The following is a 57,256-nucleotide window of genomic DNA, read 5'->3' as shown; positions in this document are numbered from 1 at the left end:
CGTACGTTCCGGGAGGCCCGCGCGGTCTGTCAGTTGCGGCACCCGCACATCATCGTGGTGCACGACGTGGTGGAGCAGGACGAACGGCCGTACCTGGTCATGGAGTTGATCGACGGCGGTTCGCTCGCCGACCGGATCGCCCGGCACGGCCCGGTCGACGCCGCCGAGGCCGCGCGGATCGGCATCGCCCTGCTCAGCGCGGTGCGTACGGCGCACGAGGCGGGGGTGCTGCACCGGGACATCAAGCCCGCGAACGTCCTGCTCGAGTCCGGCACCGACCGGGTCGTCCTCACCGACTTCGGTATCGCCCAGGTCGAGGGCGCCACGACGCTCACCGAGAGCGGCTCCTTCGTCGGCTCGCCCGAGTACACCGCCCCGGAACGGATGTCCGGGCTGCGCACCGGCCCGGAGTCCGACCTGTGGTCGCTGGGCGCGCTGCTGTGCACGGTGCTCAGCGGCGAGTCGCCGTTCCGGCGCGACTCGCTCGGCGGCATCCTGCACGCCGTCGTCGCCGACGAGATCCGGCCGCCGGCCCAGGCGGGACCGCTGCTGCCCGTCGTGCTGGGCCTGCTGGAGCGGGACCCCGACCGGCGGCTGGGCGCGGCGGACGCCGAGCAGATGCTGGCCGCGTACCTGGAGACGGGCCGCACGCCGGCCGCGCCGGGCGGCCACGGGGCGGCGGGGAGCACGCACGGCAGCGGGCGCCTGCACCGGCTCGGCGGCGGCCGGACGCCGAAGCCCTCCGCGCACCACCCGCCGCCCCACTGGGACCTCCCGCACGGCGGGTCGCCGCCGTACGCCTCGCCCCGGCCGCCGGGGGAGGCGCTCCCGGCCCGGTCGTCGCCGCGCGGTGTGCTGGTCGCGGCGCTGCTCGTCGCCGCACTGGCCGGCGCCGGCGTGTCGGCCGCGGCGCTGCTGCTGCACCGGGACGGGGGCGGGGGCGGCGGCACCCCGGGCGGTACGGCGACGAGCCCGGCCACCCGGACCGGTACGGCAGGCACGGCGCTGTCCCCGTCCCCGCCCGCCACCCGGCCGACACCGTCGCCCACCCCCTCACCCACTCCGTCGCACACCCCGACGACCGCCTCCACCCCGCCCCGCCCGACCGCCGCCGGCTCGCGTACCGCGCCCTCCGGTTACCGCGCGGCCCGGGACCCGGCCGGCTTCTCCCTCGCCGTACCGGAGGGCTTCACCCGCAGCCCCCGGGGCGAGCGGGTCTTCTACCTCTCACCGGGAGGCACCTTCCGCCTGGGTGTCAAGGTCGGCGCACCCCAGCCGGGTGGTCCCGCCGGGGTGATGAACCGGTCGGCCGCCGAGGGCGCCTCCAGCAACCCCGGTTACCGCGACGGCCGCGTCACGCGCACCCGGCACGCCGGACACCCGGCCGCGCTCTGGGAGTTCACCTGGGACGGCTTCAGCGCGGCGGAGGGCCCGCGCCACACCTACGACGTGTGCTGGGAGGAGGACGGGCGGCTGTACGACGTGTGGGTGTCGGCGCCGGTCGGCAAGGTGCGGGAGGCGCGGGAGTACTTCGACGTGGCCGTCGGCACGTTCTCGGTCACGGGTGCGTGACCGCTCCGCGTCCGGGCTGCCGGCAGGGAACCCGGTTGCGCGGTTCCGGCCGCCCGCTTCGACAAGGGCCTGGTGCGCACGGTACTCATGTGCCATGACCGAAGACGGCGAACTCCCGCTCGACGCACGCCTGATCGGCGGTCGCTACCGGCTGGCCGGACGTCTCGGCTCCGGACCGGCCGGCACCGTCTGGCGTGCCCGGGACGAACAGGACGAGCGCCTGGTGGCCGTCAAGGAACCGCTGCTGCCCGGTGATCCGGCCACCGACGAGGAGAGCCGGCGTGTCGCGCACCGGCTCCACCACGAGGCCCGGGCCGCCACCCGGGTGCGGCACCCCTCCGCCGTGACGGTGCACGACGTCGTCACCGAGGACGGCATCCCCTGGATCGTGATGGAGCTGGTGGCGGGCGAGTCCCTGCGCGAGGTGCTGCGCCGTGGCCCCGTGCCGCCGCCCGAGGCCGCCCGCATCGGACTCGCCGTGCTCGGCGCGCTGCGCGCCGCCCACGCCGTCGGCATCGTGCACCGGGACATCAAACCGGCCAACGTGCTGCTGGAGTCCGGTACCGGGCGGGTCGTCCTCACCGACTTCGGCATCGGGGACGGGCACGCGGACGAGTCGCCCGCCGGGTTCGTCGCCCCCGAGCGGGCGGCGGGCCCCGGCGCCGGGCCGGCCTCCGACCTGTGGTCCCTGGGCGCGCTGCTGCGCGCCGCCGTCGGGGACACCGGCCCCGGACCGCTGGGCCCGCTGCTGGACCGCCTGCACGCCGGTGAGCCGGCGTCGCGGCCGGACGCCGGGGAGGTCGCCGCCGTACTCCACGAGTATCTCGGCCTGCCCCCCGTACCGGATCCCGCCCCCGCGCCCCGTGCCCCGGACCCGGCCTCCGCCCCCGAACCGGCCCCAAGGCCGGCCCCGGCCCCCGGTCCGGCCCCCGGTCCCGCCCCGGCCCCCGGTCCCGCCCCTGACCCGGCCCCCGCGCCCGCTCCGTGGCGCGCGCCCCTGTCCGCGCTGGGGCTCCTCCTCGCGAAGAAGACCGGGACCGACTGAGGAGCGCCCCCTCGACGCCCTGATCAGCGCATTCGCTGCCATCGATCACTGGCAGGATGTGCGTACCGCGTGAATCCCCGTTACCGACGGGTACACAAAGCCTTCGCCGCGGCATACCCTGCGCGTCATGACGGACACGCAGGCCCCGGACATCGCCGGTACCAACCCGCTCGCGCCCGCTCCCGAAGGCGCCCGCACGGCCGCCGACGTGGTCACCCCTGAGCTGGTCGCCCAGCTCGTCAAGGGAGTCGCCGGCAGCGGCCGTACCGCCAACCACAGCCCCCTCACCGGCGAGAAACTGGCCGACCTGCCCGAATCCACCCCGGACGACGTGCGCGGGGCCTTCGAGGCGGCCCGTGCCGCGCAGCGTGTGTGGGCCGAGGTCCCGGTACGGCAGCGGGCCGCCGTCCTGCTCCGCTTCCACGACCTGGTGCTGGAGCGGCAGGCCGAGGTCCTCGACCTGATCCAGCTGGAGACCGGCAAGGCCCGCCTGCACGCACACGAGGAGGTGCAGGCCGTCGCCGTCGCCGCCCGCCACTACGGCCGCCGGGCCGCCGCCTATCTGCGCCCCAAACGGCACGCGGGTGCCGTGCCGGCCCTGACGCAGGTCACCGAACTCAGGCACCCCCGCGGGGTGGTGGGCCAGATCGCCCCCTGGAACTACCCGCTGGAGCTGTCCGTCGGCGACGCCCTGCCCGCCTTCGCCGCCGGCAACGCCGTCGTGATGAAGCCGGACACGGAGACCTGCCTCACCGCCCTGTGGGCGCGTGACCTGCTCGTCGAGGCCGGGCTGCCCGACGGCGTCTTCCAGGTCGTCCTCGGCGAGGGCCCGGTCGTCGGACCGGAACTGGTCAGACACGCCGACTACGTCTCCTTCACCGGCTCCACCCGCACCGGCCGCGAGGTCGCCGTCGGCGCCGCCGCCCGCCTGGTCGGCGTCTCCCTCGAACTGGGCGGCAAGAACGCCATGCTGGTGCTGGACGACGCCGACGTCGAGAAGGCCGCCGCCGGAGCCGTCCGCGCCTGCTTCTCCTCCGCGGGCCAGCTGTGCATCTCCATCGAGCGGCTGTACGTCCACGACTCCGTCGCCGACGCCTTCCTGGAGCGCTTCGCCGCCCGCACCCGGGCCATGCGGCTGGGTAGCTCCCTCGCCTACGGCGCCGACATGGGCTCGCTGGTCGGCGAGCGGCAGCTGAAGACCGTCGAACGGCATGTCGAGGAGGCCGTGGCCAAGGGTGCCAAGGTACTCGCGGGCGGAGTGGCCCGCCCCGACATCGGCCCCTACTTCTTCGAACCCACCATCCTCGACGGCGTCGAGGACTCCATGGCCGTCTGCGAGGAGGAGACCTTCGGCCCCGTCGTCTCCGTCTACCGCTTCACGACCGACGACGAGGCCGTGGAACGCGCCAACGCCACCCCGTACGGCCTCAACGCATCCGTCTGGACGAAGAACGCCCGCCGCGGCCAGGACATCGCCTCCCGTCTGCGCACCGGCACGGTGAACGTCAACGAGGGCTACGCCCCCGCCTACGGCAGCGTCCAGTCCCCGATGGGCGGCATGAAGGACTCCGGCCTCGGCCGCCGCCACGGCTCCGAGGGCATCCTCAAGTACACCGAGGCCCAGACGGTGGCCCGGCAGCGGCTGCTGCCGATGGCTCCCTCGCTGGGCATGACGGACGAGCAGTACGCCGCCTTCATGAGCACGAGCCTGCGGCTCATGAAGGCATTCCGGTTCCGGTGAGTCCGGCGCGGGGGCGCGGGACCGCATCCGGCAGGCGCCCCCGTTCCCCCGCCACGCGACGGCCCGCACGCACACTCGACGAGGAGACATCCGTGCCCCAGGACGCTTACGACTATGACGTCCTCATCGTCGGCTCCGGCTTCGGCGGCTCGGTGTCCGCCCTGCGCCTCACCGAGAAGGGATACCGGGTGGGCGTCCTGGAGGCCGGCCGCCGCTTCACCCGCGAGGACCTCCCGCGCAACTCCTGGGACCTGAAGAACTACCTGTGGGCCCCCCGGCTCGGCTGCTACGGCATCCAGCGCATCCACCTGCTGGGCAACGTGATGGTGCTGGCCGGCGCGGGCGTCGGCGGCGGCTCGCTCAACTACGCCAACACGCTCTACGTACCGCCGGCGGCCTTCTTCGACGACCCCCAGTGGCGGGACATCACCGACTGGCAGGAAGAGCTGAAGCCGTACTACGACCAGGCCCAGCGCATGCTCGGCGTACGGATCAACCCCACCATGACCCCCTCCGACGTGCACCTGAAGGCGGCGGCGGGGCGGATGGGCGTCGCCGACACCTTCCACCTCGCCCCGGTCGGCGTGTTCTTCGGTGACGGCAAGGACGCCGACGGCAAGGCGAAGGCCCGGCCCGGCGGGACGGTGAACGACCCGTACTTCGGCGGCGCCGGCCCCGACCGGAAGGCCTGCACCGAGTGCGGCGAGTGCATGACCGGCTGCCGGCACGGCGCGAAGAACACCCTCAACGAGAACTATCTGTACCTCGCCGAGAAGGCGGGCGCGGTCGTCCACCCCATGACGACCGTCATGTCCGTCACGGACGACTCCCGTGGCGGCTACGCGGTGACGACCCTGCCGACGGACCGGAAGAAGGGCCCGGCGCGGACCTTCACCGCCCGCAGAGTCGTCCTCGCGGCCGGCACCTACGGCACCCAGACCCTGCTGCACCGCATGAAGGCCGGCCGCCAGCTGCCGTACCTGTCCCCCCGGCTCGGTGACCTCACCCGCACCAACTCCGAGGCGCTGGTCGGCGCGCAGACCGACAACCGCCGCTACCACCGGGCCACCGGCGCGCCGCGGGCCGATTTCACCCGGGGCGTCGCCATCACCTCCTCGATCCACCCGGACGCCAGCACCCACATCGAGCCGGTCCGCTACGGCAGGGGCTCCAACTCCATGGGCAGCCTGTCGATCCTCCAGGTGCCGTACGCGGAGGGCTCCTCGCGCGTGCTGGCCTGGCTGGCGAACGCGGCCCGGCACCCGATGCTGGTCGCCCGCTCCCTGTCCAACCGGCGCTGGTCGGAGCGGACCATCATCGGCCTCGTCATGCAGTCGCTGGACAACTCGCTGACCACGTTCCTGAAGCCCGGCGGTGTCGGCAAGGGCCTCCTCACCGCCCGGCAGGGGCACGGCTCGCCCAACCCCAAGCAGATCAGGGCCGCGACCGAGGCCGCCTCCGCGCTCGCCGCCGAGATCAACGGCTTCGCCGGCAGCAACGTCGGCGAGCTGATGGGCACCCCGCTCACCGCGCACTTCCTGGGCGGCTGCCCCATCGGTGACTCCGCGGAGACGGGCGTGATCGACCCCTACCACCGCCTCTACGGCCACCCCGGCATCTCGGTGGTGGACGGCGCCGCGGTCTCGGCGAACCTGGGCGTGAACCCCTCGCTGACGATCACCGCGCAGGCCGAACGGGCCATGTCGTTCTGGCCGAACAACGGCGAGGAGGATCCGCGTCCGGCGCAGGGAGCGGCGTACGAGCGGCTGAGCCCGGTGGAGCCGCGGACCCCGGCCGTCCCCGCCGACGCGTTCGGCGCGCTGCGGCTGCCGTTCCTGGGGATACCGGCGGTGCCGCCGAAGAAGTGACCGCAATCGGCGCGAAGGAACCCGGCGGTCCGATCGTAAGGAACCCGGCGGTCCGATCGCGCGTACGAACGCGCGGCAGGACCTGCCTCCCCCTCCGAAGGCAGGTCCCGCCGCGCCGTTCGTCGATCCCGCAGGTTTGATCAGCGAAGAGTCTCAAGGGTTGCTCACGAACCGCGATGTTCCCCTGTGACCTGAGTCACGTGCGCGCCGCGCTCCGGGTCCGGGCATGAGGAAAGGCCCCGCGGGACGGAGAGGCCGCGGGGCCCAGTGCCGGGGAGCGATGCCGGGCAGCGGCGCCGGGGGAGCGCGCCGACTGCCTCCGGCGACCCGAGGCCCGTGCGAGCGGTGTCCGCCTGCGGCCCCGGCCGGTGTGCCGTTTTCGTCGGCCGGTCCCGGGCGTCCCCGGGACCGGCCGTTCTCCTGGATGACCGGGCCGCTGTCCCCTGCCGTCCGGTCACCTTCCTGGAGCCCTCAACGACGCGGTGCGCGGCCCGGTCACGCGCCGTACGGGTGAGAACGGGGACGGACTCAGACGCGACCCCGGCACAGCTCCAGCAGGGTCATGGCGAGGGAGGTGCCCGGCTTGCCGAGCGCGTCGCGGTAGCGGCCGAGGATCTCCATCTCGCGGGACAGGTTCACCCGCCGGCCGCCGGAGGCGATCCGGGTCTGCTGGACGACGGCGGAGACGGCCATCCGCTCCTGGACGAGGCCGATGATCCGGTCGTCGAGCACGTCGATACGCTCCCGGGCGTCGGCGATGGCCGTTTCCGGGCTGGCGGCGGTCAGGTGCGGGCTGGTGGTGGTCACGTGCGGGCTGGCGGCGGTCATGTCGGGCTCCTCGGTCGGGAAGACGGATGCCCTGGAACGGCAGAACCCGGAAAACGACAGGCGCCCCGGGCCTTGTCGGCCCGGGGCGCCTGGGAAGTCGCTTGGCGTCAGCTCAAGCAGCACGACCATGGCAGCCGGCGGGCCGGGTGCCATAGGTAAAGACGCAGATCGCGTGCTGGAGCATGGCGCCAGTATGCCATGGCCCCGTACAGAGGAAGCCTCCCCGCCCACCCCGTTAGACTCGGTAGCACAGACCCCCGCCCGACCACCAGAAGGCACCCCGTGTCATCAGCGACTCACACTGCCGCCAACCCCGACACCGTTCTGGTCGTGGACTTCGGCGCGCAGTACGCCCAGCTCATCGCCCGTCGCGTCCGCGAGGCGCGGGTCTACAGCGAGATCGTGCCGAGCACCATGCCGGTCCGGGAGATGCTCGCCAAGAAGCCCGCGGCCATCATCCTCTCCGGTGGCCCCTCGTCGGTGTACGAGGAGGGTGCCCCCACCCTCGACCGCGAGATCTTCGAGTCCGGCGTCCCCGTCTTCGGCATGTGCTACGGCTTCCAGCTGATGGCGCAGAGCCTCGGCGGCACCGTCGACAACACCGGAGCCCGCGAGTACGGCCGCACCGACCTCCAGGTCTCCCGGGCGTCCTCCACCCTCTTCGAGGGCACCCCGGCCGAGCAGCACGTGTGGATGTCGCACGGTGACGCCTGCTCCGCCGCGCCCGACGGTTTCACGGTGACCGCGTCCACGGACGTCGTCCCGGTCGCCGCCTTCGAGAACGACGACAAGCGGCTCTACGGCGTCCAGTACCACCCCGAGGTCATGCACTCCACGCACGGCCAGCAGGTGCTGGAGCACTTCCTGTACCGCGGTGCGGGCCTGAAGCCGGACTGGACCACCGGCAACGTGATCGAGGAGCAGGTCGCCGCGATCCGCGAGCTGGTCGGCGACAAGCGCGTGATCTGCGGTCTGTCCGGCGGGGTCGACTCGGCCGTCGCCGCCGCCCTCGTCCAGAAGGCCATCGGCCACCAGCTGACCTGCGTCTACGTCGACCACGGCCTGATGCGCAAGGGTGAGACCGAGCAGGTCGAGAAGGACTTCGTCGCGGCCACCGGCGTCCAGCTGAAGGTCGTCGACGCCGAGGAGCGCTTCCTCACCGCCCTCAAGGGGGTCACCGACCCCGAGGAGAAGCGGAAGATCATCGGTCGGGAGTTCATCCGCGTCTTCGAGCAGGCCCAGGCCGAGATCATCGCCGACGAGGGCCCGGCCGTGGAGTTCCTCGTCCAGGGCACCCTGTACCCGGACGTCGTGGAGTCCGGCGGCGGCACCGGCGCCGCGAACATCAAGTCCCACCACAACGTCGGCGGCCTGCCCGAGGACCTCGAGTTCCAGCTGATCGAGCCGCTGCGCATGCTGTTCAAGGACGAGGTCCGCATGGTCGGCCAGGAGCTTGGCCTGCCCGAGGAGATCGTCCAGCGCCAGCCGTTCCCCGGCCCCGGCCTGGGCATCCGCATCGTCGGCGAGGTGACCAAGGAACGCCTCGACCTGCTGCGTGAGGCCGACGCCATCGCCCGCGAGGAGCTGACCGCGGCCGGCCTCGACCGCGACATCTGGCAGTGCCCGGTGGTGCTGCTCGCCGACGTCCGCAGTGTGGGCGTCCAGGGTGACGGCCGCACCTACGGCCACCCGGTCGTGCTGCGCCCCGTCTCCTCCGAGGACGCCATGACCGCCGACTGGTCCCGGCTGCCCTACGACGTCCTCGCCCGCATCTCCACCCGCATCACCAACGAGGTCCGGGACGTCAACCGGGTCGTGCTCGACGTGACGTCCAAGCCGCCGGGCACCATCGAGTGGGAGTAGTCCTCCCCAGGTTCCAGGCCGTGTCGTAGAACTCCCGCCGTTCGCCCGAGCAGGCGGGAGTCCGACGGCATGGCCTAGCGGCGCCGGAGAGTGCGCACCGGCTCTCCGGGCTTCCATACCCGGGTGACCAGGTACATGTCGTCCTCGACGGAGGTCCGTACGACCTCCGTCAGCTCGGTGCGGAAGAGGTGGAACGGCTCCGGCGGTTCCACCTCTTTCACGTAGGCGGCCTTCGCCGCGCCGTCCTCGACCTCGTACGCCCGCCCGCTGACCCGCACATCCCCGCCGCCCATGCCCGTCCCCTCGCCGGGGTTGGCCTGAAGGGCGAAGCGGGGGTCGCGGCGCAGGTCGAGGGACTTGAGGGAGCCCGGCATCATGCCGAGCCAGAGTTCCCCGCCCAGGAAACGGACCTCGAGGCCGGACGTGCGGGGCGAGCCGTCCTTGCGGAGGGTCACCAGGACGTGGTGCCGGTACGCGCCGAAGCGCTGCTCGGTGGTCGCCGCCAGTTCGGGCGCGGCGTTGCTGAAGGCTGCCCAGTTCATACGGACGAGTCTCGCCGAGAATGCCGACATCTTCTGTCGGGTATTCGCGGCACACGGCATCTTCACACAACGGCTCTGCTGTTCTGCGCCGGCCGGAGGTAATTTCCGCCCGTACCGCAATCCCAGTGCTGGAGGACCTATGCACGGGCCCGAACCGCCCCTGCCGCTGCCCACCGACCAGCTTCGGTTCGCCATGCCGCCCATGCACGAGACGGCCGAGGACGAACGCCGGCACCGCAAGGAGCGGCTCGCGGGTGCCCTGCGGATCTTCGGACGGGCCGGCCTGGAGGAGGGGGTGTCCGGGCACGTCACGGCCCGGGACCCCGAGTTCACCGACTGCTTCTGGGTCAACCCCTTCGGAATGCCGTTCCGGCACGTCACCGTCGGCGACCTCGTCCTCGCCAACCAGGACGGGCAGGTCGTCGAGGGCCGCTACCACGTCAACCAGGCCGCCTTCACCGTCCACGCCCAGGTCCACGCCGCCCGCCCCGACGTCGTCGCCGTCGCCCACTGCTACTCCGTGCACGGCCGAGCCCTCGCCGCCCTCGGCGACCTCATCGACCCCATCACCCAGGAGAGCTGCGCCTTCTACGAGGACATCGCCCTGTACGACGCCTACACCGGCGTCACCGTCGACGCCGGGGAGGGCCGCCGGATCGCCGCCGCGCTCGGCTCCCGCAAGGCGCTCGTACTGCGCAACCACGGGCTGCTCACCGTCGGCGACTCGGTGGACGCGGCGGCCTGGTGGTTCCTTTCCCTGGAGCGCTCCTGCCAGGTGCAGCTGATGGCCCAGGCGGCGGGCCGGCCGGTGCTCATCGACCACAGACTGGCGGTCGCCACCCGGGAACAGCTCGGCGGCGACCTGGTCGCCTGGATCAACTACCAGCCGCTGTGGCAGGACATCAGCCGCAGCGAACCGGACCTGCTCGGCTGAAGCCCCGGCACGGCCGCCTCCGTCACCACGAACTCCCCCCGCTGGATGATCCCGGCCGTACGGCAATGTGCGCAGCCAAGTCAACATGGCGGTCCGCGCTTCACCCGCGGCACCCCCGAGTCGCGGCCCCCAAGGCCCTGATGTAGGGCACAATTCGCTGTCAACACTGGGCAGTTGCCGGGCGGTCGCGCGCACTGCGCCGGCCGGCGGCCATGACGGCAGGTCATGGGGAAGGCGGGCGTCGGGCATGGCGGTGCAGGAGGCCAGGGGGGACACGGGTGCTGAGGGCGGCGACAGCGGCTGCACCTGCGGGGACTGCCCGCACGGTGCGGGAGAGGGACACCGGCGGGCCGTCGCCGCGTTCTTGCGCCGGCGCGACGAGTTCGCCGCCGGCCGGGGACTGCCGGCGGCCGTCGCGCACTCCGTCCCGGCGTCCCGCCAGTGGGTCTCCGAGGAACTGACCCAGCGGGCCGAGGCCGTCGCCGCACGCGGCCGGGCCGAGGGTGCCACCTGGCTGGCCCGGCTGTGGCTGCGGACCGTGTACACGGTGTGGGGCGCGGTCACCGCGCTGCTGCTCACGGAGGCGCTCACCGCGATCGGCGCGGGCTGGACCGGCGCCCGCACCGCCGCTCTGCTGGCCGCACTCGCCGTCGCCGTCGCGCTGACCGCCGCCTGCTTCTTCCACCGGGCGCGCGGCGGAGCGCTCGCACCGGTGATCGGCGAGGACAACCGCATGTCCACCTCCCGTACCGTGGCCGTCTGCTGGGTGCTGTTCATCGGATACGCCGTCCTGCTGCTGGCCGCCCGCTTGGCCGCGGCCTCCGATCCGGCCGAGCGCGACACCCTGGTCTCGGGCCTCGGCCTGGCGCGCGGCGCGGGTCTGCTGACCGTCCTCGCCGTGGTGTGCGGCATCGCCGTCCTGGTCCGCCGGGTGGTGGGCCTGCGCATCCTCGCCCAGCGCCTCCAGAAGGTGCCGGCCCACCGGCCGCGCGCCGCCGACCTGCTCACCGACGACTCCGGCCGGGGTGCCTTCGCCGACATCCAGTACGTCGCCGTCAGCGCCGTCGCCCTGCTGTTCGCCGCCGTACGGCTGGCCCGCCGCCCCGACCGGCTGCCCGACCTGCCCTGGGGCCTGGCCGTGGTCGTGCTCATCTCGGCCGCGACCTACCTGGCTGGCAAGTACGCCGAGGGCGGCCGGCCCGTGATCCTCTCGGTGGTCCGCGCCCGCGAACCCGGCGACCTCGACGGACCCGTCCGTACCGGCGACGACATCGAGATCCGTGGCGCCGGTTTCGTCCCGCCCGGTGCCCAGACCGCCGACCACCTCTCCCGCATGGTGGTCCGCATCGGAGCGGTCGACGTCCACGTCCCCCTGGTCCCCGTCACCGGCGGCTTCCGCAACCCCACGGACACCGCCCTGACCGTGCCCGTGCCCGCCGACGTCGAGCCCGGCCCGGTGGACATCCAGGTGGTGACCGCAGCCGGCACGGCGACCAACCGGTACCCGGTCCACGTGACGGAGTGAGCCGGCCCCACCCACCCCGCCGTCCGCACGAACGCCGGAAATCCGGAGAATCGTCCGGGACAGGATTGAACGGGCCCCCCTCGTCGTACGTATCGTCGGACGAGGGGTGGCACGGTGGGCGAGAGGCGGCTGGCAGCGATGACTCACGGCATGCGGACGGACACGTACACCAACCGCCTGAACGGTTCCCGCCCCTGGCGGGACACCGCCACCCACTACGCGCTCCTGCCGCTCCGCGTCTTCCTCGGGGTCACCTTCGTCTACGCCGGCCTCAACAAGCTCACCGACAGCGCGTTCTTCCACGCCAGCGGCACCGGCTCGATCGGCGAGACCCTGAGCGGGGCCCGTGGATCCGCCGCCCTCCCGGCCCTGATCGACCTGGCCCTGAAGAGCCCGGTGGGCTTCGGCTACGCCATCGCCCTCGGCGAGCTGGCCGTCGGCATCGGCACCCTGCTCGGCCTGTTCGGGCGGCTGGCCGCGCTCGGCGGTGCGCTGATCTCGCTCAGCCTCTGGCTGACGGTGAGCTGGGCGACCACCCCCTACTACTACGGCAACGACCTCGTCTACCTGATGGCCTGGCTCCCCCTGGTCCTCGCCGGCGCCCCGTACCTCTCCCTGGACGCGGCCTGGCGGGCCCGGCGGGAGCGGGCCGGCGGTTACCGCTAGCCGCCCTCCGCACCTCCGCGTCTGCGTATCCCCCGGGTCAGGACGGCCGTGATCCCGGCCAGGCAGAGGCCGCCCACCACGAGCGGCACGACCGCGAACCACGGCGTGTCCCACAGGCCGCCCGCGTCCCCCGCGTACACGGCACCGGTGGCGGTGAGGAAGAGTCCGGCGACCAGCTTCCCGGGCTGGAACTCATGACGCAGCACGGCTGACCTCCACCTGTCCCACACCGACGCCGAGCGTCAGCTCCAGCGTGCCCGCCTTCCCGGCACCGTCGGCCGGCGCCAGCGTCATGTCCTTGTGCCTGCCGGGCTTCACGTCCACGTCCTTTCCGCTGTCCCCGGGCAACCGGATGTCGCCCACGCCCACATCGATGCTCATCCGCACGGTCGCGTCCGCCGGCACGATCACCTTCAGCTGTCCCGCGCCCACCCGGGCGTCCGTCGTGACCGTCTGCCCCTCGGCCGGACGCACCCGGCTCAGATCCAGGGTGCCCCGGCCGGTGCCGAGGTCGTACGCGGACCGCAGCTGGGCCGTGGCGGCCGGCTTCCAGGACGTCTCCCGCCAGTGGCCGGTGATGTCCCGGGGCAGGGCCGCCGCCCCGGCCAGCAGGGCCACCGTGACGATCGCCAGGAACACCGTGCCCGCCCCGGTCCGGCCCAGGAACGCGCTGAACGCGATGCCCAGGCCGAACACCGCCAGCGCGCACGCCAGGCCGGTCTGGAGGCTGGTGCCCAGCGGATGGCTGCCCCAGCCGATCCCGGCGCCCAGGCCGCCCGCCAGCATGGCCAGCAGGAACAGCCGGCCACCGATCCAGCGGGGACCGCGCTGGGGCGGTATCGGGGGCTCGGTGCGGGGCGGCCGTACGGTCCCCTGATGCGTCCAGGGGGTGGCGACGCCGATGTCGAGGTCCGAGGTGAGGTCCCGGTCCCGGGCGTCGCCGGGCCCCCACAGATAACCGGTGCCACCGACATGGGTGCCGTCCTTGACGATCGGGTCCCGCCACCAGGACGGGTAGGTGATGACCGGCGGCGCCTGGGCCTCCGGCGGGGCGACGGCGGCGACCTGCGCGGCCAGCGGGTCGGGGTCGGGGGCGTCCCGGCGCCGTGACCAGTACCCGGCGCCCGTGAGCAGCAGCGAGAGCACCGCGGCGAAGGCCAGCACCCCGCCGTTTCTCAGCATCGTCAGGAAGATCCCGCAGCCGACCAGCGCGAACAGCACGGCGGCCAGCGCCTGGCCGTCGACGCGGCCCGTGAACAGCTTGCGGAGTTCGTTCTCCTCCTCGTCCGCGTACGGCACCAGAAGCCAGGCGAAGCCGTAGAAGATGAGGCCGAGGCCGCCGGTCGCAGACAGCACGGCCAGGGTGATCCGGAAGATCACCGGATCCATGTCGGTCTGCCGTCCCAGCCCCGCGCACACGCCCGCGATCATTTTGTGTCCGCGGTCGCGCCGGAACCGCTCGGGAACCGCGGTGGTGTCCTGACGCGCTTCCCGCTCGTCGGTCGCGCTGCCGCTGCCGCTGCCGCTGCCGCTGCCGCTGCCGTCAGCGGTATCGGTGGAGACGCGAGCGCTGGTGTGAGTACGGGTGCGGGTGCCGGGGCCGGCCGCTCCTGTCTTTCCCGTCGCGGCGGGCGCGGCATCCGTCGGCCCGGTGCCCGGGGCCGGGCGCGGGCCGGAGCCGGGTCCCGGACCCGTCGCGGCGTGCTCGTGATCCGTCATGCGTCCATGGTGACGGCCCGTCCGCCCCGGCGGCAGTCGGGACAACCCTGGGCCGACCCTGAAATCGGCCCCGAGACGGGCCGGGGAGGCGTTCGACCCGCACCGACCGCCGGACGGTCCGCCACCCCGGCCGGCTCCGGCGGAAGATCAGGGGCGTCTCGGGGACCGACCCTGATGCCCCGCCCCACCGGCCGTGTGACCATCGATGCCATGCCGGAAGCCGCAAGCCCGCCCCTCGACGACCCGCGGCCACCGCGCAAGCTCTACCGCAGCAGCGACGGACGCTGGCTCGGCGGAGTGGCGCGGGGCCTCGCCGGGCATCTCGGGCTGCCCGTCGTCTGGGTGCGGCTCGTCTTCGTCGGCCTGTTCATGGCCGACGGACTCGGCGCCCTGCTGTACGCGGCGTTCTGGTTCTTCGTCCCGCTCGGCATCGGCGGCGTCGGCGGCCAGAAGCCGTCGCTGGTGGGGACGGAGACCTCGGCGGACGGCCGGCGCAAGCTGGTGGCCCGCAAGCCGGACCGGGGGCAGATCGCCGCACTGCTCCTCATGGTCATCGTGTCCATGGTCTTCGTCGGCAGCGTCAACCTGGGCGGCCCGGCCAAGGCGTATCTGGTGCCCGCCGTGCTCGTCGCGGCCGGTGTCGCCCTTGTCTGGCGCCAGGCCGACAACGCCCGCCGGGCCCGCTGGGTCGAGGTCGGCCGCCGGCGCCGCACGCTGACGCTGCTGCGTGCGGCCGCCGGTGTCCTGCTGGTCACGGCCGGTGTCTCGGCCGTCTTCGTCCTCCAGGGCTCGGCCGCCCACCTCGGCGCGGTCCTCCAGGCCGCGCTCGCCGTCCTGGTGGGCATCACCCTGCTCGCCGGCCCGTATCTGGTCCGCATGACCCAGGACCTGTCCGAGGAACGCCTGATGCGCATCCGCGCCCAGGAGCGTGCGGAGGTCGCCGCCCACGTGCACGACTCCGTGCTGCACACCCTCACCCTGATCCAGCGCAACGCCGACAACGCGAGCGAGGTGCGCCGACTCGCGCGCGCCCAGGAACGCGACCTGCGCACCTGGTTGTACAAGCCGGAGGGCACCGGCAAGGAGGAGACGGACGAACCGGACACGATCGCCGAGGCGGTGCGGCGCAACGCCGCCGAGGTGGAGGACAAGCACGGCGTGCCCATCGAGGTCGTCGTCGTCGGCGACTGCCCGCTGGACGAGAGGACCGGCGCGCAGATGCAGGCCGCGCGCGAGGCGATGGTGAACGCCGCCAAGTACGGTGGCGACGGCGGTGCCGTACAGGTGTATGCCGAAGTCGAGGGAAAGGCGGTCTTCGTGTCCGTGCGCGACCGGGGCCCCGGCTTCGACCTGGACTCGATACCCGCCGACCGCATGGGCGTCAGAGAATCGATCATCGGCCGCATGGAGCGCAACGGCGGTACGGCCCGGCTGCGGGCGGTGCCGGGGGGCGGGACCGAGGTCGAGCTGGAGATGGAGAGGGCGGAGAGGACGTCATGAGCGACGCGACCGAGGCGAACGGCACGGCGGGGGCGGCACAGGCGGCAGGGACCGAGCGGTCCGATGACGGCGGTGCGCGTGGGCGGCAGGTGCGGGTGGTGCTCGTGGACGACCACCGGATGTTCCGCACCGGTGTGCGGGCCGAGATCGGCCGGACCGCCGAGACGGGGGTCGAGGTGGTCGGCGAGGCCGCGGACGTCGACCAGGCGGTCTCGGTCATCATCGCGACCCGGCCCGAGGTGGTCCTCCTCGACGTCCACCTGCCGGGCGGCGGCGGGGTCGAGGTGCTGCGCCGGTGTGCGGCCCTGATGGCGGACCCCGAACGGCCCGTCCGCTTCCTGGCGCTGTCCGTGTCGGACGCGGCGGAGGACGTGATCGGTGTGATCCGCGGTGGCGCCCGCGGCTATGTCACCAAGACGATCACCGGCACCGACCTGGTCGACTCGGTCTTCCGCGTACAGGAGGGCGACGCCGTCTTCTCCCCGCGGCTGGCCGGGTTCGTCCTGGACGCCTTCGCCTCCACCGACGCCCCGCCGCTGGACGAGGACCTGGACCGCCTCACCCAGCGCGAGCGCGAGGTGTTGCGCCTGATCGCCCGTGGTTACGCGTACAAGGAGATCGCCAAGCAGCTGTTCATCTCAGTGAAGACGGTCGAGTCCCATGTCTCGGCGGTCCTGCGCAAGCTCCAGCTGTCCAACCGTCATGAGCTGACCCGCTGGGCGACCGCCCGCCGGCTGGTCTGACCCCCGCGGCACCGCCCGCCTCACCCCGGAGCCTGCCCGTACCGCGACCTTGTTCCACCCCCCACGAAAGCCCGGGTCACGACCCTCACGCCACGCGGGTCGCCCCCGCGAACGGCATCTGGTCGACCGGCGCCAGGCGGACCGGGGCCGACGGGTTCGGGGCGTGGATCATCTGGCCGTCGCCCACGTAGATGCCGACGTGACTGATCCCGGAGTAGAAGAACACCAGGTCGCCCGGCTGGAGTTCGGAGCGGGACACCCGTCGGCCCGCATCGATCTGGGCGTAGGTGGTGCGGGGCAGGGAGACGCCGGCCGAGCGGTAGGCGGCCTGCACCAGTCCCGAGCAGTCGAAGGCGTTCGGACCGGTCGCCCCCCACACGTAGGGGCTGCCGAGCTTGCCGTAGGCGTAGGCGACGGCCGCCGCCGCACGTGCGGTGGTGGCCGGTGAGGGCCCGGCCCGCATCGGCTCCCGCGGGCCCGCGGCCGACCGGGAGACGCGTCGGCCCGTGCCGCCGGTGACCTCGGCCCGCTGGCGGGGCGTCAGTCGGGCGAGCAGCCGCCGGGCCTCGTCCAGTTTGCCGGTGACGGTCCTCTTCTGCCGGTCCAGCTCCGCCTGCCGTGCGCGCAGCGACGACAGCTCGATACGCGCGGCACCGCGCAGCCGCTCGATCTCCCGCAGTTGGTCGCGGACCCGGGACACCACGGCGGCCTGCCGGTGACCGGCCCGTTCCGCGAACGCGGCGCCGTCCAGATATCGGTCGGGGGCGCTGGAGAGGGCCAGCTGCCAGGCCGGGTCGACGCCGCCGTCCCGGTACTGCGCCGCCGCGATCGAGCCCAGTGCGTCGCGGGCCGAGCTGAGTCTCTGCTGTCTGCGGGCGGCCTGGTCCTGGAATCCGGCGATCCGTTTTTGGGCCGCCTCCGCCTTCTCCTTCGCCCCGTCGTACTTCTCAGTGGCGGTCTCGGCCTCCCGGTACAGGCGGTCCACCTCGGCCTTCACCTGCCCGGGCGTCGGCTGGGGCTCGGCGTGGCCCGTCCCGTCGAAGCCCGTCGCGGTGGCCACGCCCGCCAGGGCGAGTGTGGCGGCTGTGCGGGCCGTACCACTGAGCGAGCGTTGCCGGGGCTTGCGGTGCGCTGCCACCTGGACCGTCACGTCCTTCCGTACGGCTCGTATGTCGAGCGGTCAGTGCGCCCGGCGGCGGTCCGCACAGGGGGAACGGGCCGCCGCCGGGTCCTTCTCGGCGCGGGTGACCGACTGCCGCCCCTGGTCCGGGCGGCGTGGGGAGCCGGTCACCTGGAGGAGGACGCTAGGCCGAACGGTGACGAGTTGGTAACGCACTGTGCGGAACTGTCCGCGACGGGCTGGGATTTGACCGCATGTGATCCCGCTGCCCAGCCGGAGTCGTTCCGTTCACGCTGCGTGATGATCGAAGTGCAGGAAGTGGGACGGGCGGGACGGGTGGGGTGCTATGGCTCGCATATACGCCCGCCGGTGTCCGCGACCCCCGTCACGAGCGCTCGGTGGGGCCGGTGAAGGGGGGCCGGGGCACGCCTGGTTAGGCTCCGGCCCCATGGACGTACTCATCCATCTCTTCGTCGGCCTGCACATCGTCGGTATCGCCGCGCTGCTCGGCGGTTTCCTCACCCAGATGAAGGCGATGGGCCGGGGCACGGCCCGGTTCGTGCCCGGAATGCTGCACGGCGCGCTGACCATGCTGGTCACCGGGGTGGCGCTGGTCGGCCTCAACCAGGCCGACGACCACCACATCAACACCGTGAAGATCGGCGTGAAGCTGGCCCTGCTGATCGTGATCCTCGGGCTGGTCTACGTCAAACGCGACGAGGAGCGGATCGACAAGGGCCAGTTCGCGCTCGTCGGCCTGCTGACCACGGCGAACATCTTCATCGCCGTGCTCTGGACCTGATCGCCGGCCGGTGGGCCGTCCGCATTGGCCGCGCCGTCCGCATTGGCCGCGCCGGCCGGTGGGCCGGCCAGGGCCGGCCCGGGACGTCAGCCCGGTCGCACCACGCTGTGGACGGCCGACCCGCCGACGGAGGAGATCGGTTCCTCACGGACGTACGCGCCCGGTCTGGGCGCGTGGATCATCATGCCGTCGCCCGTGCAGAGCCCGACGTGGCGGCGGTCGTCGTGGAAGAAGACGAGGTCGCCGGGGCGGGCGTCGGCCGGCGGCACCGTGGTGCCGGCGGCGGCCTGGTCACGGGCGGTACGCGGCAGGGTGACGCCGGCGGACTTCCAGGCGGCCTGGGTCAGGCCCGAGCAGTCGTAGGAGCCGGGGCCGGCGGCACCCCACACGCAGGGCTTGCCGAGCTGGGCCCGGGCGAAGGCGACGGCCTTCCCGGCCTTGGCCGCGTCCGTGCCGGACGGCGCGGACCCCTGGGCGGTCCGCTGTGCGAGCAGCACGCGCGCATGGGCGAGCTTTCGCTGAACGGCGGTCTTCACCGCCTTCGGGTCCCGCACGGCTCGAGCGGCGATCTCCGGCCGGCTGTTCCCGGGCGGTACGACGGAGTCCGCGGGCGGCACGACGGCCACCTCCCGGCCCGGTAGGACCGCGTCCCTGACCGGTGGTGCCGGTGCCACCGGTGCGAGTGTGGTGACGTCGCCTCCGGGGACCGGCGCTACGACGCCCCCGCTCCACCGGGGTGCTGCGACATCGCGGCCCGCTGCCGCGGCGCCGATTCTCCCCCTGGCCCCCGCGGCACTGTCCCCGCCCCGCGTGGGCGGCAGGACGGCCGTGTCCAGGGCGGAGGCGGTGCCGCGGGGGGCCGGGACGGCACGGGCCCGGGCCGCGCGCCGGGCGACCTCGTCACGGAGCCGCTGGAGGCTGTCGGCCTGCCGCCGTGGGACGCCAGCCGGTTCCTGGGCCGCTGCGGCCGTCCCGGTCGCGGAGTCCGCCCGGCGGTAGAGGTCGTCGATCTTCCGCTCGACCTCCTCCGGGCTCGGCCTGCCGTGACCGGCCTCGGGAGCGGCCTCCGCGGTCTGGGAGAACACGGCGAGGGAGGTGAGGGCGGCGGTGGCGAGAGCGGGGGTGCGGATGCCCGCTCCGGGCGTTCCGCCGGGGCGCGGCTTGCGGTGCGACGCCAAGGGAGGCGACTCCTTCCTAGCTGCCGCCTACCGGGTTAGCTGTCGGGTTCGGGCGGACGGAAGGGTTGCCCTACGGCGTCGTCCCGGGCGGGAGTCGGCCGATTCACCCCGGGATTCGGTGGGTCCCCGGCTCCGGGTGCCGCGCAGGGGGCACGCCGGACTCGGCGGAGGCCGCGCGGCCCGGCGACGTTCGCCGGAGGGGGGTCGTGCGGCCTGACGGCAACCTAGCCAACTCGTGTGGCTTCTGTGAAGGTTGGTGCGCAGTATGTCCGATACATTTCCGTGACCTCGGGGCGGGTTCACGCGGACGTGACCAGGTGCTTCCGGTGCGTGAGGGGTCGCGGGGCACCCGCGTGGCGAAGATCGGCTTGCGGGACGGTGACCGGTTGTCGGTGGGGCGCCCTAGACTCGGAGAGCGATGAGCAGCCTCTTTGACGACAGCTTCCTGGCGGACCTCCAGCCCCCGCGTGGGCACGACGAGGAGCTCCCGCCGCCGCCCGAGCACGACCACGCTCCGGAGCCCCTTCCGGACGATCTGTTCGGCGGGAAGTTCGACGTGCCGCCGGACCGGGACTCCCACTACCGCGACGGCGCCCCGCGCCCCGTGATCGACGCGGCGGCGCTCCTGGAGGGGCTGAACGAGAACCAGCGCGCCGCGGTCGTGCACGCCGGCTCCCCGCTGCTCATCGTCGCCGGCGCCGGTTCCGGCAAGACCCGTGTGCTCACCCACCGCATCGCCCACCTGCTCGCCGAGCGGAGCGTCCACCCGGGTCAGATCCTCGCGATCACCTTCACCAACAAGGCCGCCGGCGAGATGAAGGAGCGCGTCGAGCAGCTCGTCGGCCCGCGCGCCAACGCGATGTGGGTGATGACCTTCCACAGCGCGTGTGTGCGCATCCTCCGCCGCGAGTCGAAAAAGCTCGGTTTCACCTCGTCGTTCTCGATCTACGACGCGGCCGACAGCAAGCGCCTGATGGCCCTGGTCTGCCGTGATCTGGAACTCGACCCCAAGCGCTACCCGCCCAAGTCCTTCAGCGCCAAGATCAGCAATCTGAAGAACGAGCTGATCGACGAGGAGGACTTCGCCGCCCAGGCCGCCGACGGTTTCGAGAAGACCCTCGCCCAGGCGTACGCGCTCTACCAGTCGCGGCTGCGCGAGGCCAACGCCCTCGACTTCGACGACCTGATCATGACGACGGTCAACCTGCTGCGCGCCTTCCCGGACGTCGCCGACCACTACCGCCGCCGCTTCCGGCACGTCCTGGTCGACGAGTATCAGGACACCAACCACGCCCAGTACGCCCTGGTGCGCGAGCTGGTCGGGACGGGCGAGCGTGCCGCCGAGGACGCCGACGTACCGCCCGGCGACAGCGACCTGCCGCCGGCCGAACTGTGTGTCGTGGGTGACGCCGACCAGTCGATCTACGCCTTCCGGGGCGCGACGATCCGCAACATCCTCCAGTTCGAGGAGGACTACCCGAACGCGACGACGATCCTGTTGGAGCAGAACTACCGCTCCACGCAGACGATCCTGTCCGCGGCCAACGCGGTCATCGAGCGCAACGAGTCCCGCCGCCCGAAGAACCTGTGGACCAACGCCGGCCACGGCGCCCGGATCACCGGTTACGTCGCCGACACCGAGCACGACGAGGCTCAGTTCGTCGCGGAGGAGATAGACCGGCTCACCGACGCGGGCGAGGCACGCGCCGGGGACGTCGCCGTCTTCTACCGCACCAACGCCCAGTCCCGTGTGTTCGAAGAGGTCTTCATCCGCGTCGGCCTGCCGTACAAGGTCGTCGGCGGCGTCCGCTTCTACGAGCGCAAGGAGGTCAGGGACGTCCTGGCCTACCTGCGTGTCCTCGCCAACCCCGAGGACTCCGTGCCGCTGCGCCGCATCCTCAACGTGCCCAAGCGGGGTATCGGCGACCGCGCGGAGGCCATGGTCGACGCCCTCGCCCAGCGCGAGAAGATCAGCTTCCCCCAGGCCCTGAAGCGGGTCGACGAGGCGTACGGCATGGCCGCGCGGTCCACGAACGCGGTGAAGCGGTTCAACACGCTGATGGAGGACCTGCGCACGATCGTCGAATCCGGCGCCGGCCCGGCGACCGTCCTCGAAGCGGTACTCGAACGCACCGGGTATCTGGCCGAGTTGCAGGCCTCCACCGACCCGCAGGACGAGACCCGCATCGAGAACCTTCAGGAACTCGCCGCCGTGGCGCTCGAGTTCGAGCAGGAGCGCGGGGAAGGGGAGGCCGGCACGCTCGCCGACTTCCTGGAGCAGGTCGCCCTGGTCGCCGACTCCGACCAGATCCCCGACGAGGAGGGCGGCGACGGCGTCATCACGCTGATGACGCTGCACACCGCCAAGGGCCTGGAGTTCCCGGTCGTGTTCCTGACCGGCATGGAGGACGGCGTCTTCCCGCACATGCGCGCCCTCGGCGAGGCCAAGGAGCTGGAGGAGGAGCGCCGCCTGGCCTACGTCGGCATCACCCGCGCCCGGGAGCGGCTGTACCTCACGCGGTCGGCGCTGCGCAGCGCCTGGGGCCAGCCGTCGTACAACCCGCCGTCCCGCTTCCTGGAGGAGATCCCGGCCGCGCACCTGGAGTGGAAGCGGACGGGGGCCGCGGCGCCGGTGTCGTCCGGGCCGGTGTCCGGGATCGCGGCCTCGCTGTCCTCCTCCCGCTCGCGCTCCTCGGCGTCGGGCGCGTCGGGGTTCGCCACGCGGCGCACGGCAGAGAAGCCGGTGGTCGCGCTTGCCGTCGGCGACCGGGTCACCCACGACCAGTTCGGCCTGGGCACGGTCGTCGGGGTGAAGGGCACGGGCGCGAACACGGAGGCCACGGTCGACTTCGGGGACACCAAGCCGAAGCGGCTGCTGCTGCGGTACGCGCCGGTGGAGAAGCTGTAGGGCACAGAAGAGCCCCCGCCGCTCGGCGGGGGCCTGCCGGTCCTACGTCGGATCGAGTCCGTGGCTGCGCAGCCACGGCAACGGGTCTATGGCCGCCCCGCCCGCCGGACGCACCTCGAAGTGGAGGTGCGGGCCGGTGGAGTTGCCGGAGTTGCCGGAGTAGGCGATCGGCTGGCCGGCCTTGACGGTCGTACCGGAGGCGACGCGGTAGCTGGACAGGTGGCAGTACCAGGTCTGCGTGCCGTCCTTCGACGTCAGGATCAGCATGTTGCCGTAGGCGCTGTTCCACTGCGTGGTGACCGTGCCGTCGGTGGCGGCCATCACCGTCGTGCCGTACGAGACGGGGAAGTCGATGCCGGTGTGCACCGACATCCAGTTGACGCCCGCCTGGCCGAAGTACGCGCTGAGGCCGCGCTGGGTGACCGGCAGCACGAACTTGGGGCGCAGCCGCTCCTTGAGTGCGGCCTCAGCGGCGGCCTTCTTCTTCTCCAGTGCCTGCTGCGCCACGAGGTCGATCCGCTCCTGGGTGCGGCTCGCCCGGTCGGCGAAGTCGTGGGCGCCGTCGGAGAGCGTCCTGAGCTGGGTGTCCAGCTTGCTGTTGGCGATCGACGGCTTGACCACCTGCACGTCCGGGGCGGAGGCGGTGGTGTCCTCGGAGCTGTCGCCGAGCGCGCCGACCGAGGCTGCGGCGATCCCGGCGACTCCCATCACGCAGGCCGAGGGCACGGCGACGGTCAGCAGCGCCGAGCGCTTGGCGGGCGTACGGCGCCGGGAGCGCGCCGCGCCGCGTGAGCCCGCGCGGGTCTCCGGCTCCGGGCCGGTCTCCTCCTGGCCGTCCAGCAGTCCGGTCACGGCGGGCAGTTCACCGGTGGAGTCCGGCTCGCCCTCGCCGGGAGGCTGTTCGTCGCAGGCGGTGTCCTCGTACGGCGTGTCCTCGTACGGCGCCTGCTCGAAGGCCGCGGCCCGCGCGTCGCCGACCGCCTCGAACGTGGCGGTGGCCTGCTGGTCGAACGGCTCGCCACCCTGCTCGGGCTCCGCCGTCCCGGCCTGCTGCCCCGCGGAGTTCCACTGCGTGGCGTCGTACGCGCCCGTGTCGAAGGTCTGGGTGCCCCACTCCCACTGCTGGGTGGGGTCGGCGCCGCCGGGCCGGTCGGACGGGAGCCAGGCGCCGGTGTCCCACTGGCCGCTGACGTCGTTGCCGGTGGCCTGCGCGGGGACCGCCCAACCGGACGTGTCGTAGCCGCCGGAGTCGTAACCGGCATGGGGCGGGGCCGCGCACGGGTCGTAGTCGGAGGACTGGCCGCTGCCCGGCTGCCACTGGGCCGTGTCGTACGCGCCGGTGGTCTGCTCGCCGCCCGGAAAACTGCCGAAGAGCGGGTCGGTGTCGAAGGCCGTGGTGCCCGCGGAACCACTCGTGAAACCGGTGGCGTCATAGCCACCGTAGGTGGTGAGGTCGTCGTAGGGGGCTTCCTGTGCCCCGTACGGCGGGTAGTGCGCGGGGGAGGCGTCGGAAGCCGGGGCCGGGGTGGTCATGGTCCCCGACGGGTGACGATCGTTCACCAACTTCTCTTTCGCCTCGACAACAGGGGCTGCCAGAGCAGTGCGGCGACTGTACCCGGCGGTATGCGGGCACGACAATCTTCGGCTTGTTTCCCGTGGGCCGGAAACGGGCATTCGGACGTGTTTCGGGGGAGGCGGAACGCGACTTTGGCTTTTCGTTCGAAGACTGTTCGATGTGTAGTGACTCTGAGTCAGCTGTGCGCGGATCCGCGCCTTCCCGGGCGAGGCTGGTCTCAGGCCACGGTCAGACCCTCGCCGACCCGCTCACCGGGGTGCGGAGCGTCGAGGACCTCGCGTATCCCGGCGGCCACGGCAGGGTGCACGGGCAGGGCGAGATGGCCGATGCCGGTCACCCGGACATTGCGCGCGTCCAGATCGGAATGCTCCAGGCAGGCCGTCTCCAGCGGGTCCATCATGGAGTCCAGGTCGCTCCAGAAGCTCACGAAGCGCGTACGGCAGCCGGGCGCGGGCCGGGCCAGCTCCTTGATCACCGGGGATCCGGGCCGCATCTGCCGCACGATCGGATGGGCGTCGGCCAGCGGCGCCACCTTGGTCCCGGAGTGCGGCGTCCCGAGCGTGACCAGCGTCCGTACGCGCAGGTCGCCGCCCAGGCACTGGACGTAGTAGCGGGCGATCAGACCACCGAGGCTGTGTCCCACGATGTCGACCCGGGCGCTGCCGGTGCGCTCGCAGATCTCCTCGATGTGCCGGCCGAGCAGATCGGCCGCCGCCCGTATGTCACAGGTCAGCGGGGAGTAGTTCAGCGACTCGACGCGCTGTCTGCCGTGCTGGGCGAGGGTGCGGCGCAGCAGCACGAACACCGAGCGGTTGTCGATGAAGCCGTGCAGCAGCACGACCGGGGTACCGGGGTGGGCCGGCAGCCGGGTGGCGCCCTCCGCCGCGGCCAGGGCCGCCGAGCGGCGCTCCTGGGCGAGGCCCGTCGGATACAGCAGGAGATGCCCGGCGAGGATCGCCGCCTCGAGGGCGGTCGCCTTGAGCAGCGCCATGGACAGTCCGGTCAGTCTGCCGGGCCACAGGCGGCGGCAGACCGGGAGGAAGAGTGGCAGTACCCCGGTGACCTTCATGGCCGACCTCCTGTCGGCACGCCGGGAGTCGGCTCGATCCCCCGTGTGCCCTCATGTCCCACCATGTGATTTCCCCCTCCCTGCGCGCCGTAAAACCGCGGGGTGCGGGATGCTGTGGATAACGTTCGTTCACTTCGCGACAATGGCGGGACGCGCCAAAAGTGCGGTACTTGTCGGTACGGACGGAAGCGATCGCTTCCGTGGTCGCTTGATGGAGGCAGTGATGGGTGTGGCAGCCGGTCCGATCCGCGTGGTGGTCGCCAAGCCGGGGCTCGACGGCCACGACCGTGGGGCCAAGGTCATCGCGCGCGCGTTGCGCGACGCCGGTATGGAGGTCATCTACACCGGGCTCCACCAGACCCCGGAACAGATCGTCGACACCGCCATCCAGGAGGACGCCGACGCGATCGGTCTCTCCATCCTCTCCGGCGCCCACAACACGCTGTTCGCCGCGGTCATCGACCTGCTCAGGGAGCGGGACGCGGCGGACATCCTCGTCTTCGGGGGCGGCATCATCCCGGAGGAGGACATCGCGCCGCTGAAGGAGAAGGGCGTCGCCGCGATCTTCACGCCGGGCGCCACCATGACGTCGATCGTGGAGTGGGTACGGGAGAACGCCGGTCAGCCGGCCGCGTCCGGCGGCTGAGGGGCTGCCTGCGCCGGGTGACCGGGCATGGGCAGTGGTGCCGGCGCCTGTGGCGGCCGAGCGGGTGCCCGCAGGGGCCGAGCCGGGGCGTCGGCGGGCACCGGTGTCAGCTCCTGCGCCATCACCGCCCGTAGCCGCAGCGTCGTGACCAGGCGCTGGAACGCCTCCGCCCAGTACCCGCCGGCCCCCGGCGCGGCGTCCTCCCGCTCGTCGGGTATCGCCAGCAGCGCCTCCAGCCGTACGGTCTCCGCCGGATCCAGACAGCGTTCCGCGAGCCCCATCACCCCGCTGAAACTCCACGGGTAACTGCCCGCGTCGCGCGCGATGTTCAGGGCGTCCACCACCGCCCGGCCCAGCGGGGCGGCCCAGGGGACGGCGCACACTCCGAGCAGCTGGAACGCCTCTGACAAGCCGTGTGTCGCGATGAACCCGGCCACCCACGCGGCCCGCTCCGCCGGGGCCAGCGCTGCCAGCAGCTTCGCCCGTTCCGCCAGGGACACCGCGCCCGGGCCGCCCGCCTCCGGCGCCGACGGCGAGCCGAGCAGTGCCCGGGACCACGCGGCGTCCCGCTGCCGTACCGCCGCCCGGCACCAGGCGGCGTGCAGCTCGCCCTGCCAGCCGTCCGACACCGGCAGCGCCACGATGTCGTGGGCCGTCCGCCCGCCGAACCGCCCGGCCCAGGTGCCGAGCGGGGCGGCTTCCACCAGCTGCCCCAGCCACCACGATCGTTCCCCTCTGCCCGAGGGCGGTGTGGCCACCACACCGTCGCGTTCCATGCCGGAGTCGCACTCGGGCGGCGGCTCCACCACGATCACGGGCGAGTTCCCCGTCCGGTCCAGGGCCACACATGCCGCGGCCCGTGCGGCCATCCGCGCGGCGAGGGCGGAACCCGGCAGCGCCGACAGCAGGTCCGCCGCGGTCGCCCGGACATTGCGGCTGCGGTCGCCCAGCGCCTGCTCCAGGAACGGCTCGTCCGCCTCCGACAGGCCGGTACGCAGCGAGTCGAGGAACATCAGCCGGTCCTCCGCCCGCTCCGTCGCCCACGTCGACGCCAGCAGGTCGCGTCCGAGTGCCGGTGTACCGGCGCGCAGGGCGCCCAGCAGCGCCACGCGCTCGGCGAACAGTCCTTCCGACCACAGCCGGCGCACCGCCCCGGCGTCCTGTGGACCGGGCAGGGCGGCGCCGCCGCCGGGGGCCGCGCGCAGGGCGAAGCGCCAGTCCGGGTTCAGCCGGGCCAGCCACAGCGCGCGCGGTCCCGCGAACGCCAGCGCCGCCGGCCGCAGGTCCGTACGGCCCCGGGCCGCGTCCAGCAGCGCGGACAGCGCCTGCGGGGGTGCCGCGTACCCGTGCGCGTTGGCCGCCGCGAGCCACTGCGGGAGCAGCTCCATGAGGTCCGGCGAGCTGCCCCGCCGGCCGCCTGCCCCGCCGGAACGGTCGGCCAGCAGCGTGGTGAGCCGGCGGGCCGCCGCCGCGGGCAGGGCGGGCCGCGGATCCGCGGGCGCCCGCTCCGGCCGCCGTGCCGCCCGCGCGGGCCGCAGTCCGGCCCGCCGTCGTACGGCCGCCACGGCAGCCGCGTCCAGCAGCGCGACCGGCGCGGCGCGCCCGGGCACGCCGTACGCCGGTGCGCGCCGGTCGGTGCCGAGAAGGGCGGCGGTCACCAGGTCCTCCCAGGAGCCGCCAGGATCCGCTGGGGTCATGCGGTCCGGTGCGGCGCTGTCCGACCCCGTGCTGTTGCCCGGTACGCCATTGACCATTCCCGTGCTGCGGCCCGGTACGGCGCCAGCCGCCCCCGCGCTGCTGTCCGGCGCGGCGCGGCTGTCCGCTACGGCGCTGACCGATCCCGTGCTGCTGTCCGGTGCGGCGTGGCTGTCCGGTACGGCGCTGCCCGCCCCCGCGCTGTTATCCGCTACGGCGCCGGCGGCCCCCTTGCTGAGGCCCGGCGCGGCGTGGTTGTCCGGCACGACGCCGTCGGCCGGGTTCGGGTGGGCGGCCGGTGTCCGGTCGGCGGCCGGTGGTCTGTTGTCGCCCGACGTCGCGCACATGACCGGGGTAGAGCTGTCGGCCGGTGTCGCGCCGTCGGGCGGGGTGAGAGTGTCGGTCCCGGACTCTCCGTGCCCCGGTGACCCGGTGGCGGCCGGGCTCCCGCCGGCACCCGGTGTACCGGCGTCCAGGGTCCACCCGCCGGTGTCCTGGGTCTCGCTCCTGGGCCCGGTTGCGGGGTTGCCCGGTGTCTCCCTGTCGGCCGGTGTGTCCTTGCCGGGCGGTGTCCCGTTCATCGTGTCTCCGTTCCGTTCGGCTGGCGGGGTGTCCCTGGAGGTTTCGTGCGCGCGGTCAGCACAGGGGCACCGCGTCGCCCGTTCCCTCCGGCCAGGCGGTGAGCGGGGTGAAGCCGCGGTGGCCGGACTCGCCGAAGACCGTGACGGGGGCGCCGCCGGAGAGGGCGACCAGCCGCCACAGGCCGGGGCGGGAGCGGGCGGCCCGGGTCAGCGGCAGGGCCCTGTCCGTGTCGGCGTCGGCCAGCTGCCACCGGTCGCCGTCCGGGACCGGTATCACCCGTCCCAGCGTCACCGGGACCGACTCCAGCCAGGGATCGTCACGCAGTGCCGCGCCGTACCGGGCCGCCGCCTCCGAGGTGGTCACGCCCGGCGGGCGGAACGCGGCCGGGGCCGGAGCGGCGAACCGTTCGCCCAAGGCTGCCCGGGTCCGGCCTGCACCCGGGTAGGCGGACAGCTCCGCGTCCAGGGCGAGCCCGACCGGCAGCGCCGTCTCCGGCGCCCGTCCGGCCGCGCCGTAGGACAGCAGCAGCCGGGTGTGGCCGGACTCGGCGCCGTACAGCCATATGCGGCGGGTCGTCAGTTTCGCGTCGGCCGTGTCGTACTGGGCGAGGACCAGCCAGCGGTCGCGCACCGGCGGGCCGTCCGGCGTGGCGGGCAGGCCGAGCCGGGAGCGGACCGTGGCCGCGAGGGCGTCCGGCAGCGTGTCGCGGCGCAGCCAGCCCTGGCCGAGGAGATGCAGCAGCGCGCACTCCTCCAGCAGCCGGGCGGGCCAGCCCGCGCCCGAGGCCGGTATCGCCCCCAGTTCCCGCACCCGTGCGGCCAGTCCGGGGGCCTGAGCGTCGACCATGCGGGCCGCCGTCTCCTCCCACAGCCCGTACCCCGCCTGTTCGGCCGTGGCCAGGCCGCCGCGCAGCAGGTCCGTCAGACGCTGTTCAAGTTCCGTCGCGCCCGCCGTGACCCGCTCGGCCCGGCGCTCGGCCCGCCGGCGGGCCGCCTCCGGACCGGCTGACCCGGCCGGCGCACCGCCGTCGGCCTGGGCCGCCCTCGTCGCCTCGCGTCCGCGCCGGCCCGCGAGCCACTGTTCCGCCCAGTCCGGTGGCTGTGGGGAGGCCGGCACCGCGTCGTCGCCGCCCGCCCAGAGCAGCAGCAGGCCGAGCGCGTGCTTGCACGGGAACTTACGGCTCGGACAGCTGCACCGGTACGCCGGCCCGGCCACGTCCGCCAGGTCCACCACCGTCCGGTACGGCCTGCTGCCACTGCCCTTGCACTGCCCCCACACCGACCCCTCTCCGCTCCCCGCCCCGGACCACGGCCCGGCCGCGCCGAGTCTGCTCCCCGCCTTGCGTGACGCGGCGTCAGGCGCCAGTGCCAGCACCTGCTCCGCGGTCCAGCGCACCCCCTGCTCAGTCATGTCACCGACGGTAGGTCCCCCCACTGACAATCGGCCCGACGGGAGCGTTTGCGCAGGTCACAGCGATTGTCAGTGGCGTGGTGCACGGTGGGTACCAGATCCGAACCGGCCGAGCTGGAGGGGGCCTCAGCCATGTCTGTGTCCATGGAGTCCGTGGAACCGACGACCGCCGCATCCGAGCGCGACGAGACCGGGCAGGTGCTGCGCCCGCACGCCGAGCAGGCCTTCGCGGCCGAACTCGCCGCGCTCGCCGCGCAGGACGACCGCCCGCGCCCGGCCCGCTGGAAGCTGTCGCCGTGGGCGGTGGCGACGTACCTGCTCGGCGGCACACTGCCGGACGGCACGGTGATCACCCCCAAGTACGTGGGGCCGCGCCGGATCGTCGAGGTCGCCGTCACCACGCTCGCCACCGACCGCGCCCTGCTCCTGCTCGGTGTGCCCGGCACCGCCAAGACCTGGGTGTCGGAACATCTGGCCGCCGCCGTCAGCGGAGACTCGACACTGCTGGTGCAGGGCACGGCCGGCACCCCGGAGGAGGCGATCCGCTACGGCTGGAACTACGCGCGGCTCCTCGCGCACGGCCCCAGCCGGGAGGCCCTCGTGCCGAGCCCCGTGATGCGCGCCATGGCGGAGGGCATGACCGCCCGCGTGGAGGAGCTGACCCGCATCCCGGCCGATGTGCAGGACACGCTCATCACCATCCTGTCCGAGAAGACCCTGCCCGTCCCCGAGCTGGGCGAGGAGGTCCAGGCGGTCCGCGGCTTCAACCTCATCGCCACCGCCAACGACCGTGACCGCGGTGTCAACGAGCTCTCCAGCGCGCTGCGCCGCCGCTTCAACACCGTGGTGCTGCCGCTGCCGGAGAGCGCCGACGCCGAGGTCGACATCGTCACCCGCCGGGTGGAGCAGCTCGGCCGCTCCCTGGAGCTGCCGGCCGCGCCCGACGGCATCGACGAGATCCGGCGGGTCGTGACCGTCTTCCGGGAGCTGCGCGACGGCGTCACCGCCGACGGCCGCACCAGAGTGAAGTCACCCAGCGGCACGCTGTCCACGGCGGAGGCGATCTCCGTCGTCACCAACGGCCTCGCGCTCGCCACCCACTTCGGTGACGGCGTGCTGCGCCCGGGTGACATCGCCGCCGGCATCCTCGGTGCCGTCGTCCGCGACCCCGCGGCCGACCGGGTGATCTGGCAGGAGTACCTGGAGACGGTGGTCCGCGAGCGCGACGGCTGGACGGACTTCTACCGCGCCTGCCGGGAGGTGAGCGCATGACCGGCACCGGCGCGGGCCCGGCGTACGACTCCGGGCCCCTGCTGCTCGGCGTGCGGCACCACGGGCCCGGCTCCGCGCGGGCGGTGCGGACCGCGCTGGACGCCGCCCGGCCCGGCGTCGTCCTGATCGAGGGCCCGCCCGAGGCCGACGCGCTGATCCCGCTGGCCGCCGACCCGGGGCTGCGGCCCCCGGTCGCCCTGCTCGCCCACGCCGTGGACGAACCCGGCCGTTCGGCCTTCTGGCCGTTCGCCGAGTTCAGTCCCGAGTGGGTGGCCATCCGCTGGGCCGTCGAACACGACGTCCCGGCCCGCTTCATCGACCTGCCCGCCACGCACACGCTCGCGTGGCAGGAGGCGGACGAGGGCGGCGGGAGGGGCACGGAGGGCGAGGAGGGACCGGCGGGCGGGACGGACGGTCCAGCGTCCGCCTCCGCCGCCGGGGACGACGCTCCCGCGTCCGCTCTCGCCGCCGGCGGCGACCAGGTCCGCGTCGATCCCCTCGCCGTGCTCGCCGAGTCCGCCGGGTACGACGATCCGGAACGCTGGTGGGAGGACGTCGTCGAGCACCGGGGGCCGGGCGGCCGGGACCCCTTCGCGCCGTTCGCCGCGGTGGCGGAGGCCATGGGCGTGCTGCGCGAACGGTACGGCGCCGGCGGACGTCCCAGGGACCTCGTCCGCGAGGCGCACATGCGGCTGCGGCTGCGCGACGCCCGCAAGGAGGCGGGGGACGCCGTGGCCGTCGTGTGCGGGGCCTGGCACGTGCCCGCGCTGCGTGAGAGGACCACCGTCACCGCCGACCGGGCGCTGCTCAAGGGGCTGCCCAAGGTGAAGGCGGACCTGACCTGGGTGCCGTGGACGCACCGCCGGCTGGCCCGGGCCGGCGGGTACGGCGCGGGCATCGACTCACCCGGCTGGTACGCGCATCTGTTCCACGCCCCCGACCGGCCGGTCGAACGGTGGCTGACCAAGGTGGCGGGGCTGCTGCGCGCGGAGGACCGGATCGTCTCCTCCGCACACGTCATCGAGGCCGTGCGGCTCGCGGAGACTCTGGCGGTACTGCGGGGGCGCCCGTTGCCCGGCCTGGGGGAGACCACCGACGCGGTCCGCGCGGTGCTGTGTGAGGGCTCGGACGTGCCGCTGTCCCTGGTGTACGACCGGCTGGTGGTCGGGGACGTCCTGGGCGAGGTGCCCGAGTCGGCACCCGCGGTGCCGCTCCAGCGCGACCTGGCCCGGCAGCAGCGCGCGCTGCGGCTCAAGCCCGAGGCGCTGGAGCGCGAGCTGGAGCTGGACCTGCGCGGGCACACCGACGCGGGCCGCAGCAGGCTGCTGCACCGGCTGCGGCTGCTCGGCGTCGGCTGGGGCGAGCCGGCCCGGTCCCGGGGGAGCACGGGCACCTTCCGGGAGACCTGGCGGCTGCGCTGGGAGCCCGAGCTGTCGGTGCGGGTCGCCGAGGCGGGCGTGTGGGGGACGACCGTGCTCGCCGCGGCACGGGCCAGGGCCGAGGCCGACGCGACCGCCGCGCCTGCCCTCGCCGACGTCACCGCGCTCGCCGAACAGTGCCTGCTGGCCGGCCTGCCGGACGCGCTGCCCGTGGTCATGCGGGCACTGGCCGACCGGGCCGCCCTCGACACGGACGTCGCTCACCTCGCCCAGGCCCTGCCCGCCCTGGTCCGCGCCCTGCGCTACGGCGACGTACGCGGCACCGACACCGGCGCGCTGGCCGAAGTCGCGGCGGCCCTCGCCGAGCGCGTCTTCGTCGGCCTGCCACCGGCCTGCGCCGCGCTGGACGCGGACGCGGCGGAGGAGATGCGCGGCCACGTGGACGCCGTGCACACCGCGGTGGCACTCCTGGCGGAGAGTGTGCCCGCCCCGGACACCCGGGCTCCCGCGGGCGACGGGGGGTGCGAGCACCCCGGGGACCATGCCGGGTTGCGTGATCGCTGGCGGGGCGTGTTGCGGGCTCTGGCGCTGCGGGACACCGCGGCCGGTGTCATCCGGGGGCGGGCCGTGCGGCTGCTGCTCGACGACGGGGCGCTGCGGGCGGAGGAGGCTGCCCGGCTGATGGGGCTCGCGCTGTCGTCCGGCACGCCGCCCGCCGCTGCCGCCGCCTGGATCGAGGGGTTCGCCGGCGGCGGGGGCGGACTGCTGCTGGTGCACGACGAGCGGCTGCTCGGGCTGCTGGACACCTGGCTGACCGGGGTGCCGGCGGCTGCCTTCACGGACGTACTGCCGCTGCTTCGGCGTACGTTCGCGGCGTACGAGCCGGGGGTGCGCCGAACCCTCGGCGAACTGGTCCGGCGCGGTCCCGCAGACGGGCGCGGAGGCGGGCGCGGCGGGACCGCCGCCCGGACGGTCGCGGTGCCCGGGTTCGCCGCCGAACCGGACGCCGGGCGCGCCGAGGCCGTGCTGCCGGTGCTGCGGCTGCTGCTCGGCCTGGACACCGACCGTGACACGACGCACGCCACCGGCTTCGCGGGAGTGGGCGCATGACGAACCGGACGACCGACCCGACGGCGACCGAGCCGGCCGTGACCGATCGGACCACGACCGATCCGACGGTGACTGAGACGGCCGTGACCGATCCGGCCGTGACCGACCTGACCGTGGCCGATCCGACAGCGACTGATCCGACCGTAAATGAGCCGACCGCGACCGATCCGACGGCGACCGCCCCGACGGCGACCGAGCCGGCCGTGACCGATCCGACCACGACCGATCCGACGGTGACTGAGACGGCCGTGACCGATCCGGCCGTGACCGACCTGACCGTGGCCGATCCGACAGCGACTGATCCGGCCGTGACCGAGCCGACCACGACCGATCCGACGGCGACCGATCCGACCGTGACCGTGACCGTAAATGAGCCGACCACGGCCGACCTGACCGCGGCCGACCCGACCACGGCCGGTCCGGCCGTGCCCCATCCGGCCGCGGCCGACCCGACCGCGACCGACCTGACCACGGTCGACCCCACCGCGGCCGACCCGGCCGTGACCGGGCTGTCCGGCCCGGCGGGGGAGCGGTTGCGGCGCTGGCGGCTGGTGCTCGGCGGGGACCGGGCCGACGGCACGGGCTGCGTGCTGTCCGGCCGGGACGCGGCGATGGACGGCACGCTGGCCGCCCTCTACGGCAGGAGCGACACGGCACAGGCGGGCCGGGGCCGTTCGGCGGGGCTCGGCGGCTCGGCACCGTCCGTGGCCCGCTGGCTCGGGGACATCCGCACCTACTTCCCGTCCTCCGTCGTCCAGGTCATGCAGCGCGACGCGATCGACCGGCTCGGCCTCGCCTCCCTGCTGCTGGAACCGGAGATGCTGGAGGCCGTGGAGGCCGACGTGCACCTGGTCGGCACGCTGCTCTCGCTCAACAAGGCGATGCCGGAGACCACCCGGGAGACGGCCCGCGCGGTCGTGCGCAAGGTGGTCGAGGACCTGGAGGGACGGCTCGCGACCCGCACCCGGGCCGCCGTCGCCGGCGCCCTTGACCGCAGTGCCAGGGTCACCCGGCCGCGCCACCACGACATCGACTGGAACCGCACCATCGCGGCCAACCTCAAGCACTACCTGCCCGAGTACCGCACGGTCGTACCGGAACGGCTCATCGGCTACGGGCGGGCCGCGCGGTCGGTGAAGAAGGAGGTCGTCCTGTGCGTCGACCAGTCCGGGTCGATGGCGGCGTCCGTGGTCTACGCGTCCGTGTTCGGGGCGGTCCTCGCCTCCATGCGGTCGGTCGGCACCCGGCTGGTCGTCTTCGACACGGCGGTCGTGGACCTCACCGACCAGCTGGACGACCCCGTCGACGTGCTCTTCGGCACGCAGCTCGGCGGGGGCACGGACATCAACCGGGCGCTCGCCTACTGCCAGTCACGGATCACCCGTCCGGCGGAGACCGTCGTCGTGCTGATCAGCGACCTCTACGAGGGCGGCATCCGGGACGAGATGCTCAAGCGGGTCGCGGCGATGAAGGCGTCCGGGGTGCAGTTCGTGACGCTGCTCGCGCTGTCGGACGAGGGGGCGCCCGCGTACGACCGCGAGCACGCGGCGGCGCTGGCCGCGCTCGGTGCGCCGGCCTTCGCCTGTACGCCCGACCTGTTCCCCGAGGTGATGGCGGCGGCGCTGGAGAAGCGCCCGCTGCCGATACCCGACACGGCCTGACGGGCGGGGTCGCCCGGAGTCTCACCGGCTCGGCCCCGGCCCGGTGAGACCTGGCAGATCGCCTGTCGGGGCCCGTACCGGCCCGGGTACCGGCACCCCGTGCCAGGAATCCCGGCATCATGTGACAGGTATCACCGCTCAGGTGTGACCCGCGATTTAGGGGGCCCCCGTAAGCAGCGATAACCTGCGAGACGGACATGCCGCGCGCTCGGACACCGTGTGCGCTTCCCTAGTGACAGCGGACGTCACGTTGCCCTTCGCGGCACGCCCACGCATCCAACGAACCGCGAGATCACTGATAGGGACGGAAGCGCGTGGACCTGTTCGAGTACCAGGCGAGGGACCTCTTCGCCAAGCACGATGTACCGGTGCTGGCCGGTGAAGTCATCGACACGCCTGAGGCGGCGCGCGAGATCACCGAGCGGCTGGGCGGCAAGTCCGTCGTCAAGGCGCAGGTGAAGGTCGGTGGTCGTGGAAAGGCCGGCGGCGTCAAGCTGGCCGCCACCCCGGACGAGGCCGTCGCCCGCGCGACGGACATCCTCGGCATGGACATCAAGGGCCACACGGTCCACAAGGTGATGATCGCCGAGACCGCTCCGGAGATCGTCGAGGAGTACTACGTCTCCTTCCTCCTCGACCGTGCCAACCGCACCTTCCTCTCCATCGCCTCCGTCGAGGGCGGCATGGAGATCGAGGAGGTGGCGGCCACCCGTCCGGACGCCGTCGCCAAGATCGCGATCGACGCCATCGACGGCGTGGACGAGGCCAAGGCCCGCGAGATCGTCGAGGCCGCCAAGTTCCCGGCCGAGGTCGCGGACAAGGTCGCGCACGTCCTGATCAAGCTGTGGGACACCTTCATCAAGTCGGACGCCCTCCTCGTCGAGGTCAACCCGCTCGCGAAGGTCGCCTCCGGTGACGTCCTGGCCCTCGACGGCAAGGTGTCGCTGGACGAGAACGCCGAGTTCCGTCACCCCGAGTACGAACAGCTCCACGACAAGGAGGCCGCCAACCCGCTCGAGGCGGCCGCCAAGGAAAAGGGCCTGAACTACGTCAAGCTCGAGGGCGAGGTCGGCATCATCGGCAACGGCGCGGGTCTCGTCATGAGCACCCTGGACGTCGTCGCGTACGCCGGTGAGAAGCACGGCGGCGTCAAGCCCGCCAACTTCCTGGACATCGGTGGCGGCGCCTCCGCCCAGGTGATGGCGAACGGCCTGGAGATCATTCTGGGCGACCCGGACGTCAAGTCCGTCTTCGTGAACGTCTTCGGCGGCATCACCGCCTGTGACGAGGTCGCCAACGGCATCGTGCAGGCCCTGAAGCTCCTCGAGGACCGCGGCGAGAAGGTCGAGAAGCCGCTCGTCGTCCGCCTGGACGGCAACAACGCCGACCTGGGCCGGAAGATCCTCACGGACGCCGACCACCCGCTGGTGCAGCGCGTCGACACCATGGACGGCGCGGCCGACAAGGCCGCCGAGCTGGCCGCCGCCAAGTAAGCACGAGGACGAGGACTCACACCACCATGGCTATCTGGCTCAACAAGGACAGCAAGGTCATCGTCCAGGGCATGACCGGCGCCACCGGCATGAAGCACACCAAGCTCATGCTCGGTGACGGCACGAACGTCGTGGGCGGCGTCAACCCGCGCAAGGCGGGTCAGACCGTGGACTTCGACGGCACCGAGGTACCCGTCTTCGGGACCGTCAAGGAAGCCGTCGAGAAGACCGGCGCCGACGTCTCCGTCATCTTCGTGCCGGAGAAGTTCACCAAGGACGCGGTCGTCGAGGCCATCGACGCCGAGATCCCGCTGGCCGTCGTCATCACCGAGGGCATCGCCGTGCACGACACGGCGTCCTTCTGGGCGTACGCCGGCAAGAAGGGCAACAAGACCCGGATCATCGGCCCGAACTGCCCCGGCATCATCACCCCGGGCCAGTCGAACGTCGGCATCATCCCGGGCGACATCACCAAGCCGGGCCGCATCGGTCTGGTGTCGAAGTCCGGCACGCTGACGTACCAGATGATGTACGAGCTGCGGGACCTCGGTTTCTCGACCGCCGTCGGCATCGGTGGCGACCCGATCATCGGCACCACGCACATCGACGCGCTCGCCGCGTTCCAGGCCGACCCCGACACCGACCTGATCGTCATGATCGGTGAGATCGGCGGCGACGCCGAGGAGCGCGCGGCCGCGTTCATCAAGGAGAACGTGACCAAGCCGGTCGTCGGTTACGTCGCGGGCTTCACGGCGCCCGAGGGCAAGACCATGGGCCACGCGGGTGCCATCGTCTCCGGTTCCTCCGGCACCGCGCAGGCCAAGCAGGAGGCCCTGGAGGCCGCGGGCGTCAAGGTCGGCAAGACGCCGACCGAGACGGCCAAGCTGGCCCGGGAGATCCTCAGCGCCTGAGTCTCCCCGCCGCATGCCGGCAGGCCCGTTCCCGTTTCCGGGGCGGGCCTGCCGCCGTTTGCGGGTATGGCACGCGAGGGCGGCGGGCCGGCCCGGTTCAGCGCGGTTGCGGCATCAGCCTTTCCGGGCCGCTCGCCTCCGACCGGTGCAGCTTCGCCCGCAGCACCAGTTCGCTGCGGGACAGCGGGCCCATTCCCGCCGGTGGCGGGACTCCCTGGACCGCCTGCGCCGGGGCGACCGGTGCCTCGTAACGGGTCGGTGCCGTCCGCAGCGTGAGCGTCGTCGCACCGATGATCGTCACTGTGAAGGCGATGGCCGCTCGGGTCCAGAACACGTTCCGGCGCTCGCAGCCGGTCCGTACGATCGTCGGCCGGGGGGCGCGCAGCCGCTCGGCCGAGGCCAGTTCGAGCAGCCGGCGGTGGAGCGCGGCCGTGTCGGCCAGTTCCGGCAGGAGCGCCACCACCGCCTGGCGGGCGTGGGTCAGCCGCTTGGCGGCGGCCGGTGTGCTCGCCTCCGTCTCCGCCGCCGTCTCCGGCAGGTCGAGGCCGACACCGTCGTAGAGGACGAGCGTGCGCCGGTACGTCGGCGGGAGCCCGAGCAGGGCGTGCAGCAGCGCGCGGTCGGCGGGGTCGGCGGGCGGGGGTTCCGGTTGCCGGTAGCGGGGGCGGAAGCGGTGCCAGGGGGAGAGCGCGCAGTCGTACGCCACCGCCCGCACCCACCCGGCCGGGTCGCGGTCCCGGGCCACCTCGGACCAGCGCTGCCAGGCCAGCTGGAACGCGCGCTCCACGGCCTCCCGGGCCAGTTCCCGGCGCCCGGTCAGCAGATACGTCTGGCGTACGAGGGCGGGGGCACAGAAGGCGTACAGCGCGTCGAAGGCCTGAGAGGGCGTCAGGGGCTGGGATTCGGGGGTGAGGGGCGCGAGGGCGGGACCGTCCTGGTCCGCCTTTCCGGACGCCTGCCGCGCCGCGGCGAGCTGAGCCCGTGTCAGTGACCGGCGCCGACGCAGTCGTCGGCGTCCGTTCGGCGGTGGCAGCGGGGTGGCAGGGCTCTGCGTCGTCACCGTGCACCCTTCCGTGCGAAAAAGAACATAAACGTATATTGAGCGACACAGCGGAGGTTCGCCTGTTACGACGGGAAAGCGCGTGTCGTTGGGAGCATGGCGTGCGTGATCCAGATGACCGCGCGCCGTTCGTCGTTGCCACCCCTGCGCACCCGGATGCGTGACCGTTCACCCGGCCTGGCCGCGAGCCTGCTGGGCGGGGCCGTCGCGGCCGGACTCGGACTCGGTTCGTTCGCCGTGCTGGTGATGGTCCTGTGGGTCAGCTCGCCCTACCCCGACAGCGGGCCGGACGGTGCGCTGCACATCGCCGCCGCCCTGTGGCTGCTGGCGCACGGCGTGGAACTGGTCCGCACCGGCACCCTCTCCGGCGCGCCCCTGCCCGTCGGCGTCACCCCGCTGCTGCTGCTCCTGCTGCCGGTGTGGCTGGTGTACCGGGCGGCACGGGACGCCACCGACGCGTCGGCCGAGCCGGACGGCCCGCCACCGGTGCCCGCGCGTACGGCGTGGACCGGCGTCGTCCTCGGCTACCTGACCGTCGGCGCCGCGGCGGCGCTGTACGACGCCGGCGGCGAACTGCGCCCCGAGTGGCCGTGGGTGACGGCGTGTCTGCCGCTCGTCGTGGCCGGCGCGGCGGGCCTCGGAGTGTGGTCGGCGTACGGCTGTCCGCGTGAACCGGTGCTGCGTGCGCTGGCGGTCGTGCCGGGTCCGGTACGGCGGCTGGTGTCCGGCGGCGACGCGCGGGCGAGGCTGGGTGCGGCCGTACGCGCCGCCGGTGCCGCGACGGCCGTGCTCCTCGGCGGCGGGGCGCTGCTGGTCGGCGTGTCACTGGTGTGGCACGGCGAGCCGGCGCGGGCCGCCTTCGTACAGCTGACGGAGGGCTGGACGGGGCGGTTCGCGGTGCTGCTGCTCGGCATCGCGCTGATCCCCAACGCCGCCGTGTGGGCGGCGTCGTACGCCCTCGGCCCCGGCTTCGTCCTCGGCGCCGGGCACCCGGTCCACCCGTTCCTCTCCGATCCCGCCCCGCTGCTGCCGCCGTTCCCGCTGCTGGCGGCGGTGCCGGATCCGGGCCCCGGGACGCAGCTGAACTGGGCGGCCGGGCTGCTCCCGGCGGTGGCCGGGATGACGGCGGGATGGTTCGTGGCCCGGGCGGCCGTGGGGCGGCCCGGCCCCGCTGGACCGGCAGCGGCCCGCTGGCCGGCCGCCCGGACCGCCGGGGTGGTCCTGCTGACGGCGACGGTCTGCGCGGTGACGCTCGCCCTGCTCGCCGCGCTGTCCGGCGGCCCCCTGGGTGTGGCCCTGCTGGCCCGCCTCGGCCCGGTGTGGTGGCGGACCGGGGCGGCGGCCGGGCTCTGGACGGTGACGTTCGCGCTGCCGGTGGCCCTGACCGCGCGGGCCTGGCGGCTGCGGGGCCGGCGCGGTCGGGGCGAGGCGCTCCCGGCGCGGGGCGCACAGCCGGAGGCCACGGCGGCGACGGGCGGCAAGGGCTCCGGGAAACCGGCGGGTGCGGTGAAGGCGGGGGAGACGGCGGACGCGGGAGGAGGGACAGCGCCGGTGCCGGAAGCGGGCGCGACCGCCGGGGCGGCGTCCTCCGACGGGGAGCCGGTCCCGGCGGGTGGGGGCGGAGCCGGGTCCTGGGCCAGGGCCGAGGGGGCCGGCAAGGAAGAGGGCACGGGGCACGAGAACGACACGGGGCGGCAGAAGAGCGCCCGCGGCGAGAAGGGGGCGCGCAAGGAGGAGCGGGGGCAGAAGGCGAGGAGGTCCGCGCGCGGGGCGGCCGCGCCCGGTACGGCCGCAGCCGCCGAGGAGGACCTCTACGACTTCCTCCCGGCCGACGACCCGTTCCCGACGCCGTTCAGCGAACCCTTCCCCACGGAATGGCACGACGACGTCGCCCGTGCCTCCCGCTGGGCTGCCCTCAAGGAGGCGGCCACGGTCCGGAAGGTCCCCGAGGACATCGGTACCGACTCCGGCACCGGCACCGGTACCGACTCCGGCACCGGCACCGGCACCGGTACCGACTCCGGCACCGGCACCGGCACCGGTACCGACTCCGGCACCGGCACTGGTATCGGCACCGGGAACGCGGCGGGCATGGGCGGCGCGGGGGGCACTGACGAGTTGCCCCCGGCCCCCCGTCCGGACACGCCCGAGCCGTGAGGTGTCCGCGCCGGCCCGCTACCGGTACCGGCGGTGCCGCGGACTCAGCTGTTCTCCACGCCCAGCACGCCGCGCAGCTGATGCGGCAGCAGGGTCTCGCAGGACTGCTTGGCCTCGTGGGTCAGGGCGTCACCGACGCAGGTGTAGTAGTCGCGGTAGACCAGCTGGACGGTGAACGTCGAGGCCACCAGGATCAGGGCCAGGGACGCCGTGACCAGGCCGCTGACGGCCGCTGTCGTCTGGGGACGGCCGTTGGGCGCCGCGGGGGCGTCCGGTGCGTCCGGCGCCGGGCGGCTCGGCTTGGCGCGCAGGGCGCTGCTGCCCCAGTACAGGGCCAGCGCGCCCAGCAGCAGGGCCACGTACGGCCAGCTGAAGAGGGCGAAGAAGACCGCCCACATGCCGGAGAGCAGGGCGTACCGCGCGCGGCGCTGGGCCGGGTCCGCCGGGTCCCAGCGCATGCCGGGGCCGGCCGGTCCGCCGGGGCCCTGCGGGCCGCCGCCGGGCCGCTCGCCGAAGTCGCCGGGGGAACGGCCGGGCTGGTGGTCGCTCCAGTGACTCCCCGAGGAAGAGCCGTCCCCGGGCCCGTGCCCCTGCCCCGGACGGGCGCCTTGTCCCCAGCCAGGGCCCTGCCCGGGACCCGGACCGTGCCCCTGTCCGTGGCCGGCCGGGCCTCCGGGGTGCCGCGGCTGCCACGGCCGGTCCGGCGCGCCCTCCGGCGGCGGCGCGAACGGATTGCCGTCCTGCGGCCCGCCGTCCCGCCCGGAACCTTCCCGCCCGGAACCGAAACCGTGCCCGGAGCCGCCGGAACCGGAACCGTTCCGCCCGGAGTCGCCCTGTCCGGGACCATTACTCTGCCCCGGACCACCCTGCCCAGAACCACCCGGCCCGGCGTCACCGCGCCCAGCGCCGTCCCACCCGGAACCGCCCTGCCCGGAACCGCCCTGCCCAGAGTCCCCGTGGCCGGAACCGTTGCGTGGTGAGCCCGTCGGCGGCGGGGTCGGCAGGTCCCGCAGCAGTGCGGCGCCAGCCACGCCTCCCTGGACCGGGCGCGGCGGGAACGTGAGGAGTCGCAGGCTGCGAGCGGGCATCAAAAGAGCGTCTTCCCCTAGATGACTACGGCTGTCCGACGTGAGCTTCCACCTCGTGAACGCACCGCACGACGACCGCGTTCCCGGGGCTGCTCCTTCGTGACTCGCTGCGAACGCTACCGTCCGCCCCGCCCCCCGTCCCGAGGGGCCCTTCCGGAGTGCCGGTATCGTTGCTGACGGTCGGCCGCTTCGTAGACTTCCCCGTATCCGGGGGCGCGAAGCGTTCGTACGACCGTACAAACCGTCCGGCCGGGAACGGCCGGACCCGTCGCTTCCCGAGAAAGGGCCCCACCGTGGCCGCCACCACCCCCGGCCCAGCTCCCGGACCAGCGGTCAGGCGCCTCGTCGTGCTGGTCTCCGGGTCCGGTACCAACCTCCAGGCGCTGCTGGACGAGATCGAGCGCACCGGAGCCGAGGCGTACGGCGCCCGGATCGTCGCCGTCGGGGCCGACCGCGGCGGCATCGAGGGGCTCGCCCGGGCGGAGCGGGCCGGGCTGTCGACCTTCGTGTGCCGGGTGAAGGACTTCGGGTCCCGGGAGGAGTGGGACGCCGCCCTGGCCGGGGCCGTGGCGGCTCACGAGCCCGACCTCGTCGTGTCCGCCGGGTTCATGAAGATCGTGGGGAAGGAGTTCCTCGCGAGGTTCGGCGGGCGCTTCGTGAACACCCACCCCGCCCTGCTGCCCAGTTTTCCGGGAGCCCACGGGGTCCGTGACGCGCTCGCGTACGGCGCCAGGGTCACCGGCTGCACCGTCCACTTCGTCGACGACGGCGTCGACACCGGCCCGATCATCGCCCAGGGCGTGGTCGAGATCCGGGACGAGGACGACGAGAGCGCGCTGCACGAGCGCATCAAGGAAGTCGAGCGAAGGCTGCTCGTCGAGGTCGTGGGGCGGCTCGCCCGCAACGGCTATCGCATTGAGGGACGAAAGGTAGTTATCCAGTGACCGCGGAGAGCAACAAGCGGGCCATCCGTCGCGCGCTCGTCAGCGTCTACGACAAGACCGGTCTCGAGGACCTCGCGCGCGGGCTGCACGAGGCCGGTGTGGAGCTGGTCTCCACCGGGTCCACGGCCGGCCGGATCGCCGCCACCGGTGTCCCCGTCACCAAGGTCGAGGAGCTGACCGGCTTCCCCGAGTGCCTCGACGGCCGGGTGAAGACCCTGCACCCGAAGGTGCACGCGGGCATCCTCGCCGACCTGCGGCTGGACAGCCACCGCGAGCAGCTCGCCGAGCTGGGCGTAAAGCCGTTCGACCTGGTGGTCGTCAACCTCTACCCGTTCCGCGAGACGGTCGCCTCCGGTGCCTCGCCCGACGAGTGCGTCGAGCAGATCGACATCGGCGGCCCGTCGATGGTCCGCGCCGCCGCCAAGAACCACCCGTCGGTGGCCGTGGTCACCAGCCCGCAGCGGTACGCCGACGTGCTCACCGCGGTGAAGGACGGCGGCTTCGACCTCGCCGCCCGCAAGCGGCTGGCGGCCGAGGCGTTCCGGCACACGGCGGAGTACGACACCGCCGTCGCGTCCTGGTTCGCGTCCTCCTACGCCCCCGCCGACGACTCGCCGTTCCCCGGCTTCCTCGGTGCCACCCTGGAGCGCGCCCACACCCTGCGCTACGGCGAGAACCCGCACCAGCCCGCCGCCCTCTACACCTCCGGCGAGGGCGGGCTCGCGGCGGCCGAGCAGCTGCACGGCAAGGAGATGTCGTACAACAACTACACGGACACGGACGCCGCCCGCCGTGCCGCGTACGACCACGACGAGCCCTGCGTCGCGATCATCAAGCACGCCAACCCGTGCGGCATCGCGATCGGCGCGGACGTCGCCGAGGCGCACCGCAAGGCGCACGCCTGCGACCCGGTCTCCGCGTACGGCGGTGTGATCGCCGTGAACCGCCCGGTCAGCAAGGAGCTGGCCGAGCAGGTCGCGGACATCTTCACCGAGGTCATCGTCGCGCCCGACTACGAGGACGGTGCGCTGGAGGCCCTCACCAAGAAGAAGAACATCCGCGTGCTGCGCTGCCCCGACGGCCCGGGCCACCCGGTCGAGGTCAAGCCGATCGACGGCGGCGCGCTGCTCCAGGTCGCCGACCGGCTCCAGGCCGACGGCGACGACCCGGCCAACTGGACGCTCGCCAGCGGCGAGGCGCTCTCCGCCGAGGAGCTGCGGGAGCTGGCCTTCGCCTGGAAGGCGTGCCGTGCGGTGAAGTCCAACGCGATCCTGCTCGCCAGGGACGGCGCCTCGGTCGGCGTCGGCATGGGCCAGGTCAACCGCGTCGACTCCTGCAAGCTGGCCGTGGAACGGGCCGGCGAGGAGCGGGCCCGCGGCGCCTACGCGGCCTCGGACGCCTTCTTCCCCTTCCCCGACGGCCCGGAGATCCTCATCGGCGCCGGCGTCCGGGCGATCGTCCAGCCGGGCGGCTCGATCCGTGACGAGCAGGTCGTGGAGGCCGCGAAGAAGGCGGGCGTGACCATGTACTTCACGGGCACGCGCCACTTCTTCCACTGACCGGCCACCCGGCACCGCGCGGCACCCCGGACGCACCCGGCACCCCGGACGCACCCGGCACCGCGCGGCACCCCGGACGGACCCGGCCCGGCGCGCGCACCCGGTCGCTCCCCGCGCTGAGCGCGCTCACCGAAGCCACTCCCCGCGCCGGGCGTGCCGGGCGTCCGCCGTGCCGCTTGCCGCGCTGGGTGTCCCCCGTGCCGTAGGCCACCTACCGGGCCGCCGCCGCAGCCGCCGGCTGGTGACGCCCATGTCCGCAGAGCAGTCCACGGACCGGACCGGCCACCGGAGGGTCGTCGTCACCGGCTTCGGCGTGATCTCCAGCATCGGCACCGGCGTCGAGGAGTACACCGCGGGGCTGCGGGCCGGCCGGTCCGGCGCCCGGCCCATCACCCGCTTCGACACCGAGGGCTTCGGGCAGAACACCGCCTGCGAGGTCCCCGACTTCGAGCCGGAGCGCTGGATCCGCAACCTGCCGCTCGACCACGTGGGCCGCGCCGGCCGGTTCGCCGTCGCCGCGGCCCGCATGGCCGTCGAGGACGCCGGGCTGGACGAGGCCGCCCTCGCCGACCGGGCCGCCGTCATCACCGTCGGCACCACCGACGGCGAGTCCCACGACATCGCCGTCCTGCTGGAACAGGAACTGGCCGCCGGCGACCCGGAGGCGATGGACCCGGTCCGCGCCCGCCGTATCAACGCCGGCCGGCTGTCCACCGCGACCGCCCGGGAACTGCGCATGCCGAACGTGGAGGCGACCACCGTCACCACCGCCTGCGCCGCCGGGAACTACTCGATCGGCTACGGCCTGGACGCCATCCGCTCCGGCGAGGTTCGACCTGGCGCTGTGCGGCGGCGCGGACGCCGTCAACCGCAAGGCGTTCGCCCTGTTCAAACGGTTCGGGGCGCTCAGCCCGGACGTGGTGCGCCCCTTCGACAAGGACCGCGAGGGCATCCTCACCGGCGAGGGCGCCGGCATCCTCGTCCTGGAGAGCCTGGAATCGGCCCTGGCCCGCGGCGCGCGCATCTACGCCGAGGTCCTCGGCTACGGCCTCAGCTGCGACGCCGCCCACCCCACCGCACCCAACCGGGAGGGCATCGCCCGGGGCATCCGGCTCGCCCTGGAGGACGCCGGTGTCAAGGAGCGGGAGGTCGACTTCATCTCCGCGCACGGCACCGGCACCCGGGCCAACGACAGCACCGAGACCGCGGCCATCCTCGACGTGTACGGGGACGCCCCGCCGCGCACGGTCGCCGTGAAGTCGATGCTGGGCCACTCGATGGGGGCCGCCAGCGCGCTCGGCGCGATCGCCTGCGGCCTCGCCATCGAGCACGGGTTCATCCCGCCCACCATCAACGGTCGAGGCCGACGTACGGATCGTGCAGAACAACTCGAGTGCCTTCGGCGGCAACAACGCCGTGCTGATCCTGGGCGCCTACGGGGAGAAGGTACGGCCATGAGCAACGCAAACGCCGGCCCGCGGGCCGCGCTGCCCCCGGACACGCCCGGCATCACCGGCTGGTCGGCGGTGTCACCGTACGGCGTGGGCCGTGCCGCGTTCGCCGCCGGTGTGCGCGCCGGAGCGAAGACCGCGGTGAAGGCGGACGCCGCTCTGGGCACCCTGCCGTCGCCGGAGGTGTGCACCGTGCCCGGCTTCGACATCCAGGAACTGCTCGGCAAGCGCGGCACCGCCAAGATGGACCGGCTCACCGCGCTCGCGCTGGTCACCTCCGACGGGCTGCTGCGCGACGCCGACGGCGCGCCGGCGGTCCCCACCGACGACCGCACCGGTGTCGTCCTCGGCATCACCATGGGCAGCCTGGAGACCTCGCCCGGGAGCTGGGCCCGCGGGGCGTGCGCGCCAACCGACATGGTCGGCGGCATGCCTCGGGCGGCCCGCGAACGCCGGCTCAAGAGCGTGCCGCTGGGCCGCCTCGGCCGCGCGGAGGAGGTGGCCGAACTGGTGTCGTTCCTGGTGTCCGACCGGGCCGCCTACATCACCAGGTCGGTCGTGGAGATCCACGGGGGCGGCGTCTTCTGATGGGGGAGCAGATGCGGGGCACGGGGGCGGGGGCGGCGGAGCACCGCTACGACGCCGTGGTGGTCAGCAGCGGGGTCGGCGGCCTGGTGACGGCCGGCTATCTGGCCGCCGACGGCCGTCGGGTCCTCGTCCTGGAACAGCACGACGTGGCGGGCGGCAACGCCTGTATTGACCACGAGCGTTGTTGACGCGGGTGATGGGCGGTTGACCGCCAAGCGCGGTATGGCACCGGTGGTAGTTGTAGGTGTGGAGAAACTCCGCCAGGGCGTCGGTGCGTTCGGCGTTGCTGGAGTACGGGAGCACGTATGCCCATTCGTCGAGCAGGGTGCGATTCAAGCGCTCGACCTTGCCGTTCGTCTGCGGGTGATAGGGCCGCGTGCGCTTGTGGGTGATGTCCGACGCGCCGAGGGTCTGCGCGAAGAGCCGGGATCGGTAGCAGGATCCGTTGTCCGTAAGGAGGACCCACTTGTGGGCGGTCGTTCGGGAGATGCCCATCTCGTCGGCTACGTGGGCGACGGGTCTTCCGCTCGGACGCGGTCGACCAGGAGCCGTCTGCCGTGGATGGTCAGCCGCGCGTTGGGGTGGGGCACAGGGACCTCCCGTGGGCGTGGTGGGTGTTGGGTCGCAGATGCCCCGGTCCGTCTGTGGCCGGGGCATCACGGTTGGGTGGCCGGGGTCGGAGGGAGTCCTCAGTCGAGGAGGAAGGTGCCGCCGGCGGCGATGTCGATGTCGGGCCCGAGGGCGGCTGCCGGAGTGTAGGCGCCGGGTTTGCCTTCGCCCTTGGTGAGTTGGACGGCGACTTCGGTGGCCACGGCGGCGGTGTAGTCCATGCCGTGCCGGCTTCGCCTTCGACGCCCTGGGCGTGCACGACCTGTCCGCGGAGCACGCCGAGGGCTTCACCGGGTACCTGCGTCGGGCGGCCGGCGACGCGGCGGAGATCACCGTGTACGACAAGCCCGAGGACCTGATCCGCTCCAGCGACCTCGTCGTCTTCGCCACCGTCGCGGGCGAGCCGCACGTGACCGATCCCGGCTGGTTCACGCACAACCCGCTGGTGCTGCACGTGTCGCTGCGCGACCTGGCCCCTGAGGTCGTCCTGGCCGCGTGGAACGCGGTCGACGACATCGAGCACTGCCTGAAGGCCGGCACCTCGCCGCACCTGGCCGAACAGCTCACCGGCAACCGGGAGTTCCTCGCCGGCACCCTGTACGACGTGCTGACCGGCGCGATCACCCCGCCCGCCGACCGGCCGGTGGTCTTCTCGCCGTTCGGGCTCGGCGTGCTCGACCTGGCCGTGGCCAAGTACGTCTACGACCGGATCCGCGACACCGGCGAACTGCACACCGTGCCCGGCTTCTTCCACGAGCTGAAGCGCTACGGCTGACCCCGGGCGCGCCGGAACCGTCCCGGCCCGGCGCGCGCTGACGAACGGATGACGGCCCGCTGACCGAACGGCCGCGCGGCGGGCGACCGCCTTGTCCGGCCCTCCGGCAGCCGCACAGAATCGACGCCATGAGATCTTTCGCCACTCTGGACGAGTTCTCCGCCGCCGTCGGCGAACACCTGGGCCACAGCCCGTGGTCGCGGGTGACCCAGGAGCAGGTGGACCAGTTCGCGGGCGCGACCGGCGACCTCCAGTGGATCCACACGGATCCGCAGCGCGCGGCGACCGGCCCGTTCGGCGGAACCATCCTGCACGGCTATATGACGCTGGCCCTGCTGCCCACCATGATGCGCGCCATCTTCGACATCGAGAAGATCGAGATGGGCGTCAACTTCGGCCTGGACAAGGTGCGTTTCCCGCACCCGGTGCCGGTCGGCTCCCGGGTGCGGGGCGGCGCCAAGCTCACCGGGGTGCGGGAGACGCCCGCCGGCCATCTGGCCGCCGTCCGCATGACGGTGGAGGTCGAGGGGCAGCCCCGGGCCGCCTGCGTGGCCGACACGCTGTCGTTGTTCGTCGGCCCCTGACGGCCCGCGGCCTCAAGAGGGGTGTTTTTACCACCGATTTCGCCACCCCTTCGCCACCACAATGAGGGGGCGGGCGCTTCGGCCCACGACGAACGTACGACACCGGCACCGCGTACGGCGGAGCAGGGCGAGGAAGGAGCGGTTCGCATGGACGACCGCACGATGCAGCTCGGCGGGGTCCGCCAGCCGGCGGCGATCCAGGGGTTCTCGGTGCCCGCCGGCGTGACGGCACTGCGGCGGGCGATGACGCTGTGCTGGATGTCGATGGCGGCTTTCGGCCGTTCCCTCGCCGTGTCCGGGGCGATCAGCCTGGTCGGTCCGGGCCTCGGCATGGTGCCGCGGGCCATGGAGGGGGTGCGCTCCCTGGCCGCGCACCAGCGCGAACTCGCCCGGCGCTGGGCGGGGGTGGACATCCCGGGCCCGCCCGGACCACTGCCGCCCGCGCCCGCGGGTGCCTCCGGTGCCGTCGCCCGCTACCGCTGGATCATGAGCGACCCGCAGACGCGGCGTGAGTACGTCTGGGTGCTCGCCGACCCGCTCGCCGGCGGCTTCCTGGCCTTCTTCCCGCTCGCGCTGATCCTCAGCGGCCTGTGGGGCGTCTTCCTCGCCTTCTTCGGGGTTCCGCTGTCCACCGAGTGGGACGGCCTGTGGTACCAGTTCATCCCGATCGAGGGCCAGGCCACGGCGATCCTCGCCGGTGTCCTCGGGCTGCTCCAGCTGCCGCTGGCCCTGTGGGCGGCGCCGCGCGCGGTGCGCCGGCACGCCCTGTACACGAGGGCCATGCTCGCGCCGAGCGAGAGCGAGATCATGGCCAGCCGGATCCAGCACCTGGCCGCCACCCGCTCCGACGCGGTGGACACGCAGATGGCCGAGATCCGCCGGATCGAGCGGGACCTGCACGACGGCGCCCAGGCCCGCCTGGTTGCCATGGGCATGACCTTGGATGCGGCCGAGCACCTGCTGGAGAGCAACCCCGAGGCCGTCCGCGCCCTGCTCATCGAGGCCCGCCAGTCCTCCTCCGCGGCCCTGGAGGAACTGCGCAACCTGGTCCGCGGCATCCACCCGCCCGTCCTCGCCGACCGGGGACTGGCCGACGCCGTAAGGGCGTTGGCCATGGTCTGCCCGGTACGCACCGAGGTCCAGGTCGACCTGCCGGGCCGCCCGGAGATGCCGGTGGAGTCCGCCGCCTACTTCGCCATCTCCGAGATCCTCACCAATGTCGCAAAGCATGCGCGGGCCGACCGGGCGTGGATCGATCTTCGTTACGATCGCGGCATGCTCCACATCACCGTCACGGACGACGGTCACGGCGGCGCCGACGCCTCTCGCGGCACCGGCCTGCGGGGCATCGAGCGGCGGCTCGCCACCTTCGACGGCGTGCTGGCCCTGAGCAGTCCGGTCAACGGGCCGACGATGGTGACGATGGAGATCCCGTGCGTATTGTCCTCGCCGAAGACCACTTCCTCCTGAGGGACGGGCTGATCCGCCTGCTCGGGGCCTACGGCCACGACGTGGTGGCCGCCGTGGACAACGGCACCGACCTGCTCGAGGCGCTGGGCCGGGAGCAGCCGGACGTCGCCGTCGTCGACGTCCGGCTGCCGCCGAACTTCACCGACGAGGGCCTGCGCGCCGTCCTGGCCGCCCGCAAGGAGAACCCGGACCTCGCGGTGCTCCTGCTCTCCCAGTACGTCGAACCCCTCTACGCCCGCGAGCTGCTCAGCAGCGGCGGCCGGGGCGTCGGCTACATGCTCAAGGACCGCGTCACCAACGGCGCCCAGTTCCTGGACTCCATCCAGCGGGTGGCCGCGGGCGGCACGGCCATGGACCCCGACGTCATCTCCCAGCTGCTGGTCCGCAAGGAGCGCGACGAGTCCGTCGGCAGCCTGACCGAACGGGAGCGCGAGGTGCTCGAACTCCTCGCCCAGGGCCGCTCCAACGCCGGCATCGCGGCGGCCCTGTTCGTCACCGAGAAGGCCGTCGCCAAGCACATCAGCAACATCTTCACCAAGCTGGGCCTGCTCCCGACGGACGGCGACAACCGCCGGGTGCTGGCCGTCCTGACCTACCTGGACCAGTGAGCCGGCGGCCCGGGAAACACAGCGGGCCGCGCCCCGTCCGGCCGGACGGGACACGGCCCCGGGGTGTCGGGCCCCTGGCGGATCAGTACCGCGGGCGGTTGAACCACGCCGAGGCGGCGCCGGTGACCATCGACGCCAGGATGATGCCGGCCATGGCCAGCGAGATCAGCCCGAAGAAGGTGGCGGAGCCGTTCCCACCGTTGACCATGTTGGTGATGCCGCCGAGGATCATCAGACCCGCGTAGACGATCGTCGTGATGCGGATGCCGCTGCCGCCGTTCTTGAACTTCACGCCCAGGAAGATCGACAGCGCGCCCAGACCCAGCAGCAGGGCCGCGAAGAGATAGCCCAGACCGGCCAGGCCGTCGGTGCTGTCACCGGAGCCGACGCCGTTGGACACGTCCTGGACGGCGCCGACCGCCGCACCGACGATGAAACCGGCCAGGATCTGGAAACCGGACAGGACGAACAGCAGCACCCGGGCGGTCTTCATCAGGCCGGGCATCTCCATCGGGACGCCGTAGCCGGGCTGCTGGAACGGCGGCGCGGACGGGTAGCCGTAACCGGGCTGGCCCTGCGGGGCGGCCGGGTAGCCGTAGCCGGGCTGGCCCTGCGGGGGCTGGGGCGGGTATCCGGGCTGCTGGCCCTGCGGCGCGCCGTAGGGGTTGTTCGGGTCGCCAAAGCTCATGGCGGTCTTTCCTCCGTTTGCTCAAGTGCGGGGACGACGCGCGGCACGGTGCGGAGGAAAGTTCTACAGATGCGGTCCGTCCCCCCGGTACTGCCCGCGGCACTGTGTGGCTCATCGTCTTTTAACAGGCTCTTACTTGTCCAGCCGGAAGCCCCGGGCGTTGTGCAAGTGCAACATCGGTGATCACGGGGACACCCACCGGATTGGTACCGAAGCCGGGTCATCCGCGAGGATGGGACCCATGACCGCCCAGATTCTCGATGGCAAGGCCACCGCAGCCGCGATCAAGTCCGATCTGACCGCCCGCGTGGCGGCGCTGAAGGAGAAGGGCGTCACGCCCGGCCTCGGCACGATCCTGGTCGGGGACGACCCCGGCAGCCAGAAGTACGTCGCCGGCAAGCACCGCGACTGCGCCCAGGTGGGCATCGCCTCCATCCAGCGCGAGCTGCCGGCCACCGCCACCCAGGAGGAGATCGAGGCGGTCGTCCGCGAGCTGAACGAGGACCCCGCCTGCACCGGCTACATCGTCCAGCTGCCGCTGCCCAAGGGCATCGACGAGAACCGCGTCCTGGAACTCATGGACCCGGCCAAGGACGCCGACGGCCTGCACCCCACCAACCTCGGCCGCCTCGTGCTGAACGAGCCGGCCCCGCTGCCCTGCACCCCCAACGGCATCCTGACCCTGCTGCGGGCCCACGGCGTGGAGATCAAGGGCGCCGAGGTCGTGGTCGTCGGCCGCGGTGTCACCATCGGCCGCCCGATGCCGCTGCTGCTCACCCGGCGCAGCGAGAACGCCACCGTCACCCAGTGCCACACCGGCACCCGTGACCTCTCCGCCCACCTGAAGCGGGCCGACATCATCATCGCCGCGGCCGGGTCCCCGCACCTGATCCGCGCCGAGGACGTCAAGCCGGGCGCGGCCGTCCTGGACGTCGGCGTCTCCCGCAACGCCGACGGCAAGATCGTCGGCGACGTGCACCCGGACGTGGCCGGCGTGGCCGCGTGGATCTCCCCCAACCCCGGCGGAGTCGGCCCGATGACCCGGGCGCTCCTGCTGGTCAACGTGGTCGAGGCGGCGGAGCGCAGTGCCGGCTGAGGACACCCGCGAGCCCGCGGAACCGACCGCGCGCGACGCGATCAGCGCCCCCGACGCCGAGGGGCGCCCGCGCCGCGTCACCCGCCGCTTCCCGCTGTTCACGCGGGACACCGCCCGGCCGGAGGGCGGCGGCCGGGCCGCGCCCTCCGACGCCCCGGCGCCCGCCCGCCAGTGGCCCCTGCTCGTGGTGCTGTCGGCGGTCGCGCTCGGCCTGCTGCTGACCGCGCTGGACCTGTTCCGGGTCGGCACCCTGCTGATCGGCGCCGCCCTCCTGGCCGGCGCGGTCATACGCTGGATGCTGCCCAGCGTCGGCATGCTCGCCGTCCGCTCCCGCTTCACGGACATCGCCACCTACGGCATCCTCGGCCTGGCGATCGTGCTGCTGGCGATGATGGCCCAGCCCAAACCGTGGCTGGAGATCCCGTTCCTGAAGGACACCCTGCACCTCACGGTCACCAAGTAGCGCCGTCCGCACGTCAGGTGGTCCGCGTCCCCCCGGGGGACGCGGGCCACGCCCGTATCCCCTGCCGACGACCACGGCCCTCGAGCTGGGATCCTTGGACGCGCGTACGGAACACGGGGGAAGAGGGGAGGAGGGGGAAGCGATGCCTCGCTGGAAAACCCTGCCGAAGGATATGGATCCGCAGATCAGGGAGTTCACCGAGCGGATGCGGCGGCTCGTGGACCACAGCGGCCTGAGCGTCGCGGAGCTGGCCGACAGCACGGGGTACAGCAGGACGTCCTGGGAGCGGTACCTGGGCGGCCGGCTCCTCGCACCCAAGGGCGCGGTCGTCGCGCTGGCCGAGACCACCGGCGCCCACACCGTCGACCTGACCACCATGTGGGAGCTGGCCGAACGCGCCTGGAGCCGGGCGGAGTCGGGGCACGACAGCACGATGGAGGCGATCCGCGTCGCCCGGACCCGAGCCGCGCACGCCGGCCTCACCCCGGCGACCGACCCGACCACGAGCACGGGCACGGCCACCGACGACCCCGGGCCGGGGCGCCGAGGTGGCGCCGCCACGGGGGGCCGCGGCGGTTCTGGTACGAGCGCCGGCGGCGGCCTCGGTGCGGGGGCGCGCGGTGATTCCGCACCGGGGGCCGACGGCACGGCCGGGACCGGGCCCCGTGACGACTCCGGCGCGGCGGCCGGTGGCGGCCCCGCGTCCGGCAGCAACTCCTGGGGGTTGGCCGGGTACCGGGGGCCGTCGAAGGCGACCGTCCGCCCGGGCGGCGGCTCCCCGACCCGCCCGGCCGGCCTCACCGGCCCGTCCGGCACCGCCGCCCTGACCTTGGGCACCGCGACCCCGACCCCGCCCACCACCACCCCGGCCGCCCCCACCGGAACACCAGGCACCGCGACCCCGCCCACGCCCACCGCCACCCCGGGCGCCCCGGCCGGAACACGAGGCACCGCGGCCCCGTCCACGCCCACCGCCACCCCGGGCGCCCCGGCCGGAACACGAGGCACCGCGACCCCGCCCACGCTCACCGCCACCCCGGGCGCTCCGGCCGGAACACGAGGCACCGCGACCCCGCCCACGCCCACCGCCACCCCGGGCGCTCCGGCCGGAACACGTGGCACCGCCGCCTCGCCCTGGCCTGCGCCCGCTGGCACCGCGGGCACAGCGAACGCCGCCCCGGGCGCTCCGGCCGGAACGCGAGGCACCGCCGCCTCGCCCTGGCCTGCGCCTGCCGGCACCCGGGGCACAGCGAACGCCGCCCCGGGCGCCCCCACCGGAACGCCAGGCACACCTGCCTCGACTCCGCCCACCGGCACCCCGGCCACCGGCACCCCGCCCACCGGCACCCCGGGCACCCGGAACTTCCCGGGCGCTCCCGCCCGTACCCCGGCCGCCCGCGGCGGGCAGCCGGCGACCGGGCACGCGGACCCGGCGAGTCCGGCGAGTCCGGCCGGTCCGGCGAGCGCCGCGAATCCCGTGCCCCCGAAACGGCAGCAAGTGCTGATGTTCTTCGCGGGGATGGCCGGTGTGCTCGTCATCATCGCCGGTGTCTTCCTGCTCACCCACCGGGACGGCGGTGGTCACCCGGGCAAGGGCGCGGCCCCGTCGGCCCGTACCCGGCCGAGCCTGCCGCCGGGCGTGAAGTGCGCCGGCTCCGCCTGCACCGGCAAGGACGCCGAGGCCATGGGGTGCAGCGGCGACCTGGTGACGACCGCGAAGTCCGTCACCCTCGGCACCACCGTCCTGGAGGTCCGCTACAGCAGGACGTGCGGCACGGTCTGGGGCCGGATCACCGGCGGCGCGCCCGGCGACACCGTGCGGCTCACCGTGGGCGGGGTCCGGCAGTCGGATGGCATCACCGCGGCCGGGGACACCATCGCGTACACCCCGATGGCCGCCGTGCGGGATCCCGCGCGGTCCCGGGCCTGCGCCACGCTCGCCTCGGGACGGTCGGGCTGCACCAACTAGCCGCGCACCAGGGCGGAGGAGGAAATTCCGCGCCGGTGCGCATGCCGTGGCCGGAACCGGGGCAGGTGTGCGATTACCCCCACGGGAGTCCGGCCCACCGGTACCCCCATCGGCGGCCGTCCTCGTTCACCCCCCCCGAACGGACGGCCGCCTTTTCACGCGCCTCACCGGCCGCGCCCCCGGTGACGGGTACACCCGGTGAATCCTGTGGGCTGATCCACACAGCCCCGTACGTCTCGCATGCCGGATGCGCGATAGCCTGACCGCTGGATCTCTCTTGATGCCAAGAGATCGATCATCCGCCCGGGGCAGTGCCGCCCCACCGCCAGCTGTCATACGGAGAACGCCATGACCCGCACTCCCGTGAACGTCACCGTCACCGGCGCGGCCGGCCAGATCGGTTACGCCCTGCTCTTCCGCATCGCCTCCGGCCAGCTGCTCGGCGCGGACGTGCCGGTCAAGCTGCGCCTGCTGGAGATCACCCCGGCGCTCAAGGCGGCCGAGGGCACGGCCATGGAGCTGGACGACTGCGCCTTCCCGCTGCTCCAGGGCATCGACATCACCGACGACCCGAACGTCGCCTTCGACGGTGCGAACGTGGCCCTCCTCGTGGGTGCCCGCCCGCGCACGAAGGGCATGGAGCGCGGCGACCTGCTGGAGGCCAACGGCGGCATCTTCAAGCCGCAGGGCAAGGCCATCAACGACCACGCGGCGGACGACATCAAGGTCCTCGTCGTCGGCAACCCGGCCAACACCAACGCGCTCATCGCGCAGGCCGCCGCGCCGGACGTCCCGGCCGAGCGCTTCACCGCGATGACCCGTCTGGACCACAACCGCGCGCTGACCCAGCTCGCGAAGAAGACGGGCACCACGGTCGCCGACATCAAGCGCCTGACCATCTGGGGCAACCACTCCGCGACCCAGTACCCGGACATCTTCCACGCCACGGTCGCCGGCAAGAACGCCGCCGAGGCCGTGAACGACGAGAAGTGGCTGGCCGAGGACTTCATCCCGACCGTCGCCAAGCGCGGTGCCGCGATCATCGAGGCCCGGGGCGCGTCCTCCGCCGCCTCCGCCGCCAACGCGGCCATCGACCACGTGTACACCTGGGTCAACGGCACCGCCGAGGGCGACTGGACCTCCATGGGCATCCCGTCGGACGGCTCCTACGGCGTCCCGGAGGGCCTGATCTCCTCCTTCCCGGTCACCACCGAGAACGGCTCGTACAAGATCGTCCAGGGCCTGGACATCAACGAGTTCTCCCGCGCCCGCATCGACGCCTCCGTCAAGGAGCTGGCGGAGGAGCGCGAGGCGGTCCGCGGTCTCGGCCTCCTCTGATCCGACGTGGTGCGACCCGGCGGCCGTGGGCTATAGTTGATCACGCACCGGCCGCCGGGAAACCGGCACCGGGTGATGCGTTGGTGGTCCAAGGAAAGACGTCCCGCTTCCTGCGGGGAGATGCAGGTGCAAGGCCTGCCCGGCGCTCCACAACACGAGGTCCCCTTCCGCGATTCGCGGGAGGGGACCTCGTCGTTCCGGCCCGGCCGTCATCCCAGGTCCGTCCCCCTCCCGGCGGAGCACCTCGACCGCGGCCCGGTCGGTGTCCTCGGACCGCCCGTTCAGCCGGTGCACGACCACCCACCGTCCGCCCTCCGTCGCCCCGGGCCGCCCGCCGGTTGCTCGCCCCCGTCCATGGCGGGGGCGAGCAGCCGGCGCCCGGGGTCCGGGCGGGTGGTCACCTCGGTCAGGCCGGCGGCCGCAGGACGTACGAGTCCAGCAGCAGCTCCTAGCCGGCCCGCCGCCGCGGCCAGCGCCGCGCCGAGGACGGCGTACCCGAGGTCGGAGTACTCCTCCTCGCCCGGCGGGCGTACGACGACGGTGTCCAGGCCGCGCACCAGCCGCGGGAAGGCCGCGTACGGGTCCCGGCGTCCGAGGCCGGACGGCAGCCGGGGAGGCCCGAGGTGTGCCGGGCCGGGTTCAGGAGGGTGATGCCCGTGCCGGGCGGCGCCGGGAGCCACCGCTCGGCGGGGTCGTCGAGGCCGACCGTTCCCGCCTCTGCCATCCGGGTCAGGACCGTGCCGGTCAGGGGCTTCGTCAGCGCGCCGGTCCGGACGTACCGGTCCACCGCGTGCCCGCCGGTCCCCCGGGTCGGGGCCCGCGTCGGTCAGCGCGCAGGCCGGGACAGGAACACGGCGGGGTCCTCTCGGCCGGTCACCGCCTCCGGCGAGGCCCCCCGGGACCCACCGTCGCCTTCAGGCCGCCGCTCCCTCACCCACCGGCGTGTCGCCGCGGGTCGCCCGCCCGCCGCCGTGCTCCCGGCCGCAGGTGTGCCCCCGGGCACCGCCACCCCGGCCGTCGGCCTGTCTCCACCCACCGGTGTGTCGCCGGCCGCGGGTCGCCCGCCCACCGCTCCGGCCGTCGGTGTGCCGCCGGGCACCGCCACCCCGGCCGTCGGCCTGTCTGCACCCACCGGTGTGTCGCCGGCTGCGGGTCGCCCGCCCACCGCCGTGCTCCCGGCCGCAGGTGTGCCGCCGGGCACCGCCACCCCGGCCGTCGGCCTGTCTGCACCCACCGGTGTGTCGCCGGCTGCGGGTCGCCCGCCCACCGCCGTGCTCCCGGCCGCAGGTGTGCCGCCGGGCACCGCCACCCCGGCCGTCGGCCTGTCTCCACCCACCGGTGTGTCGCCGGCTGCGGGTCGCCCGCCCACCGCCCCGCCCGTCGGTGTGCCGCCGGGCACCGCCACCCCGGCCGTCGGCCTGTCTCCACCCACCGGTGTGTCGCCGGCCGCC

Annotated in this window: 45 protein-coding genes, 4 pseudogenes and 1 riboswitch (1 of these 50 running past the window's edge); of the genes and pseudogenes, 32 read left to right on the top strand and 17 right to left on the bottom strand. The window is 73.5% G+C overall.

Annotated features, from left to right (window positions below):
• The 4 genes from ABZ117_RS08435 to ABZ117_RS08420 form a co-directional block, all read left to right on the top strand.
• Positions 1-1,572, top strand: the 3' portion of a protein-coding gene (locus tag ABZ117_RS08435; RefSeq protein ID WP_356818632.1) for a serine/threonine-protein kinase. It extends 186 nt beyond the left edge of the window; 1,572 of the gene's 1,758 nt are visible here — the last part of the coding sequence; its start codon lies off the left edge, out of view; its stop codon occupies positions 1,570-1,572.
• Positions 1,573-1,666: 94 nt separating this feature from the next.
• Entirely contained in the window at positions 1,667-2,617 is a 951-nt protein-coding gene (locus tag ABZ117_RS08430) for a serine/threonine-protein kinase (RefSeq protein WP_356818630.1), read from the top strand.
• A gap of 127 nt (positions 2,618-2,744) precedes the next feature.
• Entirely contained in the window at positions 2,745-4,358 is a 1,614-nt protein-coding gene (locus tag ABZ117_RS08425) for a succinic semialdehyde dehydrogenase (protein WP_356818628.1), read from the top strand.
• A 92-nt stretch (positions 4,359-4,450) separates the two neighbouring features.
• The gene (locus tag ABZ117_RS08420) at positions 4,451-6,226 is read left to right on the top strand and encodes a GMC family oxidoreductase (RefSeq protein ID WP_356818626.1); all 1,776 of its coding nucleotides are present in this window, start codon (positions 4,451-4,453) and stop codon (positions 6,224-6,226) included.
• 528 nt (positions 6,227-6,754) lie between these two features.
• Here the strand turns inward: ABZ117_RS08420 and ABZ117_RS08415 are convergent.
• Positions 6,755-7,054: a chorismate mutase gene (locus ABZ117_RS08415; RefSeq protein WP_356818625.1), complete on the bottom strand. Its 300-nt coding sequence runs from the start codon at positions 7,052-7,054 to the stop codon at positions 6,755-6,757.
• Between the two features lie 282 nt (positions 7,055-7,336).
• Between ABZ117_RS08415 and guaA the strand changes: the two genes are divergently transcribed.
• Positions 7,337-8,917 (top strand): glutamine-hydrolyzing GMP synthase, encoded by a 1,581-nt coding sequence (gene guaA / locus ABZ117_RS08410; protein ID WP_356818624.1) that lies wholly within the window; start codon positions 7,337-7,339, stop codon positions 8,915-8,917.
• Between the two features lie 74 nt (positions 8,918-8,991).
• Here the strand turns inward: guaA and ABZ117_RS08405 are convergent, their stop codons facing one another.
• Positions 8,992-9,459, bottom strand: coding sequence for a pyridoxamine 5'-phosphate oxidase family protein (locus ABZ117_RS08405; RefSeq protein ID WP_356818622.1), 468 nt, complete (start codon positions 9,457-9,459; stop codon positions 8,992-8,994).
• A gap of 139 nt (positions 9,460-9,598) precedes the next feature.
• On the opposite strand from ABZ117_RS08405, the gene ABZ117_RS08400 reads away from it, so the two are divergent.
• From ABZ117_RS08400 to ABZ117_RS08390, 3 genes are all read left to right on the top strand, one after another.
• Positions 9,599-10,393, top strand: coding sequence for a class II aldolase/adducin family protein (locus tag ABZ117_RS08400; RefSeq protein ID WP_356818620.1), 795 nt, complete (start codon positions 9,599-9,601; stop codon positions 10,391-10,393).
• A 247-nt stretch (positions 10,394-10,640) separates the two neighbouring features.
• The gene (locus tag ABZ117_RS08395; RefSeq protein WP_356818618.1) at positions 10,641-11,918 is read left to right on the top strand and encodes a hypothetical protein; all 1,278 of its coding nucleotides are present in this window, start codon (positions 10,641-10,643) and stop codon (positions 11,916-11,918) included.
• A 138-nt stretch (positions 11,919-12,056) separates the two neighbouring features.
• A complete protein-coding gene (locus ABZ117_RS08390) occupies positions 12,057-12,584 on the top strand; it encodes a DoxX family membrane protein (protein WP_356818616.1) in 528 nt (175 codons plus the stop codon).
• Here the strand turns inward: ABZ117_RS08390 and ABZ117_RS08385 are convergent.
• Together ABZ117_RS08385 and ABZ117_RS08380 are read right to left on the bottom strand one after the other, a co-directional pair.
• Positions 12,581-12,790 (bottom strand): hypothetical protein, encoded by a 210-nt coding sequence (locus ABZ117_RS08385; protein ID WP_356818614.1) that lies wholly within the window; start codon positions 12,788-12,790, stop codon positions 12,581-12,583. The genes ABZ117_RS08390 and ABZ117_RS08385 overlap by 4 nt on opposite strands.
• Entirely contained in the window at positions 12,777-14,303 is a 1,527-nt protein-coding gene (locus tag ABZ117_RS08380) for a PspC domain-containing protein (RefSeq protein ID WP_356818612.1), read from the bottom strand. Before ABZ117_RS08380 ends, ABZ117_RS08385 begins: the two co-directional genes overlap by 14 nt.
• Positions 14,304-14,513: 210 nt before the next feature.
• Between ABZ117_RS08380 and ABZ117_RS08375 the strand changes: the two genes are divergently transcribed.
• A complete protein-coding gene (locus ABZ117_RS08375) occupies positions 14,514-15,803 on the top strand; it encodes a PspC domain-containing protein (RefSeq protein WP_356818610.1) in 1,290 nt (429 codons plus the stop codon).
• A complete protein-coding gene (locus ABZ117_RS08370; RefSeq protein ID WP_356818608.1) occupies positions 15,800-16,546 on the top strand; it encodes a response regulator transcription factor in 747 nt (248 codons plus the stop codon). Before ABZ117_RS08375 ends, ABZ117_RS08370 begins: the two co-directional genes overlap by 4 nt.
• An 85-nt stretch (positions 16,547-16,631) precedes the next feature.
• Here the strand turns inward: ABZ117_RS08370 and ABZ117_RS08365 are convergent, their stop codons facing one another.
• Positions 16,632-17,684 (bottom strand): NlpC/P60 family protein, encoded by a 1,053-nt coding sequence (locus ABZ117_RS08365; protein ID WP_356818832.1) that lies wholly within the window; start codon positions 17,682-17,684, stop codon positions 16,632-16,634.
• 430 nt (positions 17,685-18,114) lie between these two features.
• On the opposite strand from ABZ117_RS08365, the gene ABZ117_RS08360 reads away from it, so the two are divergent.
• Complete coding sequence (locus ABZ117_RS08360; protein ID WP_356818606.1) at positions 18,115-18,468, top strand: hypothetical protein; 354 nt, start codon at positions 18,115-18,117, stop codon at positions 18,466-18,468.
• 86 nt (positions 18,469-18,554) lie between these two features.
• On the opposite strand, the gene ABZ117_RS08355 is transcribed toward ABZ117_RS08360, so the two are convergent.
• The gene (locus tag ABZ117_RS08355; protein ID WP_356818604.1) at positions 18,555-19,646 is read right to left on the bottom strand and encodes a C40 family peptidase; all 1,092 of its coding nucleotides are present in this window, start codon (positions 19,644-19,646) and stop codon (positions 18,555-18,557) included.
• Positions 19,647-19,654: 8 nt separating this feature from the next.
• Positions 19,655-19,823: riboswitch (cyclic di-AMP (ydaO/yuaA leader) on the bottom strand.
• 241 nt (positions 19,824-20,064) lie between these two features.
• Between ABZ117_RS08355 and pcrA the strand changes: the two genes are divergently transcribed.
• Positions 20,065-22,554, top strand: coding sequence for a DNA helicase PcrA (gene pcrA, locus ABZ117_RS08350; RefSeq protein ID WP_356818602.1), 2,490 nt, complete (start codon positions 20,065-20,067; stop codon positions 22,552-22,554).
• 42 nt (positions 22,555-22,596) lie between these two features.
• On the opposite strand, the gene ABZ117_RS08345 is transcribed toward pcrA, so the two are convergent.
• Together ABZ117_RS08345 and ABZ117_RS08340 are read right to left on the bottom strand one after the other, a co-directional pair.
• On the bottom strand, positions 22,597-24,114 hold the full coding sequence (locus ABZ117_RS08345) for a M23 family metallopeptidase (protein ID WP_356818600.1): 1,518 nt from the start codon (positions 24,112-24,114) through the stop codon (positions 22,597-22,599).
• A 233-nt stretch (positions 24,115-24,347) separates the two neighbouring features.
• Entirely contained in the window at positions 24,348-25,199 is an 852-nt protein-coding gene (locus ABZ117_RS08340; protein WP_356818598.1) for an alpha/beta fold hydrolase, read from the bottom strand.
• Positions 25,200-25,422: 223 nt separating this feature from the next.
• On the opposite strand from ABZ117_RS08340, the gene ABZ117_RS08335 reads away from it, so the two are divergent.
• Positions 25,423-25,845, top strand: coding sequence for a cobalamin B12-binding domain-containing protein (locus ABZ117_RS08335; protein WP_356818597.1), 423 nt, complete (start codon positions 25,423-25,425; stop codon positions 25,843-25,845).
• On the opposite strand, the gene ABZ117_RS08330 is transcribed toward ABZ117_RS08335, so the two are convergent.
• Positions 25,821-27,542: a DUF5691 domain-containing protein gene (locus ABZ117_RS08330; RefSeq protein WP_356818830.1), complete on the bottom strand. Its 1,722-nt coding sequence runs from the start codon at positions 27,540-27,542 to the stop codon at positions 25,821-25,823. The genes ABZ117_RS08335 and ABZ117_RS08330 overlap by 25 nt on opposite strands.
• 634 nt (positions 27,543-28,176) lie before the next feature.
• Positions 28,177-29,532 carry an SWIM zinc finger family protein gene (locus ABZ117_RS08325; RefSeq protein WP_356818596.1) on the bottom strand — a complete coding sequence of 452 codons (1,356 nt, stop codon included), beginning with the start codon at positions 29,530-29,532 and terminating at the stop codon, positions 28,177-28,179.
• A 132-nt stretch (positions 29,533-29,664) separates the two neighbouring features.
• Between ABZ117_RS08325 and ABZ117_RS08320 the strand changes: the two genes are divergently transcribed.
• The 5 genes from ABZ117_RS08320 to sucD all read left to right on the top strand — a co-directional run bounded on the left by ABZ117_RS08320 (position 29,665) and on the right by sucD (position 37,358).
• Entirely contained in the window at positions 29,665-30,804 is a 1,140-nt protein-coding gene (locus tag ABZ117_RS08320; protein ID WP_356818594.1) for an AAA family ATPase, read from the top strand.
• On the top strand, positions 30,801-33,293 hold the full coding sequence (locus tag ABZ117_RS08315; protein WP_356818593.1) for a DUF5682 family protein: 2,493 nt from the start codon (positions 30,801-30,803) through the stop codon (positions 33,291-33,293). The genes ABZ117_RS08320 and ABZ117_RS08315 overlap by 4 nt, the downstream gene beginning before the upstream one ends.
• 500 nt (positions 33,294-33,793) lie before the next feature.
• Positions 33,794-34,954, top strand: coding sequence for a VWA domain-containing protein (locus ABZ117_RS08310; protein ID WP_356818829.1), 1,161 nt, complete (start codon positions 33,794-33,796; stop codon positions 34,952-34,954).
• A 314-nt stretch (positions 34,955-35,268) separates the two neighbouring features.
• Entirely contained in the window at positions 35,269-36,447 is a 1,179-nt protein-coding gene (sucC, locus tag ABZ117_RS08305; RefSeq protein WP_356818591.1) for an ADP-forming succinate--CoA ligase subunit beta, read from the top strand.
• 26 nt (positions 36,448-36,473) lie between these two features.
• On the top strand, positions 36,474-37,358 hold the full coding sequence (gene sucD / locus ABZ117_RS08300; protein WP_356818589.1) for a succinate--CoA ligase subunit alpha: 885 nt from the start codon (positions 36,474-36,476) through the stop codon (positions 37,356-37,358).
• A 97-nt stretch (positions 37,359-37,455) separates the two neighbouring features.
• Here sucD and ABZ117_RS08295 read toward each other — a convergent pair whose 3' ends face one another.
• Complete coding sequence (locus ABZ117_RS08295) at positions 37,456-38,418, bottom strand: sigma factor-like helix-turn-helix DNA-binding protein (protein WP_356818587.1); 963 nt, start codon at positions 38,416-38,418, stop codon at positions 37,456-37,458.
• Positions 38,419-38,514: 96 nt separating this feature from the next.
• On the opposite strand from ABZ117_RS08295, the gene ABZ117_RS08290 reads away from it, so the two are divergent.
• Positions 38,515-40,575: a DUF6350 family protein gene (locus ABZ117_RS08290; RefSeq protein WP_356818586.1), complete on the top strand. Its 2,061-nt coding sequence runs from the start codon at positions 38,515-38,517 to the stop codon at positions 40,573-40,575.
• A 44-nt stretch (positions 40,576-40,619) separates the two neighbouring features.
• Here ABZ117_RS08290 and ABZ117_RS08285 read toward each other — a convergent pair.
• Positions 40,620-41,336 (bottom strand): annotated as a pseudogene (locus tag ABZ117_RS08285) (hypothetical protein); the annotation flags it as partial.
• Positions 41,337-41,956: 620 nt separating this feature from the next.
• Here ABZ117_RS08285 and purN point away from each other — a divergent pair.
• The 5 genes and pseudogenes from purN (at position 41,957) to ABZ117_RS08260 (ending at position 46,393) form a co-directional block, all read left to right on the top strand.
• On the top strand, positions 41,957-42,607 hold the full coding sequence (gene purN, locus ABZ117_RS08280; protein ID WP_356818584.1) for a phosphoribosylglycinamide formyltransferase: 651 nt from the start codon (positions 41,957-41,959) through the stop codon (positions 42,605-42,607).
• Positions 42,604-44,166, top strand: coding sequence for a bifunctional phosphoribosylaminoimidazolecarboxamide formyltransferase/IMP cyclohydrolase (gene purH / locus ABZ117_RS08275; RefSeq protein WP_356818582.1), 1,563 nt, complete (start codon positions 42,604-42,606; stop codon positions 44,164-44,166). The genes purN and purH overlap by 4 nt, the downstream gene beginning before the upstream one ends.
• 250 nt (positions 44,167-44,416) lie before the next feature.
• A pseudogene (locus ABZ117_RS08270) lies at positions 44,417-45,624 on the top strand (beta-ketoacyl-[acyl-carrier-protein] synthase family protein).
• On the top strand, positions 45,621-46,205 hold the full coding sequence (locus ABZ117_RS08265) for an SDR family oxidoreductase (RefSeq protein WP_356818581.1): 585 nt from the start codon (positions 45,621-45,623) through the stop codon (positions 46,203-46,205). Before ABZ117_RS08270 ends, ABZ117_RS08265 begins: the two are co-directional and overlap by 4 nt.
• A complete protein-coding gene (locus ABZ117_RS08260) occupies positions 46,205-46,393 on the top strand; it encodes an NAD(P)-binding protein (RefSeq protein WP_356818580.1) in 189 nt (62 codons plus the stop codon). The genes ABZ117_RS08265 and ABZ117_RS08260 overlap by 1 nt, the downstream gene beginning before the upstream one ends.
• Here ABZ117_RS08260 and ABZ117_RS08255 read toward each other — a convergent pair.
• Together ABZ117_RS08255 and ABZ117_RS08250 are read right to left on the bottom strand one after the other, a co-directional pair.
• Positions 46,371-46,664 (bottom strand): annotated as a pseudogene (locus tag ABZ117_RS08255) (integrase core domain-containing protein); the annotation flags it as partial. The gene ABZ117_RS08260 and the pseudogene ABZ117_RS08255 sit on opposite strands and share 23 nt — an antisense overlap.
• A 230-nt stretch (positions 46,665-46,894) precedes the next feature.
• Entirely contained in the window at positions 46,895-47,035 is a 141-nt protein-coding gene (locus ABZ117_RS08250; protein WP_356818578.1) for a hypothetical protein, read from the bottom strand.
• Between the two features lie 8 nt (positions 47,036-47,043).
• Here ABZ117_RS08250 and ABZ117_RS08245 point away from each other — a divergent pair.
• The 4 genes and pseudogenes from ABZ117_RS08245 to ABZ117_RS08230 form a co-directional block, all read left to right on the top strand.
• Positions 47,044-47,589 (top strand): annotated as a pseudogene (locus tag ABZ117_RS08245) (2,3-diaminopropionate biosynthesis protein SbnB); the annotation flags it as partial.
• A 128-nt stretch (positions 47,590-47,717) separates the two neighbouring features.
• Complete coding sequence (locus ABZ117_RS08240) at positions 47,718-48,173, top strand: MaoC family dehydratase (RefSeq protein ID WP_356818576.1); 456 nt, start codon at positions 47,718-47,720, stop codon at positions 48,171-48,173.
• A gap of 147 nt (positions 48,174-48,320) precedes the next feature.
• On the top strand, positions 48,321-49,643 hold the full coding sequence (locus ABZ117_RS08235) for a sensor domain-containing protein (RefSeq protein ID WP_356818575.1): 1,323 nt from the start codon (positions 48,321-48,323) through the stop codon (positions 49,641-49,643).
• On the top strand, positions 49,607-50,251 hold the full coding sequence (locus ABZ117_RS08230) for a response regulator transcription factor (protein ID WP_356818573.1): 645 nt from the start codon (positions 49,607-49,609) through the stop codon (positions 50,249-50,251). The genes ABZ117_RS08235 and ABZ117_RS08230 overlap by 37 nt, the downstream gene beginning before the upstream one ends.
• A gap of 82 nt (positions 50,252-50,333) precedes the next feature.
• Here ABZ117_RS08230 and ABZ117_RS08225 read toward each other — a convergent pair whose 3' ends face one another.
• Positions 50,334-50,939: a hypothetical protein gene (locus tag ABZ117_RS08225; protein ID WP_356818571.1), complete on the bottom strand. Its 606-nt coding sequence runs from the start codon at positions 50,937-50,939 to the stop codon at positions 50,334-50,336.
• A 241-nt stretch (positions 50,940-51,180) separates the two neighbouring features.
• Here ABZ117_RS08225 and ABZ117_RS08220 point away from each other — a divergent pair, with 241 nt between their 5' ends.
• From ABZ117_RS08220 to ABZ117_RS08205, 4 genes are all read left to right on the top strand, one after another.
• Entirely contained in the window at positions 51,181-52,035 is an 855-nt protein-coding gene (locus ABZ117_RS08220) for a bifunctional methylenetetrahydrofolate dehydrogenase/methenyltetrahydrofolate cyclohydrolase (RefSeq protein WP_356818569.1), read from the top strand.
• Positions 52,025-52,498 carry a DUF3017 domain-containing protein gene (locus ABZ117_RS08215; RefSeq protein WP_356818567.1) on the top strand — a complete coding sequence of 158 codons (474 nt, stop codon included), beginning with the start codon at positions 52,025-52,027 and terminating at the stop codon, positions 52,496-52,498. Before ABZ117_RS08220 ends, ABZ117_RS08215 begins: the two co-directional genes overlap by 11 nt.
• A gap of 172 nt (positions 52,499-52,670) precedes the next feature.
• Positions 52,671-54,467 carry a DUF2690 domain-containing protein gene (locus ABZ117_RS08210; protein ID WP_356818565.1) on the top strand — a complete coding sequence of 599 codons (1,797 nt, stop codon included), beginning with the start codon at positions 52,671-52,673 and terminating at the stop codon, positions 54,465-54,467.
• 348 nt (positions 54,468-54,815) lie between these two features.
• On the top strand, positions 54,816-55,805 hold the full coding sequence (locus ABZ117_RS08205; RefSeq protein WP_356818563.1) for a malate dehydrogenase: 990 nt from the start codon (positions 54,816-54,818) through the stop codon (positions 55,803-55,805).
• A 281-nt stretch (positions 55,806-56,086) separates the two neighbouring features.
• Here ABZ117_RS08205 and ABZ117_RS08200 read toward each other — a convergent pair whose 3' ends face one another.
• On the bottom strand, positions 56,087-56,362 hold the full coding sequence (locus ABZ117_RS08200; RefSeq protein WP_356818844.1) for a hypothetical protein: 276 nt from the start codon (positions 56,360-56,362) through the stop codon (positions 56,087-56,089).
• The gene (locus tag ABZ117_RS08195) at positions 56,254-56,529 is read right to left on the bottom strand and encodes a serine hydrolase (RefSeq protein WP_356818827.1); all 276 of its coding nucleotides are present in this window, start codon (positions 56,527-56,529) and stop codon (positions 56,254-56,256) included. The genes ABZ117_RS08200 and ABZ117_RS08195 overlap by 109 nt, the downstream gene beginning before the upstream one ends.
• Positions 56,530-57,256 lie beyond the last annotated feature (727 nt).

Origin of the sequence: Streptomyces sp. NPDC006309, assembly GCF_040613095.1 — a bacterium.
In the GTDB taxonomy this organism is placed as follows: Bacteria; Actinomycetota; Actinomycetes; order Streptomycetales; family Streptomycetaceae; genus Streptomyces.
Note: the sequence above shows the minus strand (reverse complement) of the source record. Positions and strands in the feature narration are given on the sequence as shown.

Bases quoted from the DNA above. Each gene is read 5' to 3' on its own strand.
- ABZ117_RS08430 (WP_356818630.1), top strand. From the start codon at position 1,667: ATGACCGAAGACGGCGAACTCCCGCTCGACGCACGCCTGATCGGCGGT.
- ABZ117_RS08425 (WP_356818628.1), top strand. From the start codon at position 2,745: ATGACGGACACGCAGGCCCCGGACATCGCCGGTACCAACCCGCTCGCG.
- ABZ117_RS08415 (WP_356818625.1), bottom strand. From the start codon at position 7,054: ATGACCGCCGCCAGCCCGCACGTGACCACCACCAGCCCGCACCTGACC.
- ABZ117_RS08405 (WP_356818622.1), bottom strand. From the start codon at position 9,459: ATGAACTGGGCAGCCTTCAGCAACGCCGCGCCCGAACTGGCGGCGACC.
- ABZ117_RS08400 (WP_356818620.1), top strand. From the start codon at position 9,599: ATGCACGGGCCCGAACCGCCCCTGCCGCTGCCCACCGACCAGCTTCGG.
- ABZ117_RS08395 (WP_356818618.1), top strand. From the start codon at position 10,641: ATGGCGGTGCAGGAGGCCAGGGGGGACACGGGTGCTGAGGGCGGCGAC.
- ABZ117_RS08390 (WP_356818616.1), top strand. From the start codon at position 12,057: ATGACTCACGGCATGCGGACGGACACGTACACCAACCGCCTGAACGGT.
- ABZ117_RS08380 (WP_356818612.1), bottom strand. From the start codon at position 14,303: ATGACGGATCACGAGCACGCCGCGACGGGTCCGGGACCCGGCTCCGGC.
- ABZ117_RS08375 (WP_356818610.1), top strand. From the start codon at position 14,514: ATGCCGGAAGCCGCAAGCCCGCCCCTCGACGACCCGCGGCCACCGCGC.
- ABZ117_RS08370 (WP_356818608.1), top strand. From the start codon at position 15,800: ATGAGCGACGCGACCGAGGCGAACGGCACGGCGGGGGCGGCACAGGCG.
- ABZ117_RS08360 (WP_356818606.1), top strand. From the start codon at position 18,115: ATGGACGTACTCATCCATCTCTTCGTCGGCCTGCACATCGTCGGTATC.
- pcrA (WP_356818602.1), top strand. From the start codon at position 20,065: ATGAGCAGCCTCTTTGACGACAGCTTCCTGGCGGACCTCCAGCCCCCG.
- ABZ117_RS08340 (WP_356818598.1), bottom strand. From the start codon at position 25,199: ATGAAGGTCACCGGGGTACTGCCACTCTTCCTCCCGGTCTGCCGCCGC.
- ABZ117_RS08335 (WP_356818597.1), top strand. From the start codon at position 25,423: ATGGGTGTGGCAGCCGGTCCGATCCGCGTGGTGGTCGCCAAGCCGGGG.
- ABZ117_RS08330 (WP_356818830.1), bottom strand. From the start codon at position 27,542: ATGACCCCAGCGGATCCTGGCGGCTCCTGGGAGGACCTGGTGACCGCC.
- ABZ117_RS08325 (WP_356818596.1), bottom strand. From the start codon at position 29,532: ATGACTGAGCAGGGGGTGCGCTGGACCGCGGAGCAGGTGCTGGCACTG.
- ABZ117_RS08320 (WP_356818594.1), top strand. From the start codon at position 29,665: ATGTCTGTGTCCATGGAGTCCGTGGAACCGACGACCGCCGCATCCGAG.
- ABZ117_RS08315 (WP_356818593.1), top strand. From the start codon at position 30,801: ATGACCGGCACCGGCGCGGGCCCGGCGTACGACTCCGGGCCCCTGCTG.
- sucD (WP_356818589.1), top strand. From the start codon at position 36,474: ATGGCTATCTGGCTCAACAAGGACAGCAAGGTCATCGTCCAGGGCATG.
- ABZ117_RS08290 (WP_356818586.1), top strand. From the start codon at position 38,515: ATGGCGTGCGTGATCCAGATGACCGCGCGCCGTTCGTCGTTGCCACCC.
- ABZ117_RS08265 (WP_356818581.1), top strand. From the start codon at position 45,621: ATGAGCAACGCAAACGCCGGCCCGCGGGCCGCGCTGCCCCCGGACACG.
- ABZ117_RS08260 (WP_356818580.1), top strand. From the start codon at position 46,205: ATGGGGGAGCAGATGCGGGGCACGGGGGCGGGGGCGGCGGAGCACCGC.
- ABZ117_RS08250 (WP_356818578.1), bottom strand. From the start codon at position 47,035: ATGGACTACACCGCCGCCGTGGCCACCGAAGTCGCCGTCCAACTCACC.
- ABZ117_RS08240 (WP_356818576.1), top strand. From the start codon at position 47,718: ATGAGATCTTTCGCCACTCTGGACGAGTTCTCCGCCGCCGTCGGCGAA.
- ABZ117_RS08235 (WP_356818575.1), top strand. From the start codon at position 48,321: ATGGACGACCGCACGATGCAGCTCGGCGGGGTCCGCCAGCCGGCGGCG.
- ABZ117_RS08225 (WP_356818571.1), bottom strand. From the start codon at position 50,939: ATGAGCTTTGGCGACCCGAACAACCCCTACGGCGCGCCGCAGGGCCAG.
- ABZ117_RS08220 (WP_356818569.1), top strand. From the start codon at position 51,181: ATGACCGCCCAGATTCTCGATGGCAAGGCCACCGCAGCCGCGATCAAG.
- ABZ117_RS08210 (WP_356818565.1), top strand. From the start codon at position 52,671: ATGGATCCGCAGATCAGGGAGTTCACCGAGCGGATGCGGCGGCTCGTG.
- ABZ117_RS08205 (WP_356818563.1), top strand. From the start codon at position 54,816: ATGACCCGCACTCCCGTGAACGTCACCGTCACCGGCGCGGCCGGCCAG.
- ABZ117_RS08195 (WP_356818827.1), bottom strand. From the start codon at position 56,529: ATGGCAGAGGCGGGAACGGTCGGCCTCGACGACCCCGCCGAGCGGTGG.